Origin of the sequence: Vibrio sp. La 4.2.2, assembly GCF_027586995.1 — a bacterium.
In the GTDB taxonomy this organism is placed as follows: Bacteria; Pseudomonadota; Gammaproteobacteria; order Enterobacterales; family Vibrionaceae; genus Vibrio; species Vibrio mediterranei.
The window spans coordinates 288,184-345,854 of sequence record NZ_JAPPTJ010000006.1 but is presented as its reverse complement, the minus strand read 5'-3'; the positions used below and the strand labels follow the sequence as shown (position 1 = coordinate 345,854).

The following is a 57,671-nucleotide window of genomic DNA, read 5'->3' as shown; positions in this document are numbered from 1 at the left end:
GCGTGGCATGTTTTCTAACGACCTATCGATAGATCTAGGTACTGCCAACACACTGATTTATGTAAAAGGACAGGGTATCGTCCTTGACGAGCCTTCTGTAGTAGCAATCCGCCAAGATCGTGCGGGTTCAGCCAAAAGCGTTGCGGCGGTAGGCCATGCAGCGAAGCAGATGCTAGGTCGAACGCCTGGTAATATTTCTGCGATTCGTCCAATGAAAGATGGCGTTATTGCTGACTTCTATGTGACCGAAAAAATGCTTCAGCACTTTATCAAACAAGTGCACGACAACAGCGTTCTTAAACCAAGCCCACGTGTTCTAGTTTGTGTCCCTTGCGGTTCAACACAAGTAGAGCGTCGTGCTATCCGTGAGTCTGCACTGGGTGCAGGTGCTCGTGAAGTGTATTTGATCGATGAACCTATGGCTGCTGCTATTGGTGCAGGTCTACGCGTCTCTGAGCCAACAGGTTCTATGGTTGTTGATATCGGTGGTGGTACAACAGAAGTTGCGGTTATCTCACTTAACGGTGTGGTTTACTCTTCTTCAGTACGTATCGGCGGTGACCGATTTGACGAAGCGGTTATCAATTATGTGCGCCGAAACTACGGCAGCTTGATTGGTGAAGCGACTGCTGAGAAGATCAAGCACGAAATCGGTTCTGCGTATCCAGGTGATACGGTTGAAGAGATTGAAGTACGTGGTCGTAACCTTGCAGAAGGTGTGCCTCGTAGCTTTAGCCTAAACTCAAATGAAATTCTAGAAGCGTTGCAAGAGCCATTAACTGGTATTGTATCGGCAGTGATGGTTGCGCTTGAGCAATGTCCGCCAGAACTTGCTTCTGATATTTCTGAAAACGGTATGGTACTAACCGGTGGCGGTGCACTGCTACGCGATCTAGACCGATTACTCACTGAAGAAACCGGTATCCCTGTTGTTATCGCTGAAGACCCACTAACATGTGTGGCTCGTGGTGGTGGTAAAGCTCTAGAAATGATCGACATGCATGGTGGCGATCTATTTACAGAAGAATAATGGTTTCACTCTAGTTTTGGTGTGGCACTGAAACTAGAGTCCACATCAGGATTATGAGTACATGAAACCAATATTTGGTCGAGGTCCTTCTTTACAACTTCGGTTATTTCTTGCTGTTACTTTATCAGCCGGCTTAATGCTGGCTGATAGTCGTTTAGATACATTCTCAAATTTCCGTTACTTATTAAACAGTGCAGTCGCACCGATTCAGTATGCCGCGAACCTTCCTCGTACCATGTTTGATGGCGTCTATGAAAGGCTAAATACTCGACAAGGTCTAGCCGAGCAAAACGTAAACTTAAAGCGCGAAGTGTTGCGCCTTAAAAGTGACTTAATTTTGCTTGATCAATACCGTGAAGAGAACCAGCGTTTTCGTGAGCTTTTAGGCTCATCTTTCGTCCGAGATGAAAAGAAGATGGTGACAGAGGTGATGGCTGTGGACACGTCACCATATCGTCACCAAGTGGTGATTGATAAAGGTCGTATCGACGGTGTTTATGAAGGTCAGCCGGTTATAAATGAAAACGGTATCGTTGGTCAAGTGACCTTCGTTGGCGCTCACAACAGCCGTATTATGCTGCTGACGGACTCTAACAGCGCAATACCAGTGCAAGTCATTCGTAACGATATTCGAGTTATTGCATCAGGCAATGGGTCTATCGATGAGATTCAACTAGAGCACATTCCAACAAGTACTGACATTCAGAAAGATGACCTGTTGGTGACCTCTGGTCTGGGTGGAATCTATCCCGAAGGCTATCCAGTTGCTCATGTTAAATCTGTACAACGAGACAATCGACGAGAGTTTGCCAGCATTATTGCGGAGCCCGTGGTCGACTTTGATCGACTGCGATACTTACTGTTGATTTGGCCGAGTAATGATAGACAGCAACAAGCGGTTGAAGATACGCTGAACGCGCAATAAAGGATTCTCATACTATTATGGCTAATAGTTCATTTCGCAGTCACTTAGTGATCAGTGTGTCACTGATAGTGGCGCTTGTATTGCAAACCATACCTTGGCCAGGCGTGCTAGACTTCGTAAGACCGTCATGGTTGTTCTTGGTTCTAGGGTACTGGGTATTAGCACTTCCGCACCGAGTAAATGTGGGTACCGCATTGATTGTTGGTCTGACTTGGGATCTACTGGTCGGATCTACCTTGGGTATTCGCGGGATGATGATGTCGATTGTCATCTATATCGTGGCTCTTAATTTCTTGGTACTTAGAAACATGGCACTTTGGCAGCAAGCCACGATCATGGCCTTGATATCTATGCTGCTAGAAGTGTTTATCTTTTTTGGTGAGTATTTGATCCAAGACGTCACTTTTAATCCGATGTCGCTGTGGAGTGGTCTGATTAACTGTATACTTTGGCCATGGATGTTTTTACTGTTGCGTCGTGTAAGACGGCATTGGCATGTCAGGTAAATCAATGACTACAAAGATAGTATTGGCGTCAACTTCACCAAGACGCAGAGAGCTGTTAAGCCAGCTCGGATACCAATTCTCAGTGGTGAGCCCTGATATTGAAGAAGTGAAACAAGCCCAAGAAAGTGCTCAACAGTACGTTGAGCGCTTGTCGTTAGAGAAAGCGATGGCTGGGCTTGAGCTGAGCGACTCCAGATCTGTAGTTGTCGGTTCTGATACGGTCGTCGTTTTAAACGAACATGTACTAGAAAAACCCAATGATTTCGAACATGCCAAAGCTATGCTTCAAGGGATGTCGGGAGAAAAACATCAGGTGCTCACTGCTGTCAGTGTTGTATCTAAGAATAAGCAGTCATCGGTCGTGGTAACGACGGATGTATGGTTCAAAACACTTAGCGAAAAAGAAATCGAACAATACTGGTTAAGTGGAGAACCTCAAGATAAAGCTGGCAGTTATGGAATCCAAGGATTAGGGGGACGCTTCGTCACTCGAATCGAGGGCAGCTATTACGCTGTAGTTGGACTGCCACTGTATGAAACTGACCAGCTCTTGCAAGAATTTATAAATAATTAAAAATATTGAGGTGCGCTCATGAGTGCAGAGCTGTTAATAAACGTAACCCCTAGTGAAACAAGGGTTGCCATGATTGAAGGTGGGGTTCTCCAAGAAGTCCACATTGAGCGCGAAGCAAAGCGTGGAATTGTTGGCAACATCTATAAAGGTAAAGTGAGCCGAGTCTTGCCTGGAATGCAGGCTGCTTTCGTGGATATCGGCCTCGAAAAAGCGGCGTTTCTGCATGCTTCCGACATCGTACCGCACACTGAGTGTGTGGCTGAAAATGAAAAGAAGCAGTTTCAAGTCCGTGATATTTCTGAGTTAGTTCGTCAAGGTCAAGACATCATAGTGCAAGTGGTCAAAGACCCGCTTGGAACTAAAGGTGCTCGTTTAACCACGGATATCACCCTCCCATCCCGTTACCTCGTCTTTATGCCTGGCGCGAGCCATGTCGGTGTTTCTCAACGTATCGAGAGCGAAGAAGAGCGTAACCGTTTAAAGAATGTGGTTGCTGACTACTGCGATGAAAACGGTGGCTTTATTATTCGAACTGCAGCAGAAGGTGCGAATGAAAAAGAACTGGCGCAAGATGCTGCATTCCTTAAGCGTTTGTGGACCAAAATCAATGAACGTCGTACTAAATATAAAACGCGTTCAACGTTATATGGTGAACTGGGTCTAGCGCATCGTATTCTTCGTGATTTCGTTGGGACGGAAATTACTCGTGTTCAAGTGGATTCAAGACTGATTTTTGAGAGCTTAAAAGAGTTTACTAGCGAGTTTGTACCTGAACTGGAGAGTTTGCTTGAACTTTATGAAGGCGATAAGCCCATTTTCGATATGTACGATACCGAGAATGAGATACAACGTTCACTTGAACGTAAAGTCGACTTAAAGTCTGGCGGTTACTTGATTATTGATCAAACTGAAGCGATGACAACAGTTGATATTAACACCGGTGCATTCGTAGGTCGTCGCAACTTAGAAGAGACTATCTTCAACACTAATGTCGAAGCAACGCAAGCTATTGCTCGACAGCTTAGACTGCGTAACTTAGGCGGTATCATCATCATCGACTTTATCGATATGGGTCTTGAAGAGCATCGTCAACGTGTGTTGAACTCTCTAGAAGGGGCACTTTCTAAAGATCGAGTGAAGACGAATATCAATGGATTCACCCAGTTAGGGTTGGTTGAGATGACACGAAAAAGAACTAGAGAAAGTATTGAACATGTTCTTTGTAGTGGTTGTCCAACTTGTGAAGGCCGAGGTTCGGTTAAAACTGTCGAAACAGTTTGCTATGAGATTTTACGCGAGATTACGCGTGTTAATCGAGCTTACGATGCCGACAAATTCGTGGCTTATGCGTCTCCTGCTGTTGCTGAAGCACTTGAAGGCGATGAATCTCATGCATTGGCTGAACTGGAAGTCTTTATAGGTAAACAGGTTCGAATTCAAGCTGAGCCTTTATATATTCAAGAACAATTTGATGTTGTTATGATGTAATGAGTAATTTGTGAGTTCTCGCGTTAATCGGATTGTCCGTTTTTTTCTCTGGTTACTACTGACCGTATTGGTATTACTTGCCTCTGCGGTCACAGTGTTGCGTGTGGGTTTGCCACAGCTAAACAAAATTCAACCAGAAATTGTGACTTGGGTAAACCAAGGAACAGGTCTCAATATTTCTTTGAAAGATGTACGTGGTTTCTGGCGTAACACTCACCCTTCTATTTCTCTTCAAGGTGTTGTTGTAGGTCTTCCTGAAAGTCCTGAAACCAAATTCGAAGTCGGGAACTTAGAACTCGAATTTGATTTGATTCAAACCATTATTCAAAGACAGCCTGTCTTAGCGGATATGGTCATTAATGACATGATGCTGGACATTCGTTCGGTCGATTTACTAAAAGCGACTGAGCCAAAAACGGTTTCACAACCCAAGCAACCCGCAGCGAGTGGCGAGCAGTTGGTCAACCGCCTAGATAACTTGTTATTAAGGCAGTTAGATCGCTTTGCTGTCGCTAATTCAACTGTGTTGTATCAATCTATATCTGGTGAAGAACGTCAGTTAGATATAGAGAATCTGCAATGGCGGAATCAAAAGGCACGCCATTTAGCACAGGGCACCATCTCCATTGCCGATGCAAACTTAAACTCGCTAGAAGTTAGAGCGGACTTTATTGATAAAGGTTCGCTGTCGAATGTCTCTGGCGACTTTTACGTGGCCGTGGACCAAATGTCACTGTCCCCGTGGCTGTCTGAAACTCAAAAGCAGCAAACTGGTATTAAAGATGGTGAAGTAAGCTTACGCAGCTGGATTACATTGGATAACAGCACTGCAAAAGAAGCTTATCTTGAAGTGTTACCATCTGAGCTTAGTTGGTCTAAAGATGGCAAAGACCACGATCTATTCGTCGAGTCTGCGGTTATGCATTTATTGCCATCAGATGCTGGTTGGCAGCTGAATGTTCATGAAGTTAAAGCCAGAACTAATGATGTTCCGTGGCCTGAACTAGATATTGCAGCAGAATGGAATCGTCAACAGCAATGGCAAGTGAATATTTCTCAGCTCGATGTGAATGCGTTAAAGCCATTGGCATCGCTAAGTCCTGACCCGAGTGTGGAAGAGTGGTTAACTAAACTCAACCCGGGTGGGCTGATTGAAGATATTCGACTGTCCCAAACTAATGGTACTGACTCCCTGAAATATTCGGCACACCTTGAGAATATGTCGATGTCGCAATGGGAACTTTTGCCGGGCTTCTCTCATGTCTCAGGATCGGTGCGCGGTAATATGAAGCAAGCTCATGCCCGCGTTAACGTTATTGATGATCGTTTCCCTTATGGTGATGTGTTTCAAGCTCCACTAAATATTAAGCAAGGTTTGGTTGATATTCATTGGCAAAATAACGGCGAGCAAGGTTGGTCGTTATGGTCTGATAAAGTGACGGCTGCGACGCCAGACTTGCAAGTGCTTGGTGCTTTTAGACTTGATTTCCCTAAGAATGACAGCCCATTCTTGTCATTCTATGCCGAAGCGGATCTTTACAACGCAGGTGAGGTTTGGCGTTATCTGCCAACTTTAGCTATGGGGCAAAGTCTTACGGACTACTTATCGGCAGCGATCCAAGCGGGTCGAGTCAATACATCTAAGCTGTTGTGGTATGGCAAACTGTCAGACTTCCCATATCGAGAACACAACGGCATGTTCCAAGCTTGGGTGGGACTTCGCGATGCTAAATTTAGTTTTGATACCAATTGGCCACCACTGACTGACTTACAACTCGATTTGTTGTTCCAGAATGAGACCATGTATTTGGACTCTCGTTCTGCAACACTGATGAATGTTAAAGGCCAGCGAATCACGGGTCGAATTCCAGTACTCAGTGGTGATGGGCACCTTGAAATAGAAGCGAAGGCAACAGGTCAAGGCAGTGCCGTCAGGGATTATATGACCGCTTCGCCGCTGGTGGACTCGGTTGGTGCCGCGTTAACCGCGGTTCAAGTTAGTGGCGATGTGAATGCCGACTTCCAGTTGTATATTCCGTTTTCTGGCGACGATACTCCGTCCAGAGCTTGGGGGTATGCGGAGCTAAAAGACAATCATGTCGAAATTGATGCTCCCCCAATGACGCTGGAAAAAGTGTCCGGTAGAGTTGAGTTTGACAATGATGTGGTGAAAGCGACAGGGCTGTCTGCAAACTTGCTGAACCAGCCGATTTTCCTTGATTTTCAAGGGCAGAATGCTGGCAAAGGTTATTCGGTTGGAATTGATGCGGTTGGAGATTGGAAAACCGCACCTCTAGAGCCTTATGTTGGTGATAAGGTGGTCAGTCGACTGGCAGGGCATTCGCCTTGGAACCTAGACGTGGATATTCAGCTTAACGATGTCGGCTTTACTTACCAGCTTGACCTGAATGCTAACCTTGCAACCATTGCGAGTGACTATCCTTATCCACTCAAAAAAGCGTTTGGTGAATCAGGTAAAGCAAGGCTTCAAGCTTCCGGAAACCAACAAGCTATAACCGCTAGATTGCAGTTACCCTCCGTTAAATACCAAACCGAGATTGATATCACAGGAGAGGTTCCGGTTCTTAAGGCGACTAACTTAGTGTTGGGGAAAGGTGGGTTCAAAATCAGCCCTATAGTTGGCCATCACTTCCAAGTACGGTCCGATAAGTTCAATGTCGACCAGTGGAGCAAGTTGTTTAAAGAGCCGCCGAGTGAAAAGAAAGCATTACTAGATGAGCTGAATAAACCGGAGCTTCCATTACCTAAACGGGTAAACGTGGAAGCGAAAGAACTGATGTTAGGTGGTATTGAGTGGCACGATGTGAACTTCAATGCCAGATACAAAAAAGGTGGCTGGCAGTTCGATCTTGATAGCCAAGAGGCAAAAGGGCAGGCGAGTTACAGCGACAACAACGAGTTGTATGTTGCGTTGAAGCGTCTGCATATCTACGTGCCAGAATTTGATAAGAAGGCACAGGATGATGAGTCGCTGATCACTCAGGAAAACCTTGAAGCACCATTAGTGACTGAGTTTGATAAAACCTTCTTTGATATCATGCCGGATACTCAACTGACGATTGATAACTTCTGGTTCCAAGGTTACAAAGTCGGCAAAGTGGATATGGATGTTGAACGACAAGGTAATAAGCTCGTTTGGAAAAAACTGGACTTATCGAGTGGGACAAACAAAGTACATATTGACGGCAACTGGATGGTCGCTGGTCAGCAAAATAAAACACAGGTCAACTTAGCAGTCAGTGGTGAGAACAACAGTGATCTTATGGAACGATTTGGTATTACCTCTGGTATCCAACGTGCACCATTTGATCTCGACTCAAAGTTAACGTGGGATGGCGCACCATGGTCGATGCGAGTAAATACCGTCAGTGGTGAAATCAGTACTAAGCTAGGTAAAGGTATTATCTCTGATGTGAGCGGTGCCGCACGCTTGCTTGGTTTGTTTAGCTTGGATTCCATTATTCGTAAGATGCAGCTCGATTTTACCGATGTATTTGATAAAGGGATGGCGTTTAACTCAATTACAGGTAGCGGCAAAATCAGAGATGGCGTGTTTGTGACCAATGACATTAAGATGGATGCGGTTGCTGGTGAAATGACGATTAAAGGATTGGCTGACCTCTCGACTCAAACCGTCGACGCTGAAGTAAACTTTACGCCTGACATGACTTCAGGGATCCCTATCATTACGGCTTTTGCGGTGACGCCTCAGACAGCATTGGTTGTGCTTGCCGTGACGACAGTGATATCACCAGTGGTTGAGGTCGTGACACAAGTTAACTACTCAGTTAAAGGTCCACTGGACTCACCAACGGTAAGTGAGATTTCGAGGAGTCAGGGAGAGTATAAGTTACCTGAAAACCTCAAGAAGGAGATTAAGTAACACCATGAGCAAGGAACGCTTTGGCATCATACAAATGACATCAGGACCTGAACCAGAAGAGAACTTCAAGTTCATTGAACATAAGGTTGAGTTTCTTTCTGCTAAGGGGATGAAGTGGATTCTTACCCCAGAGAACTCGCTGGTTTTTGGTTCCCGTGACGATTATCACCGTCACGCGGAATTTTTAGGAAAAGGCAAGTATCAAGACAAGTTATCTGACTTAGCAAGACGCCATCAGATTCACCTTATTATTGGCAGCTTTCCTATTCGGGTTTCTGAAACGGAAGTGACTACAACAACGCTGGTCTTTGACGTAAATGGGCAGCGTATGAATCATTATGATAAGCTGCATATGTTTGATGTAGACGTCAATGATGGTCACAAAAATTACCGTGAATCAGAAACGTTTAAAGCGGGTACAAGCATTGCGATGGTGCCGACTGATTTTGGTGCGGTGGGCTTAACCATCTGCTATGACCTGCGTTTCCCACATCTATTCAGTGCGTTGAGGGCTCAAGGGGCGAGCGTAATTGTTGTGCCTGCGGCATTTACTGCGGTGACTGGAAAGGCACATTGGGAAGTCCTGTTGCGTGCTAGAGCGATTGAAAACCAATGTTGGATAGTCGCAGCTAATCAATGTGGCACCCACCCGTGTGGAAGAGAAACCTGGGGACACTCTATGGTGATATCGCCTTGGGGAGAGGTTCAAGGACAGCTTGAGCAGCAGACAGGTACAATAACCGCCGAACTGAATTTTGATGTTGTTGAAGAAGTGAGACAGAGTATGCCTGTCGCTAAACACATTCGATTTGAACAGCATTTACACTAATTATATTTACTATAAAGAGTAATCATATGGAACGCATAGAAGACGCGCTATTAGGGCCTACAGGTCTGTCTGAGCAAGATATTGAAGCTACGCTTGCGAGCATTGCCACTCGCCAGATTGACTATGCGGATATCTATTTTCAATCCAGCTGGCACGAATCTCTAGTGCTTGAAGACAGCATCATCAAGGACGGTTCATTTAATATCGACCGCGGTGTTGGTGTTAGAGCGGTTGCTGGCGAAAAAACGGGTTTTGCATACTCAGACCAAATCACACTGGATGGTCTGAAGCAAAGTGCAGTAGCGGCAAGAGGCATTGCACAGCAAGGTCAAAGCGCGCAAGTTAACGCGCTTACTCGTCGCGATAATCAAGCTTACTATGCAGCGGTTAACCCATTAGAAAGTTGGGAAAAACAACAAAAAACTGAACTGCTAAAGCAGCTTGATGCCTACATTCGTACTAAAGAGCCTTTAGTTAAAGAAGTCTCTGTCAGCTTAAGTGGCGTCTATGAGCAAATGCTAGTGGCGGCAACCGATGGAACCTTTGCTGGAGATGTGCGCCCATTGGTGCGCTTATCTATCAGTGTATTAGCACAGAAAGGTGACCGTCGTGAGCGTGGTAGTGCCGGTGGTGGTGGCCGCTATGGTTACGATTTCTTCCTCTCAACAGAAGAAGGTCAACAAGTCGCTTACAACTATGCCGATGAAGCCATTCGCCAAGCGCTAGTCAATCTGGAAGCGATTGACGCACCTGCTGGTACTATGCCAGTTGTACTAGGTTCTGGTTGGCCGGGAGTACTGTTACACGAAGCCGTAGGTCATGGCCTAGAGGGTGATTTTAACCGTAAAGAGTCATCAGTATTCTCTGGCAAGGTAGGTCAGCAAGTCACATCAAACCTGTGTACGATTGTTGATGATGGAACACTGCAAGACCTTCGTGGTTCGCTTAACGTGGACGATGAGGGTGTTCATGGACAGTACAATACGTTGATTGAAAATGGCACTCTAAAAGGTTACATGCAAGACAAGCTTAATGCGCGTCTAATGGGAGTAAACCCTACAGGTAACGCCCGTCGTGAATCCTATGCCCACTTACCTATGCCTCGTATGACCAACACTTATATGTTGCCGGGTGAGCATTCTCCAGAAGAAATTATCTCTACCGTGAAGAAAGGTCTTTATGCACCAAACTTTGGTGGTGGTCAGGTTGATATTACCTCTGGCAAGTTTGTGTTCTCAGCATCAGAAGCGTATCTCATCGAAGACGGTAAGATTACTGCGCCAGTGAAAGGTGCGACGCTAATTGGCTCTGGTATCGAAGCGATGCAGCAAGTCTCTATGGTAGGTAATGACCTGAGTATCGACCGCGGTGTTGGCGTCTGTGGTAAGGCTGGGCAAAGTGTGCCAGTTGGTGTTGGTCAGCCAAGCTTGAAGTTAGATGCACTAACTGTCGGCGGTACTGACTAAGTTCACAAGTATAAAGCAAAAACTACCGTCATCCCCTTTTTCAAGGGGATGACGTCTCAGCCACTTACAAGTTTTCCTCTGCAAATTCGGCCAATCTACTTCTTACCACACCATTTAAGTGAATGTTGGCACTGCCTCCGAAGTTCTTAAAGCGCTCAACCATATATGTTAACCCTGATGTTACTGGCGTTAAGTACGGGGAATCAATTTGTGCTAAGTTACCCGAGCAGACAATCTTAGTCCCCTCACCACAGCGAGTAATGATGGTTTTAATCTGAGAGGCTGTTAAGTTCTGGCACTCATCGAGTAAAACAAACGCATTTTGGATTGAACGTCCGCGCATGAAGTTAATAGATTTGAACTGAATGTTCGCTTTATCACAGATGTATTTCAGTGAGCCCTCAGTGCAGTGATCGTTCTTGTGTAGCGCTTCGAGTGTATCGGTAATGGCAGCCAACCAAGGCATCATTTTTTCTTCCTCAGTACCCGGAAGAAAACCGATGGACTCGCCAATATCTGGTGTATTTCGGGTGACGATGATCTTATCGAACATACCTCTCTCTATCGTCATCTCTAGCGCTGCAGCCATAGCGAGTAGCGTCTTACCACTACCTGCGGCACCTGTGAGAATCACTAAATCGATATCAGGGTCGAGTAAAGCATCCATGGCCATGCCTTGGTAGATATTCTTAGGGCGAATATCCCATGCTTGTCGACACAGAAGGCGTTCTTGGCTGAGATCTCGAATTGTCACTTTATCACTATCAATGTCGGCTACTCGTCCAGCAAAATCACTGCTGTCATCGATCAAGTATTGATTGATAAACGTTGGGTCAATCGCGGCTCTGTCGAAAGTGTGATATGTCTTGTTGGCGAGGGTCTTGGTTTCCACCTCGTCAATATGTTCCCAAAACGCCCCTTCAGATTTTTGAAAACCTTTTGTGAGGTACTGAACATCATCGATTAGTTGATCAGTACGGTAGTCTTCAACAAAGCGAACACCAGCTCCTTTAGCTCTTAAGCGCATGTTGATGTCTTTAGTGACTAAAACGACTTCTCGAGGAGAGCGTTTATTTTGCAAGTAGAGCACCGCATTGAGAATCCGGTTGTCGCCTTCCTTGTCGGCGAAGGCTTTGACTGTTTCTTGCAGCACATAGTCTGCCAATATTGAAATGGTTCCTGTTGCTTCCATTTGGTGAGAGAAGGGAATCCCTTCAGAAATTTCATCAGGCGTCGCTTCTTTAAAGATATCTTCAAGAGCTCTAATTGCGACGCGTGCATCACGAGCAACATCGCGTTTGCTGTCCTTAATGCGATCGAGTTCTTCAAGTACGGTCATGGGTATGACGACGTCGTGTTCTTTGAACGAAAAAATGGCGTGGGGTTCGTGGAGAAGGATGTTGGTGTCGAGAACGAAAAATTTACGGTCGGTATCGCCCATAGAGTCTCCTTGCCGCAACTGGCGCTTGTCCTTTGCGGTTAACTCGGATTGGGAACGAGTCAGACTGGGATCAATGCTGGCTCGGATTTCCTATCTTAGTGAGTCAACCTTGCTATGTTCAATCGATGGTTAGTCTGATTGAACCTGATACCCTTGTATCCAATTAAAACATGGTTCTTTGGTAACATGTTATTAACGTTTACAATTTGAGTATAAGTGAAAAAACTCACTTTGGTCTTTACATTTGCCACTATTTTTTTGCAGTTTGATGTCAGCCACGACAATACAAAAAAAACTTAGGATTTCCTTGTAATTGGCGTGACCTGCATCACGCCTTCAAGTAAGATTAGCGACCTTTCACCCTAGGGTGAAAATGAGCAATATTTGCTCTATCACCTACTATTATTTGGGCGGGGTTTTGAGCTTAGTTTTCGACTGAGTTACCGTTTGAATGACCAAAAGATATCGATACGAGTTGAGGTAGTCTCTCTATGACATTTGCTTTAGGGCAGCGCTGGATTAGCGATACGGAAAGTGATTTAGGTTTAGGTACGGTCGTCGCATTGGATGCGAGAACAGTGTCTCTTATGTTTGCTGCATCAGAAGAAAACCGTGTGTACGCACGCAGTGATGCGCCAGTCACCAGAGTTATCTTTAATGTTGGCGATGTCATAGATAGCCAAGAAGGTTGGACGCTTCTAGTTGAAGAAGTGCTCGAAGACCAAGGCGTATTAACGTATGTCGGTATACGTCAAGATACAGAAGAGCAGGGCGTTGCATTACGCGAGATCTTCTTGAGCCACCAAATTCGTTTTAACAAGCCGCAAGACAAATTGTTTGCAGGTCAAATCGACCGAATGGATAACTTTGTACTGCGCTATCGTGCACTAAGCAATCAATACGAACAACACAAAAGTCCAATGCGCGGTCTTTGTGGCATGCGTGCAGGCTTGATTCCTCATCAGCTCTTTATTGCTCATGAAGTGGGGCGTCGTTATGCGCCACGTGTATTACTGGCTGATGAAGTTGGTCTCGGAAAAACCATTGAAGCAGGTATGATCATTCACCAGCAAGTGCTGTCTGGCCGTGCTCAACGTGTTTTGATTGTGGTACCAGAGACACTACAGCATCAATGGTTGGTAGAAATGATGCGTCGTTTCAATCTGCATTTCTCTATTTTTGATGAAGAACGCTGCATTGAGGCATACGCAGAGGCGGATAACCCGTTTGATACTCAACAGTTTGTCCTATGCTCTTTGGACTTTTTACGTAAGAGTCGTAAACGTTTTGAACAAGCATTGGAAGGCGAATGGGATCTGCTGGTCGTGGATGAAGCGCACCACCTTGAGTGGAGTCAAGACAATCCAAGTCGTCAGTACCAAGTCATTGAAGCGTTGGCCGAAAAGACACCGGGTGTCCTTTTGCTAACAGCAACACCAGAGCAGTTGGGACGCGAAAGCCACTTTGCACGATTGCGCCTTCTCGATTCAGACCGTTTCTTTGATTATGAATCTTTCGTTAAAGAAGAAGAGCAATATGCGCCAGTTGCCGATGCAGTAACAGCTCTGTTCTCAGGGGAAGCGCTGAGCAATGAGGCGAAAAACCAAATTACTGAGCTATTGTCTGAGCAAGACGTTGAGCCATTGTTCAACGTTCTAGATAGCAATGCCAGTGATGAAGAAAAAGCCACGGCACGTCAAGAGCTTATCGACAACCTAATGGATCGCCACGGTACTGGACGAGTGCTGTTCCGAAATACGCGTGCCGCGATTAAAGGCTTTCCAAAGCGTAACGTAAACCTTGTGCCGATGCCGATTCCACAGCAATACACCACCTCTATGCGTGTATCAGGCATGATTGGTGGCAAGATGGCACCAGAAGCACGCGCGATGAAAATGCTTTACCCTGAAGAGATTTTCCAAGAGTTTGAAGGCGAAGACTCTAGCTGGTGGCAGTTTGATTCTCGTGTTAATTGGCTGATTGAAAAGATCACAGCAAAGCGCAGTGAGAAAGTGTTGGTGATTGCGTCACGCGCAAGTACCGCTCTTCAGCTTGAGCAAGCGTTGCGTGAACGTGAAGGTATCCGTGCAACTGTGTTCCATGAAGGTATGTCGATTCTTGAGCGTGATAAAGCAGCAGCTTACTTCGCGCAAGAAGAAGGTGGTGCTCAGGTCTTGATCTGTAGTGAAATCGGTTCTGAAGGTCGTAACTTCCAGTTTGCGAACCAACTGGTAATGTTTGATTTACCATTCAATCCAGACTTGCTAGAACAGCGTATTGGCCGTTTGGACCGTATTGGTCAGAAGCGTGATATTGACGTACATGTTCCTTATTTAGAGAACACCTCTCAAGCGATACTGGCACGTTGGTTCGATGAAGGACTCAATGCGTTTGCTGAGACGTGTCCAACGGGTCGTATGGTTTATGACCGCTATGAAGAGAGCATTATCAATATGCTTGCCAGTGGCGATACGACCGAGCTGGATGAGGTGATTGAAGGCTCAAGACATTACAACCAGGAGCTTAAGCATGAACTTGAGCAAGGTCGTGACCGTTTACTTGAGATGCATTCTAATGGTGGTGAAGCGGCGCAAGAGATTGTCGAAAAAATCGCAGCGACCGATGGCGATACTAACCTAGTCACCTTTGCACTGAGTTTGTTTGACACCATTGGATTAAACCAAGATGACAAAGGTGAAAACGCCCTAGTGGTGACGCCTTCTGAACATATGATGGTACCGAGCTATCCAGGCTTACCGTATGAAGGAGCAACCATTACGTTTGACCGCGATACGGCGCTTTCTCGTGAAGATATGAACTTTATTAGTTGGGAACATCCAATGATTCAGGGCGGTATCGATCTCGTGATGAGTGAAGGCGTAGGGACGTGCGCCGTTTCGCTTCTGAAAAACAAAGCACTGCCAGTCGGTACTATCTTATTGGAGTTGGTGTATGTTGTGGATGCGCAAGCACCAAAACAGAGTGGTATTAGCCGCTTCTTACCACCAACACCGATTCGCTTGATGATGGATGCTCGTGGTAATGATCTCTCTTCACAAGTAGAGTTTGAAGGCTTCAACCGTCAACTTAGCCCAGTTAATCGCCATTTAGGCAGTAAATTGGTGACGTCTGTTCAAGCCGATGTTCATCGATTGATCGAATCGGGTAATGAGGCGGTCGAAGAGAAAGTCGTGGCGGTTCGAGAGCAAGCGCATAAAGCGATGTATGCGAGCTTGAATGGTGAACTAGAACGCTTACAGGCGCTAAAAGCGGTAAACCCAAATATTCGTGACGAGGAAATCGAAGCGATTGAAGCTCAAATCAAAGAGCTTGATGGCTATATTGCGAAAGCTCAAGTCCAACTGGATTCACTACGTCTGATCGTTGTCAGCCACAACTAATAACACAAAATAGGGCGCAGATATCTGCGTCCTACGTCATTGTGATGCGGTAAATTATTATGGCCATGCTTAGCTACACACCTCCAACAGATCCTTGGATAGATACTGTATTTGAAGATGAACATATTCTCGCGGTAAACAAACCTTCAGGCTTGTTATCTGTACCAGGGAAAGCGCCCGAGCATTATGACAGTATGTGGAGCCGTCTTGTTGAGGTGTATCCCGAGATTCAAGTAGTGCATCGTTTAGACATGTCGACCTCTGGGCTGATGTTACTAGCGAAAAACAAAGAAGCAGAACGTTCTTTAAAGAAACAATTTCAGTATCGGCTTACTCATAAAGTCTACTATGCGCGAGTTTGGGGAACACCTGCTGAATCGGAAGGGTTAATCGATTTACCGCTTATTTGTGATTGGCCGAATCGTCCAAGGCAAAAAGTGTGCTACGAACATGGCAAGCCGTCGCAAACATACTATCAGGTGGTAAAGCAGGAACAACAGACAAGTATTGTGCGCTTATTCCCCATTACCGGACGTTCACATCAACTAAGAGTGCATTTATTGGAACTGGGGCATCCTATCGTTGGTGATGAATTCTACGCCCATGAAGAAGCGATGAGTTTCTCAGATAGATTAGAGCTGCATGCGGCAGAGCTGTGTTTCTACCATCCTGAAACTGAAAAGCTACAATCCATTTTCGTTCCATGCGATTTTCATCAAGTGTCTGAGCCATTAGTGGTGCAACACTTTGACCCCGCGACAGATTTACCGGATTATAAGACCTTGCCTCGGTCATAAAGTGTGTGGCCGTACGACATCAAGGAGAAGTCATGGCCACCAAGAAAATTGTCTTTTTAGATCGTGATACCATTCCAGCATCCATCGCGATTCCCACTCCAAATTTCGTACATCAATGGGTCGAATATCAGTCGACCTCGCCTGAACAAGTGTTAGAACGCATTTATGATGCAGATGTCGTCATTAGCAATAAAGTCTATTTAGGTTCAGACATTCTTGAACAGGCCAAGCAAGTAAAACATATTGCGGTGGCTGCCACTGGGGTTAATAACGTTGAGCTCGATTACTGCGCGCAACGCGGTATTACCGTTACCAATGTCCAAGGTTATGCGACTCAATCGGTGCCTGAACATGTGATTGCATTGCTATTTACTTTGATGCGAAATATTCCTGCTTACCACAACGATATCCGCAATGGTGAGTGGCAACGTCAGAATAAGTTTTGTTTCTTCACTCATCCTATTCAAGATATTGCTCACTCTACCTTAGGTATTATTGGTAGCGGAGCCCTAGGGCAGGCGACAGCGGCGCTTGCTAGAGCAATTGGTATGAATGTGCAGTTCTCCGAACGCAAAGGTGTAACACAATGCCGCGAGGGCTATGTGCCTTTTGAACGATTTTTGAAAACGAGCGATGCCATTGCCCTTTTGTGTCCTTTGACCGAGGAAACGACCAATCTTATCAATAGTGAAGCGTTGTCGAATATGAAGTCTACGGCAGTATTGATTAATACTGGACGCGGTGGCTTGGTTAACGAAGCGGCTTTGGTTTGTGCTTTAAAGGAGAATCACATTGCTGGAGCAGGAGTGGATGTTTTTACAGAAGAGCCAGCGCCTCAAACCAATCCTCTAGTCGAGAATATGGATTTGCCCAATCTCATTTTAACGCCGCATGTCGCATGGGGAAGCCGCTCTTCCATAGAGAAGCTTTGTGAAATATTAGTGAGTAATATTGAAGCGGTAGAACAAGGCAAAACGCAAAATAGAGTGGTCTAGAAATAACTCGCCCCACGTAAAGTGGGGCGAGGAAATTAATCTGCCTGTGGTTTAACGACCAGTACATTGATGGGTGAGTTCTGAACCACTTTACTTGCAACAGAGCCAAGAACTACCTTGTCGATCTTAGAGCGTTTGTGACTTGGCATAACAATTAAGTCTGCGCCTAAGCGCTCCGCATAATCAAGTATAGTTGCATAAGGTTTACCCTCAGCAACATGAACTTTATAGACGACTTCATCAGGGATGTGCTGATCAGCAAATGATTTAAGTTGCGCTTTGACATCATTTTTCATTTGCGAGGCGGCATCTTTAGGGAAATACGTAGCCACCATAGACATATGGATACCCGGCAGAACATTTAGTAAATGCACTTCGGCATTAGAGTGCTTAGCATGCCAGACCGCGATTTCTACAGCTTTGTCTGAAAAGCCTTTATCGTTTAAATCGACAGGAACAAGGATTTGCTTGTACATGTGTTTTCTCTTTTTGGTTTGTACCCTACTAGCATAGGGTAAAGCATACGCTTGGCTAGTTTTATCCGTTCCGTATTAAGGTTTTTAGGCTCTGGGTTCAAAAGCGAGTCCAGAGCCTGATACCTTTATGCTCTCAAGTTTTCACGACGAGCACGACGCTTTTGGTTCATCGCCATCGCGAGAAGCAAGAGCAACGCAGGTACAAATACCCACTCTTTCATTGGTCTATCGGCATCCTGCACAATAGATTTTATTTCCCAGTCAAAGTCTAGACCGGATGCTTCTGCTGGGCTTCCAAACTCAACCATATCGATGATCATTTTATCAGCATCTTTGTCGAGCATTAGTCCCATCGAAGCGATACGCTCTTCTGCGGTGACAGCGCTATCATCAAAAGGTAGTCGAACGGTTTTTTCAACGTACTTACCTTCGAGGGTTTCACCTGCAACACGTAACTCGATGGATTGTCCAACATTTAGCTTCTCAACAACTTGAGCTATCTCAACACCTGGCGAAAGAACTTTCGCAGGGAAAGCCATATCCCACCAAAAACCTGGTCTGAAGAAGGTAAACGTTAATACAAGTAGCAATACAGTCTCCCACCACTTGTTCTTAGTAAACCACCAACCTTGAGTGGCCGCTGAGAAAATAAGCATCGCAATAATCGCAGAGATAACCGTCAGAGCAAGGTGCCACCACGAGTCAATTCCCATCATCAATAATTGAGTGTTAAAGATGAACATGAAAGGCAAAATTGCAGTTCGAATATCGTAGGTGAAGCCTTGAATACCGGTGCGAATTGGATCGGACTTAGCAATTGCAGCTGCGGCAAAAGCAGCAAGACCAACTGGTGGTGTGTCATCGGCTAAGATGCCGAAGTAAAACACAAATAGGTGAACGGCAATCAGTGGGATGATCAAACCGTGTGCTGCACCCAATGTGACGATAACAGGCGCCATGAGAGTTGAAACAACAATGTAGTTTGCTGTTGTTGGTAGACCCATCCCGAGGATGAGAGAGATGACGGCGGTAAATAGCAGCATCAAGATAATGCTACCACCAGAGATAAACTCAACGAAGTCGGTCATTACAAGGCCAATACCCGTTAGTGTAACCACACCCACTACGGTACCCGCAGCAGCTGTCGCCACACCGATACCAATCATGTTGCGTGCACCAGACACTAGGCTTTCTGCCAAATCGACAAAGCCAGCTTTGATCTCTGCATTGACATCACTGGTTTTCGACATGATTGCGATCAGTGGGCGCTGGGTAATCAGAATGAAGATCATAAAGACCGTTGCCCAGAACGCTGAGAGACCCGGAGAAAAGCGCTCAACAGTCAAACACCACACTAAAACCACGATTGGCAGTAGGAAATGTAAACCAGACTTGATGGTTGGACCTGGATCTGGCACTTCAGTAAGTTCTGCATCAATTTCAATACCACCTTCTTTCGCGTACTTAGCTGAGACACGCAGTAACGCGATATAAGATATCAAGAGAGCAACACCTACGATTGTGGTCGCAGCGTCACCAAACACGTCTTTGGTCCAGCCAATGCCGTAATACACCACAGCACTAATGACACAAAGACCAAGAATGGTGCCGGTAAATGATAAGAGACTTTGAACAAGCGTCGGGTTATGGCGGCGTGGTAGGCCAGTCATACCCGCTTTGCAAGCTTCAAGGTGAACAATGTAAATCAAAGCGATATAAGAAATCAGCGCAGGTAGTAGCGCCGCTTTGATTACTTCAACGTATGAAATCCCCACATACTCAACCATCAGGAATGCCGCAGCGCCCATGATCGGTGGCGTTAGCTGACCGTTGGTTGATGCAGCAACTTCCACAGCCCCCGCTTTCGTCCCTGGAAAGCCAACGCGCTTCATTAGAGGTATGGTAAAGGTACCTGTAGTTACTACGTTGGCGATGGAAGAACCAGAAACCAAGCCTGACAGACCTGATGCCACAACGGCCGCTTTTGCGGGACCACCACGCATGTGACCTAATAGAGAAAATGCGACTTTAATAAAGTAAGCACCTGCTCCAGCTCGCTCCAACATGGCTCCGAACAAAACGAATAAGAATACAAATGACGTTGAAACACCAAGAGCAACACCAAATACACCTTCTGTCGTTAGCCACAGGTGTGACATCGCTTTGTTTAAGCTTGCGCCTTTGTGAGCGATAACATCCGGCATGTATGGACCGCCAAAGGTATACAACAAGAATACTGCAGCGACGACCATTAGCGGCGGACCTAAAGCACGACGTGTTGCTTCAAGTAGTAGAACCATACCTGTACAGGCAACGACAATGTCCATTGTCGTTGGTGCGCCCGAGCGGCCTGCTAATTGAGTGTAAAAGAGGTAAATGTAGGCAGCAGATAAACTACCTGCCAGTGCTAAAATCCAGTCGATGGCAGGGATTCGATCGCGCGGTGACCCCTTCATTGCAGGATAAGCGGTAAACGCTAGAAAAATAGCAAACGTTAAGTGAATTGAACGTGCTTCTGTGTCGTTTAGTACGCCAAAGTTAAAAATGAACGGCAGTGGGGATGCGTACCAAAGTTGAAATAGCGACCAACATAGTGGAACAAACCAAAGTATTTTTGCGGGAATCCCTTTCGGGCTTCTTGCTCCAGTGTCAGCTTGTGCGACCATTTCTTGCACATCTTGCGACGGTTGTGTTGTCTGCGTCATGTACTTTTTCCTTTATTATTTTATGGTCCAGTGTTTTTCAAACAAAATGAACGAACCATATTTCGCATTTAACATTGTAGTCAATGGATGCAAACGTGTGGTTTTAGTTGTGTTTCTTAAGGCTCTAAAAATGACGGGCTTGGAAAGAGAGCCCAAATAGCCACACCAATTGGGTTAATTGGTGTTGATTGTTTTGAGTGATACTCATATTAGAAAAGTAATAGGGGAAGGGAGCCTTCCCCTACGGAGTCGTCTTACTTAAGAAGACCAACTTCTTTGTAGTACTTCTCTGCACCTGGGTGAAGAGGAATAGATAGGCCTGCTTGTACCATGTCTTCCTTCTTCAGGTTAGCAAATGCAGGGTGCAGACGTTTGAACGTGTCAAAGTTTTCAAACACTGCTTTTGCAACGTTGTAAGCCACTTCATCAGAAACATCTGATGTGGTTACCATTGTTGCTGCTACACCAAAGCTCTTCACATCTTGATCCGTGCCACGGTACATACCTGCTGGTACATTGCTGTACGCGTAGTATGGGTTTGCCGCTACGATCTCATCGATTTGTGCGCCTGTTGCTGGAACTAGCTTAGCATCACAAGATGTTGTTGCTTCTTTGATTGATCCGTTTGGATGACCAACCACATAAACGAATGCGTCGATTTTATTGTCACAAAGTGCTTGAGAACGCTCTGAACCTTTAAGCTCTGATGCAAGTTTAAAGTCTGCGTTGGTCCAACCCATTGCATCCATAACAACGCCCATTGTCGCACGGTCACCTGAGCCTGGGTTACCGATGTTCACGCGCTTACCTTTAAGGTCAGTTACGTTTTCGATACCAGCATCAGTGCGAGCGATAATGTTGAATGGTTCTGTGTGCAGAGAGAACATTGCACGAAGCTTTTTGTAAGGGCCTTGCTCTTCAAATTTGCTTGTGCCGTTGTAGCCGTGATATTGCCAGTCAGATTGAACGATACCGAAATCTAACTCACCAGCACGCATTGTGTTGACATTGTAGATAGAACCACCAGTGGACTCTACTGAACAACGAATATTGTGTTCCTTACGGCCTTTATTCACAAGCTTACAGATTGCGCCACCAGTTGGGTAATAAACACCTGTTACCGAACCTGTACCAATTGTGATGAACTCTTGAGCGTTAACAGCGCCAGTGCCCATAACTGCAGCGGCAATAGCACCAATTTTAACAAGTTTCTTAAATGCCATGAATTTCCCTTCCTTATTCATTATTAGCCCTGAATAACTATAGATGTCTTCAGAGGTTTCCTATGTGGAAACGGCATCTTTTTCAATCCATATGTTGAAAAAGTGGCGCAATCATACCAAAAAAATTGGCAGAAAATTACTGAATTGTTAATGAATATAGGTGAATTGTCTGTGCTAGAGGATTTGGAAGGATAGGGATAGCTAGGGTGTTATTCAATAAAAACAGGCAATTAGGCGTTTTTTGGGGCTTACTTTTCGATTTATCAAGATGTGATATAAATCACGGAACAATCATGTTCCGTGATACTTTATTCTAAATGTTAATGTTTAAAACTTAGCCAGCGTAATCAAATAGATCACATACCGATTCAAACAATTGCTGGGTAGACACACTCAAGGTTGGTGTGATGAAGATGGTATCGTCGCCTGCAACGACCCCTAGAATCCCTTCTGCTTTACCCAGAGAATCGAGCAATCGAGCAATCAACTGTGCAGCACCTGGGCCAGTGTGAATAACGACGATAGCGTTGTTGTAATCTATATCAAGAACCAATTCACGTAGAGAGCTAGAGACAGTTGGAACGCCAAGCTCTGCTGGTAGGCAGTACACCATTTCCATTTTTGCGTTGCGGGTCCTCACTGCGCCAAACTTAGTCAACATGCGTGACACTTTTGATTGGTTGATGTTCTCAAACCCTTCAAGTTTTAATGCGTCGACAATCTCGCCCTGAGAACCAAAACGCTCTTCTTTTAGTAACGCTTTAAACGCGCGAACCAGGTTGTCTTGTTTGTCATTATTGCGCATAAACGCCTCTTATTTTTGTTCAACTAGCAGTGATCCGGCTATTGTGGCACAGAACCTCGATCTTGACCAAATAATCCATGGTTTATGCCAACGGTATCACTATTATCAATGCTGAAGTTAGCGATGATAACCTTATAATTAGCAAGGGGAAAAATGGGTTCTCATCACCCTCTTGTCATGATAGCGTAGTAGCACGTAATCAGTGAGTTGCGCGAGCTCGCAAAGCTGAGGTTAATTGATTGTAATCGATTAGTGATTACTATAACTTTTTAGCTAATCGACGAAAAATTACCCTACAAGACTATTAATAAGAGATATAAATCTCAAGGAGAACTCCCATGAAAGTAGCTGTTATTGGTGCCGCAGGTGGCATCGGCCAAGCCCTAGCCCTATTGCTAAAAAACCGTCTTCCTGCTGGTTCTGATCTAGCCCTGTATGATATTGCTCCCGTCACTCCAGGTGTTGCAGCTGATCTAAGCCACATCCCAACGCCTGTTTCTATTAAAGGCTATGCGGGTGAAGATCCAACACCAGCACTTGAAGGTGCTGATGTGGTTCTAATTTCTGCGGGTGTTGCGCGTAAGCCAGGTATGGATCGCTCAGACCTATTCAATGTCAATGCAGGTATCGTTAAGTCATTGGCCGAGAAAATCGCGGTCGTGTGTCCTACTGCTTGTGTTGGTATCATCACTAACCCTGTTAACACCACAGTGCCTATCGCAGCTGAAGTCCTTAAGAAAGCAGGTGTGTATGACAAGCGTAGACTGTTCGGTGTGACGACGCTTGACGTTATTCGCTCTGAGACATTTGTAGCTGATCTGAAAGCGAAAGATCCAGGTGATATTCGCGTACCAGTTATTGGTGGTCACTCTGGTGTGACTATTTTACCGCTACTTTCTCAAGTTGAAGGTGTTGAGTTTACTGCGGAAGAAGTAGAAGCGTTAACTAAGCGTATTCAAAACGCTGGTACTGAAGTGGTTGAAGCGAAGGCGGGTGGCGGCTCTGCGACCTTGTCTATGGGTCAGGCAGCGTGTCGCTTTGGTTTAGCTCTTGTTAAAGGTCTTCAAGGCGAAGAGAACGTTATTGAGTGTGCTTATGTGGAAGGTGATGGTGAGCACGCTCCATTCTTCGCACAACCAGTTAAGCTAGGTAAAGACGGCGCAGAAGCTATCCTTAGCTACGGTGAACTCAGTGATTACGAGAAAGCAGCACTAGATGGCATGCTAGAGACGCTTAATAAAGATATTGAAATTGGTGTAGAGTTCGCTAAGTAAACTCCTACATTAATTTAAATAGCAAAAGCCGGTCTTTTTAAGATCGGCTTTTTTGATCTATACCCTATAAGACTCCGTAATAAATCGGAGCGGAGAGGAAGGGTCATGGAAATGAAAGATGTAGTAAAAGGTATGTGGGTGGATTCACAACACGGCGCTGGCAGAGTGCTTGTTGTCGACGAGCAGTCACAGTCCGTTTTGGTTGAACCAATAGGAAGCGAGGAGCAGTGGGCACTATCTGTTGACGAAGTTGAAGAAGAGCTGCAGCTTCATAACGGTTGTGATAAATACTACTAGAGCTTAGTGTCAGAAACGAAAAAGGGCAGTGATATAAAATCACTGCCCTTTTGGCTTTATGCCGTTCTTTTCACTGCCATGTAGGCAAGCGCGATTAAGGCTTCTTTATATTCACTGTCAGGCACGATAGAAAGCGCTTCAATGGCCTTATCAGCTTCTTTAAAGGCCATGTCTTCAGTGTACTTTAATGAGCCCACACGATTCATTGTTGCCATAATGGTATCGAGCTTATCAATCCCATTACCTTTTTCAATTGCTTCGCGAATCATCGCACTTTCGTGTTCTTCACCGTGCTGCATGGCGTGGATAAGCGGTAATGTTGGTTTACCTTCAGCTAGGTCGTCACCGACATTTTTACCCATGTCTTCACCCGTAGAGGTGTAATCCATGACGTCATCAATAAGCTGGAACGCGGTTCCAAGGTACTTACCGTAATTCTGTAGTGCAAGTTCGACTTCTGGAGAGGCATCGTTGAGGATAGCTCCAACTTGAGTCGCGGCTTCAAACAAACGTGCCGTCTTAGAGTAGATGACTTGCATGTAGCTTTCTTCAGAAGTATTAGGGTCATTGCAGTTCATTAGCTGCTGAACTTCACCTTCTGCGATGACATTCACGGCATCACTCATAAGCTCTAAAATGCGCAATGAGCCAAGACCCGTCATCATTTGGAAAGAACGAGTATAGATGTAGTCACCTACTAGAACACTCGCAGCGTTACCAAAAGCAGCGTTTGCTGTTGCTTTACCTCGTCGCATATCAGACTCATCTACTACGTCGTCGTGCAATAACGTCGCAGTATGGATGAACTCAATAAACGCAGCAGCCGTTGTATGTGCGTTACCTTGATATCCTAAAGCTTTCGCTGAAAGCAACGCGAGTAGCGGTCTTAAGCGCTTGCCGCCACTACTTACAATATAGAAACCAAGTTGATTGATTAGACTAACTTCTGAGTTTAATTGTGCTTGTATTGTTTCATTCACTTTTGCCATATCATCGGCAGTCAGTGCTTGGATAGCTTTAAAATCCATTACGTACCCGGTTGAGCTTAGAGCCAATAAGGCTTAGTCGTTGGTTATAATCTGTGAATAATACACTAAAAAACGTTGATTAATACATGGTGAAAGGGCATTATTGCCGCACTTTTCATTGGCGATTAGTGTTTCGCCAATTTTTTCAAAATATGGCTTGTCATAGGGTAATCATTCGCGTAGAATCTGCGCCCTATTGATGATTAGTTTAGCGCACACCCTATTTGTTGAAATAACAATCAAAAGGCTGTGCGGAAAAAGCGGAGTAAAATATGTACGCTGTTTTCCAATCTGGTGGTAAACAACACCGTGTAAGCGAAGGTCAAACTCTTCGTTTAGAGAAATTAGACGTTGAAACTGGTGCAACTGTTGAATTTGATAAAGTTCTTCTTGTTGCTAACGGTGAAGACATTCAAGTTGGCGCTCCTCTTGTTGAGGGCGGCAAGGTAGTTGCTGAAGTGGTACAACACGGTCGTGGCGATAAAGTAAAAATCGTTAAGTTCCGTCGTCGTAAGCACTCTCGTAAGCAACAAGGTCACCGTCAGTGGTTCACGGAAGTGAAAATCACTGGCATCAACGCTTAATTCGATTAGGAGAGTTTAACAATGGCACACAAAAAAGCTGGTGGTTCTACTCGTAACGGCCGCGATTCAGAAAGCAAACGTCTAGGTGTTAAGCGTTTCGGTGGTGAGTCTGTTCTTGCAGGTAACATCATCGTACGTCAACGTGGTACTAAGTTCCACGCTGGTACTAACGTTGGTATCGGTAAAGACCATACTCTTTTCGCTCTTACTGAAGGTAAAGTGAAATTCGAAGTTAAAGGTCCTAAGAACCGTAAATTCGTTAGCATCGAAGCTGAGTAATTTTAGCGCTAAGCTAAATTACGAATAAGCTTTCTAGCTGAATTCAAAAGCCCTGCCGAGTCGGCGGGGTTTTTTATTTATATGGGCAGTCGATAGAGACGAGTCTCTAGGCATAGCTATGTTGAAGCAACAAGCTCTGCACCATGGGGAATCGTCTCTGTCATCTGCTAAAATGTAGTGATAATTGATTGAGCCCACAAAGTGATCTTATGTCTTTTCGGCAGGATGGCTTTGGTGGTGGGTAGCGAAGAAGTAGTCGGAGTAAGAGATGAAGTTCGTTGATGAAGCGGTAGTAAAAGTCCAAGCGGGCGATGGCGGTAGCGGTGTCGTTAGTTTTTGGCGTGAAAAATTCGTAGCGAAAGGTGGTCCTGACGGTGGCGATGGCGGCGACGGTGGCGACATCTATATCGAAGCAGATGAGAACCTAAATACGCTCATTGACTATCGCTTCCAACGCTTTTACGAAGCTGAGCGTGGCGAAAATGGTCGCGGTGGTAACTGTACTGGTAAGCGTGGTAAAGATAAGGTACTTAAAGTGCCTGTCGGTACTCGAGCTGTAGATATTCACACTAATGAAATCGTTGCTGAAGTTGCTGAACATGGCAAAAAAGTGATGGTTGCAAAGGGTGGTTGGCACGGCCTAGGTAATACTCGATTTAAGTCATCGGTTAACCGAGCTCCTCGCCAGAAAACACTGGGTACTAAAGGCGAAATTCGTGAATTGCGTTTAGAGCTGTTGCTACTTGCTGACGTGGGTATGCTTGGTTTGCCAAATGCGGGTAAATCAACATTTATCCGTGCAGTTTCGGCGGCTAAGCCAAAAGTAGCCGACTATCCATTTACTACGCTGATCCCTAGTTTAGGTGTGGTTAGCGTTGTTCCTGAGAAAAGCTTTGTTGTGGCGGATATCCCAGGTCTGATTGAAGGTGCCGCAGACGGTGCTGGCTTAGGTATTCGTTTCCTTAAGCACTTAGAGCGCTGCCGAGTATTGCTGCACATGATCGATATTATGCCTATCGATCAAAGTAACCCTATCGAGAACGCACTGACGATTATCGATGAGCTAGAGCAGTACAGCGAAAAGCTAGCGGATAAACCGCGCTGGTTAGTATTCAATAAAGTCGATCTTATGCCAGAAGAAGAAGCGAATGAAGTGATCCAAGAGATCCTCGACGCACTTGGTTGGGAAGATGAGTACTTCAAGATCTCTGCAGTGAATAAGCAAGGAACTAAAGAGCTTTGCTATAAGCTTGCTGACTTTATGGAAACACTGCCACGCGCTGAAGAAGAGATTTCTGAGGAAGAGAAAGTCGACTTTATGTGGGACGATTACCACAAAGATGCAATGTCTGGTAAAGACGTGATTACTGAAGACGATTGGGATGATTGGGACGACGAAGAAGATGACGGCCACGTTGTCTACGTCCGTGACTGATTGTTACCTCAATGATTTAAAAAGCTGCAAAGTTACTTTGCAGCTTTTTTTGTACTCAAATTATTTCAGTGTGGCTTGTACTAAGGCAAACTGATGCAAACTCTCTTTTCTCCCCCTTTATGCTAAAGGAAGCCTTTTAAATGGATTTAAATCGGCGAATTTCGGATGTGGATGCTCTGATATTTAAACACTACCGTGTTGTACATGGCATTCGGATTTCCGTGGCATTCGTTTTAACTCTAGCTTTAACCAGTTATTTTCAGATTCCCGAAAGCACCTGGATACTCATTACGTTAGTAGTAGTGATTGGCCCTATCTCGTATTTAGGTAATGTTTTACCACGAGCTTGGCATCGCACTATGGGAACGATTATTGGAGCATTGTCAGGGATTACCGCCATTTTACTTGGACAATGGTCAATGTTGGCTATGTATGCTTGGTGCGGCGCTGTGATGTTTTGTAGTGCCTATTTTGCGTTAGGTAAACGCCCTTATGTGGGTTTGCTGATTGGTATTACCCTTGCGGTCACTATTGGAGCAGGTAATCACGATATTGAAGTTGCGTTGTGGCGTGGTCTTGATGTAACGATTGGCTGTGTATTAGCGGTGTTGTTTTGCATTATTTATCCGCAAAGAGCGTTTATTCATTGGCGCATGCGTCTAGGCGCCACGCTGGACCGGTTTGCTAAGGTCTATCAAATATCCACATCATTGAACATGCTTGAACAGCCGAACCTTGAGCGCTACCAGCAAACGCTAATGAAGGAGATGGTAACCTTGAGAAGTCTCATTTCTCCTTCAGTTAAAGAGTCAAAGCTAAGTGCACAATTATTAGAAGCGATTCAAGTACAGCTTCGCAACATGCTTTACTCCATTGAACTTTTGAACACCTCTTATTGGAGCGACAGGCACAGTCATTTGAATATGCTTTGGTCCAAACCCCTTAATGATTGCCAGAAAATCATTGAGAAAGAGTTCGAAGCACTTGCAACATTAATAATGACCGGGAAATTAGAGACCGAGCTTTCAGGTAAAGAAATTGCGACAGCAAGAGAGACCTTAAAAAACAGTTTGCCAAAGATTGATGGTGAGGAGACGAGCATCAATGGCTACTTATGGCTTAATTTGAAGCTAATGGAAGACCTTGTAAGCCTAAAACGACTGTTAGTTTATTCGCTGAATCTGTCTCAAGAGTAGTTTTCACAAATTTGTTGTTTTCTGTCAATCGTGCCCCAGTTTTTAGTTCATCAACAATGAAAATGCCCCTAAAATGGATTCAATACTGAATGACCACGAAAAAACTGGAATGGATTCTAAGCAACGAGCCGTCTCTCGGCTGATTGCGCAAGCAGGGCAAATGTTACTTGCTCATGGCGCAGAAAGTACGTTAGTTGGCGATATTACTCGAAGAATGGGTATTGCTGCTTCTATGGACGAAGTAGAAGTATCACTGTCAGCAAGTTCATTAGTGATTACCACGGTTTACAAAGAACATTGTGTTACGACGGCAAGACGAAGCCCAGATCGTGGGCTTAATATGCGTGTTGTGACTCAGGTTCAACGTATCTGTATCATGATGGAGAAAGGCATTCTTGACTATCAACTAGCTCAGAAAAAACTGAATAAGATCAGTCCTGAACGCTATAATCGTTGGCTAGTCGTGGTGATGATAGGGCTATCATGCGCTGCTTTTAGTCGTCTCGCTGGCGGTGACTGGTCAGTGTTTGCAATGACTTTTCTAGCTTCAGCCGTTGGTATGACGGTACGTCAAGAAATCGGCCATCGCCATTTTAACCCACTCTTAAACTTCTCCGTCACGGCGTTTGTTACCACACTTATTTCTGCCCAAGCAGTTATCTATAGCATCGGAGCGCAGCCTCAGCTAGTGATGGCGTCATCAGTGCTCATGTTAGTCCCCGGCTTTCCACTAATTAACTCTGTTGCTGATATGGTCAAAGGTTATGTCAACATGGGGATTGCTCGTTTTGTTTTTGCCAGCTTATTAACCCTAGCAACCTGCTTGGGGATAATTGGTGCCATGAGTCTGACGGATGTTCTAGGGTGGGCTCAGTAATGACAATAGTGGAATTATTATTTGCTCTGCTTAACGACATGTTCTTTGCCGCTATTCCAGCAGTAGGGTTTGCGTTGGTATTTAATGTTCCTCAAAATGCGTTAGCTTATTGCGCGATTGGTGGGGCAGTTGGCCATGGCTCTCGCTTTTTGATGATGCATTATGGTGTTCCGATTGAATGGGCTACTTTTTTTGCCGCAACGATTGTCGGTATGATTGGCGTTCATTGGTCGCATAAGTTTCTAGCTCATCCTAAAGTGTTTACGGTGGCCGCGCTAATACCGATGGTTCCTGGGGTGTTTGCCTATAAAGCTATGATTGCTATGGTGGAAATCAATCATCTTGGTTATACCCCAGAGCTTCTGGCTACTCTAATGGAGAACTTCCTAAAGGCGATGTTTATAATTGCTGGTTTGGCTATTGGTCTTGCCATGCCGGGACTGTTATTCTATCGCAGCCGACCCGTCGTTTAATTAGGAATACAGTACCTCAATGATTATTAGCATGATTGCCGCTATGGCAGACAATCGAGTCATAGGCAAAGATAACCAAATGCCTTGGCACTTACCTGCCGACTTTATCTGGTTCAAAAAGTGCACCATGGGAAAACCCGTTATTATGGGTAGAAAAACCTATGAATCTATAGGGCGCCCTTTACCTGGTCGTCAAAACATTGTCGTTAGTCGAAATTCTGAGCTTCGCATAGATGGAGTGGAGACGGTAACTTCATTGGAACAAGCTTTGAGCTTAGTGAATGATGTGGAAGAAGCGATGATCATTGGTGGCGGTAGCTTTTACGAGCACTGTATGCCGATGGCAAACAAGCTTTATCTAACCTATATCGATGCAAATGTTGATGGCGATACTCAATTTCCTGATTGGGGAGAAGGCTGGAAACAAGTGCATAGTGAGCAATATCAAGCGGATGAGAAAAACGCGTACGACATGCAGTTCGTCATTCTTGAGCGCTAATATTCGCCGCCTAAGAGAGGTTTCTTAGGCGTCTTTTATTGAATATTTAACCTAAGGCTGGTTGTTCAAAAACGGCCTTATCTTCCCAACGAATCATAGTAAGGCTACCTCCCCAAACACACCCGGTATCCAATCCTATAACCTGTTCACTGATGTAGCCTCCTAGTGCTGCCCAATGCCCAAAAATTACGGTTTTATTAAGCGAGACTCGATTTTTTAATTGGAACCACGGAACATATTCTAGAGGGTTTACGTCGCTAGGAGGTAGCTTACAGGCCATATCTAAGCGCCCATCTGGATAACAAAAGCGCATTCGGGTGTAGGCATTAATGATGTAACGCCAACGTTCGAAACCGGTGAGTCCTGATTGCCAGAAGTCGGGGTCATTGCTGTACATATTATGGATGAGTGCTTGCCAATCATCACTTTGTAGTTGTTGCTCAACTTCTCGAGCATTGACTCTCGCCTGTTCTAAAGTCCACTGAGGAGAAATACCTGCATGACAAACGACAAATTCATCATGTTCTAAGAGCAAAGGCTGGTGTCTGAGCCAGTCTAATAAATCTGTCTTGTCTAGAGCTTCTAAAATCGGAAGTGTTTTGTCTTTGGGCTTCGCTTTGTGTACGCCAAGCAATACGGCTAATAAGTGAAGATCATGATTACCCAGACAGACTTTTGCAGCTTCTCCCATGGCTTTGACGAAGCGGAGCGTTTCCAGTGATTTAGGGCCTCTAGCGACGAGATCTCCAGCAATCCAAAGGGTATCTTTTTGTTTGTCGAAATGACTTTTCGACAACAGTAGTTCCAATTCATCCAAGCAACCTTGAATGTCACCAACAATGTAATTTGCCACAAAAAACCTTAATTTAGAATATTGGGAATAGCTAAGCGGAATGGCTCTATTTCGGTAATGAATTCTTTGCCGTTGGCATCGATCATTATGTAATGACCTTGCATCACGCCAACAGGTGTCTCAATAGCCGTGCCACTGGTATACGTGTACTCATCACTTTTTTCGATTATTGGTTGTTGGCCGATCACACCTTCACCCTCGACACTGAGCTGTTTTCCGTTAGCATCAGTAATCAGCCAACGTCGACTCATTAATTGCACAGTTTGCTGACTTAGGTTTTTTATCGTGATGACGTAAGCAAAGACAAAGCGCTTATTGTCTGGGTCAGATTGCTCTTCAACGTATTTGGTATGTACTTGGCATTTCACGCATGGCGAAGTTGTATCCATATGACTCTCCTATGCTGTTGAAAGGGCTGCCTATTCACTATGACAAAAAAAAACGCTCATTAGCAAGCTAGTGAGCGTTTTTTAATGAATTAGTTATGATTTTCATCTAACCAGTTAGCCATGGCTACGAACTGTTGTAATGTTAGATTCTCTGGTCGCATAGAAGGGTTTACGCCCAGTTCTTCCAGCGTTTCTGCTGACAAAAGAGACTTGTAGCAATTACGAACGGTTTTACGACGCTGGTTAAAGCCATCGCGACAGACTCTATCTAGCCATTTCAAACTAGTCGCAGGATAAGGTAGTTCTTCATAAGGAACCAATCTTACTACCGCTGAATCTACTTTCGGTGGCGGAACAAATGCTGTAGGTGGTACTTCAAGTACTGGAACCACTTTGCAGTAATACTGAGCCATAACCGTCAGACGGCCGTAAGCTTTTGTGCCTGGACCGGCGGCAAGGCGGTTCACCACTTCTTTTTGTAGCATAAAGTGCATATCTTGGATGTCTTTATGGAACTCAAACAAGTGGAACATCAAAGGTGTAGAGATGTTGTACGGCAAGTTACCGAAGATACGCAGCTTGTTATTTGGATTAACAAGTTGAGTAAAGTCAAAACGCATAGCGTCACCTTCATGAATGGTGAGCTTATCTCCCAAATCTGGGTGATTGCGTAGACGCTCTGCAAGATCTCGGTCTAATTCAATAACTGTAAACTTGTCGACTTCTTTACCTACTGGTTCAGTAATCGCACCAAGGCCTGGGCCAATCTCAACTAAGTTTTGACCTGGACGTGGATTAATTGCTGATACAATTCCGTCGATAACGTAAGGATCATTTAGGAAGTTTTGACCAAAACGCTTTCTTGCTTTGTGCCCTAGGTGGACATCATTTCTCATTGTCTGCTCTCTACTAAATCTATTGCGTACGCCAGTGCTGTCTCAAAGCTGCCAAAATCTGCTTGGCCTGTGCCAGCAAGATCCAATGCAGTGCCATGATCGACCGATGTCCTTATAAAGGGTAGACCAAGAGTGATGTTTACTGAACGACCGAAGCCTTTGTATTTAAGTACAGGGAGAACTTGATCGTGATACATGCCTAAGACAGCATCCGCATCGCGTAAATATTTGTCATTAAATATCGTATCGGCGGGTAATGGGCCGATAAGTTGATAATCTTTTTCTGTGCGAAGTTTCTCTAGGGTAGGAGTGATAGTTTCTATCTCTTCCATACCTAAGCAGCCATCCTCACCTGCGTGAGGGTTGAGGCCACAGACATAGATATTGGGTTTGGTAATACCAAACTTGGTGACCAAGTCGTGATGCAATATATCAACAATGCGTGTAACACGCTCTTCGGTGATGGCAGCAGGTACTTCCGATAATGGAAGGTGAGTTGTGACAAGTGCGGTTCTTAATCCTTCCGTTGCCAGCATCATGACCACAAGTGGTGTATTTGATACTTCTGCAAAGAACTCAGTATGGCCACTAAAGCTGACTCCTGCTCGATTGATCACCCCTTTATGCACAGGGCCGGTGACAATAGCATCAAATTCACCTTTCATACAGCCTTTTGCTGCTTTTTCCAGGGTATTTAACACGTATTGTCCATTCGCTTCGTCTAACTTTCCTGCTTTGGCAGGGACTTGCAACGGCTCATGTAAAATAACCAAGCGGCCTTTGCAATGTGAATCATAAACCGTCGGATCATAATCGAGTAGGTCGATGTCAATGCCAAGCTGCTGTGCGCGCTCGGCAATTAAGTTCTTATCAGCACAGACAACCACCTGATGTGGCCAGTCTCGCTGTGAGAGAGCAACCGCGAGATCGGGGCCTATACCTGCAGGCTCTCCGGCGGTAACAACAATACGCTTAGTTGGCATTGTTATCTTCCTCATCATCGTTCACCATTTCTACGAATGCACTGGCGCGAAGTTCTTGAATCCAGGCCGAAGCTTCTTCATTGAACTTACGATTGAACAAGATGCGGTATGCGCGGTTCTGCATGGCTGAGCCTGTCTTGTCGACATCTCTACGATCTAGAACTTCGACGATGTGCCAACCGTGTACGGTTTTAAATGGTTTACTGATTTGGCCAATAGGTAAGGTTTCAACCTGATGCTTGAACTCCGGAACGTATAGTTCTGGTGTTTGGTAACCCAGTTCGCCGCCTTGGACGGCTGAGCCAGGGTCTTGGCTATATTGCTCGGCCATTTCAGCAAAGGTAGATTCACCAGATTGAACTTTAGCGATGATATTGTTGAGCTCTCTTTGAACCCCTTCATCACTTAAAATTACCGTAGGTTTGATAAGAATGTGTCGTGCGTTTACTTCAGTAACAGACACCGTCTCTAAGCCTTTAACGTCTTCAATTTTTAAGATGTGAAAACCAACACCGCTGCGGAATGGACCAATAATAGTGCCTTTAGTTTGCATCTTAATTTGGTCAGCAAAGATGGTTGGCATCTCTTCTTTACGCATCCAGCCCCAATCACCGCCTTCTAGCGCTTTCGGACCTTTTGAGTAGGTATATGCCATAGTGGCAAAATCTTCACCTGATTTTAGGCGTGCAACTAGATCCTTCGCTTGCTGCTCTTGAACGCCTTTATCTTCGCCATCATTAAAGCGCAATTGAATGTGACGAATCTTATAGGTCACAGTGGCGTCGCTTTCTTTAGCAAGCAGCTCTGCGAGGTTATCGACTTCAGCTGGTAGAATGTTGATTCGTTGTCTTACCATAGCGTTACGAGCTTCACTGGCGGCGATTTCATCACGAATTTGTTCTCGAAATGCTTCCCACGTTAGTCCTTCTTCACGTACAGCTTGGCGAAGTTGCTCAATGGTTTGATTGTTGTTTTTAGCAATATCGTTAAGCGTGCTTTCTAGTCGGTTATCATCGATACGAACACCAATGCGATCAGCTTCTTGTAATTGCAGCTTTTCTAAAATCAGTTTATCGAGGATTTGCTCTTGGATAATATCTGCAGAAGGTAGCTCTTGGTCATTCTTACGAGCGTTGGCAGTAAGAGTCTTAGTGGCAGAATCAATATCACTTTGTAGGATAACGCCATCGTTGACGATAACACGAACGCGATCAAGCTCAACGGGCTCGGCAATGGCATGTAAAGCCATAACCGACAAAAGACATGTTGAAAGGAGTTTGCTTATAAATTTCATCGATATTCCTAGTGAAAACTTCACAGACTAGGAGTCTGTGAAGTTGATAAAGTTCCTAATTTCAGTCTAACGATCAGTTATTCAGGGTAAATGGTCGGCTGTATCCTAGCGCGTTTCCTGTAGGTGATGGTGGTGGTGCAGTACTTCCACCTAAGCCAGTAATTCCGAAATTCACTCTGATATTTTGTTCGAATACTGGGTTGTTGCCAATGCCATTCTCCCATGATCTAAGTTGTTTACTCAGGTCAAACCCAAGATACCAGCAATCAGACTCATACTGAATCTGAGCTAGCCATTCCATCGACGTCTTTTCTGTTGTATCGTAAAAATATTGTCCCTTGAAAATCCAGTTTGGATTAAGACGATAGCCTCCCAATAATCCAATCTGAGAGATTCCATTTTTGGTAATAGAATCAATATTATTCAAACTAACAGTATTCTCTATATATTCTTTTGTCACATAACGGTAGTTGGCTTGAATGAAATCACCACCAACACGGTACTCAATCGCACTATTACCTAATGACACTTGAGAACTATCAATGTCGTATTGAATACCACCGCGGTAGAATACACGATCATTGTAGTTGAAGTCCGTTTCTATAGCCCAAGCAGAGTAGTTTGATGAGGTATCATCAGATGGCGAATTTGATTGCTTTGTTTCAGAGTCCAAATAGTAAATTTGACCAAACGATACTGCCAGTCGCTCTCTATTCCCCGAATCAAAAAAGCGGCTAGTTGCGCCATAACTTACTTGGTTAGCGGCGGCTATTTTATCCACACCACTGTATTTTCTCGAACGGAACAGACCATAGTAGTCAGTTTGCAATAGTGTCGTGTCATATTCGTAAATGCCACTTTGATCGACTTGTGGTACATAGAGGTACTGAGCTTGAGGCTCCAAGGTTTGAGTGTAACCACTAATGAAGGATGTATCTCGCTCTAAAACTAGGCCTGCATGTGTTCTAAATTGTGGAATATTACGAAAAACCGTTTCTTCTAAAGGCCTAACGTTGCCATTATTATCAAGGACTGGTTTACGTATGTCTTGATCGTAATAGGTAGATAAATAGCGAGCTTCTGTTGTCCATGTACCCCAAGTGGTGGCGAGAGGTAGAGTTAGCCCTGGCTCGATATGAACACGGGTGGCTTCCGGCTTATCATCATCATTTATTTTGAAATGTGAAATATGACTAACCACGTCAAAGTCTAATCCCTTATAGAAATTAGGTAGGTAATAGTTAGCTTCAAATTGTGGCGCTAGTTGGTAGGGTTGGCTATTTTCAACCAAAATTTGGAAATCTCGAACTCTAAGAGCAGTATCCCAATTGGCATTTCGATAGGTAACATCACCTTCTTGTAATAGTTGACCATCTGAGCGATTACCTAGACTCGAGTCCATGTCTGTAAAATAATCGATGTCACTGACTTGAGAGTAATCGACCTTCAGACCCCAGTTGGAGTTAAATCTAGTATTGTTCGTGAATTGACTAGCCCAGCGAGCGCCCTTATCCTCGAACTTCTTATCTTTACCTAAAACTTCAGCTTGCAGTCGACCAGTACTATTTGAAGTTAAGTATCTAAAATCACCTTTAAGTTGTAACCCACGGTTTTGCATATAATTGAAAGTAGTAAGCAAATCGTAGTTTTCAGCTAGGTTCCAGTAAACAGGTAGTGCAAACTCAAAACCATTCTTAGAACCAAGTGATGCAGATGGTCGTAACACGCCGGTTTTGCGTCTGTCACCAATAGGCATCTGCATATATGGCAAATAAAAGATAGGGACGTTCTGAACTTCAACTCTTGAATTATAAAGAGTTGCGACTTCCTCGTCTGGATCAATGTCAATACCAGAAGCTAAGAAACGCCATGAGTTGTCTCCTTCTGGGCATGAAGTAATCGAGCCATCTTCAATCTCATATAGCTTTTTACCAGTCTTGGAAACAAATACTGCATCGCCACGGCCTGGGGTACACAAAAATTGATATTGCGTGTTCTCAAGAGTAATTTCATCTTTATTGAGGTTGTTTGTGGCTTTGTCAGAGACTGCTCGGATCTCACCATCATTCATTACCACGTTACCTTCAGCGACAACGATATTTTCTTTTTGATGAAGTGTGACATTATCTGCGGTGATGGTTTTATTGCCTTGAACTACCACTACATCGCCTTTATATGTCGCGCGTTGTCCACTGATCGCTTCCAAAGAGTCCGCTTCTATATTGATTGGCTCTTGATTGGAATCGGAACTTTGTGCAGTATCAACAGAGCACTGCTCTGCTGGTGGCATAGTTTGCCCACTATTTTTCGATGTTTCTTCGGCATGTGCGTAAGACGCTAGCAGCGCAGCACCTATTGAGGCCGCTAGATATGTGCGGGAAAAACGTGACATCGAGTTGTACTATCCTGTTTAACTTGATTCATTCAGTTGAATTCGATTGATATTGAATCGTTTATAAGACGGTCTCTATCATAAAGGAAATTGACCTTAACGACACTAGTAGACTGCGAATCAGCGCAAAAATTCATAAATAAAGAGCACATAAATCACATGATAGGTAAAATTTTAGGCGTATTTTTCGGCATGTTATTTGGCGGACCGTTAGGTGCGCTGTTCGGTTTATTCATTGGGCACCAGTTCGACAAAGCGAGACGATTAAATCAAGGTGGTTTTGCACGAGGTGGATTTGGCGGTGCAGATCAAGCTAAACGACAAGAAGAATTTCTCACCTCTGCCTATGCTGTGATGGGGCATGTTGCCAAAGCGAAAGGACAAGTCACCAAAGAAGAGATTCAACTAGCGACCATTATGATGGATCGTATGAACCTTAATAGTGAGCAAAAAAGAGCAGCTCAAGAAGCGTTCCGCGAGGGGAAGTCGGCGGATTTTCCGTTAGAACGTATTCTTGATAAGGTCCGTATTTCGTCGGGCGGTCGTCATGATCTGCTTCAGTTCTTTTTGGAACTGCAAATTTCAGCAGCCTTTGCTGACGGAAGTGTTCACCCTGCTGAACGAGAAGTGTTGCACCGGATTGCACAAGGACTTGGCTTTTCAGCTCAGCAGTTAGAGCAGCGATTACGAATGCAAGAAGCGGCGTTCCGATTCCAACAAGGTGGTAATTTCGGTGGTGGTCACTATCAAGGTGGTCAACAATCAGGAAGTTGGCAGCAAGCGAGCAGTGCGTCGCAGCTTTCTGATGCGTATGATGTGCTTGGTGTGTCTGAAGATGCCGATGCGAAAACACTCAAACGAGCTTATCGTAAACTGATGAATGAGCATCATCCAGATAAACTGATGGCTAAAGGTTTGCCACCTGAAATGATGAATATGGCAAAAGAAAAATCTCAAGAGATTCAAAATGCCTATGATTTAATTAAGAAGGTGAAGGGATTTAAATAATGCAGACAGACAAGGATGTACTGGACTTTTGGTTTGGTGAATTAACGCCTGCAGATTGGTTCTCAGGCGATGAGGCACTAGATAGCCTTATAGAGCAGCGCTTTTTGTCGCTGCATAATAAAGCCGCGCTCGGTGAACTGTATACGTGGCGTCAAAGCCCACAAGGACGCCTAGCTGAAATCATAGTATTAGACCAGTTTTCTCGGAATTTATATCGCGGTAAGCCTCAGTCATTTTTGTCCGACCCAATGGCGTTGGTACTCGCCCAAGAAGCGGTAGCATTAGGCGAAGATATGAAGCTAAGTGAAGAGCAACGTAGCTTCTTATACATGCCTTATATGCATAGCGAATCTTTGGTTGTTCATGAAGAGGCTGTGCGCTTGTTTAAACAAAGCGGTCTTGAAAATAACCTGGATTTTGAATATCGCCACAAAGTGATTATCGAGCGATTTGGCCGCTACCCACATCGGAATAAGATTTTAGGGCGACAATCTAGTGAGGAAGAGCTGGAATTTCTTACCCAGCCCGGCTCTAGTTTTTGAAATGTAGTAAGGTCTAGGCAAGCAAGCCTGGACCCTAATACTATTTTTTGTTTAAAGCCCAATCGTAATCGTAGTCAATTTTACCCGCAAACCCTGTTAGCTTAGGGCTGTATTTTGCCATATGAGCAATGACACCACCTTGAGCTTTGAAGTCCTCAGCAAACCAGTCGTAAATCGACGAAAGTGTTGCCTTGTCACCTTTGATGTTTACGCCCTTATTTGAGTTGATAAAAGTGCTTGCCGCCTGTTCCAGTAACGCTTCTGTATTGCTTGATGTGAATGCTTGAGGTTGCAGGTTTGGACACCCTAAACTGGCGCAGTTAACGGCGTAATGGGTTCTTGGGTCATTCCAAATAGGACGAAGGATTCTATGCTCAATATCATTAAGCGTCAGCGTCTGACCTGTAATTGTAATGACATCATCTCCCCAAGGTCCAAAGCTAAATAAACCACCCAGCTTTGTAATCGATTTTATTGGGTAATTATCCAAAATTAGGTCAACGGTAATCGCATTGTAGAGGTTCACCCAGTAAGCGTATTGTTCCGCTTTATTCAGTGTTCTTGGGTCGATGGCTGCGAGTTCCGACAGATAACTTTTTAATTGCTGCTTATCGTTTGGAGAAACTCGAACGTAACGTACCAAGGTGTTATCACCTTCTACTACCAAATACTTATCAAGAAAGGCTTGCCAGCTTTGGTGTGACACGTTTTGAAGGTTTGCTTCATTACTTGAATTCCAGTAAGCCCAAAGCTCAGATTTCGGCGCGGAAAACGCAGTAAAACTAAACAATAAGAGAGAAGCCGTGAGTGCTTTAAGCAGTGTTTTGACCATAGCAACGATCCATTTTATGTAAGGCTAATCCATCAGACCTGTAAAGATGCCAAGTTATTTCAATTGAGTGAAAAAAATCCCAGCACTTGGCTGGGATTTATCAATTCGTTTTGACTTTTATTTTAGGAAGCTAGGAATGTTGGCTTCATAAGCTGCAATTTTGTCGTCGTGCTGCAACGTTAGACCAATGTTGTCTAGACCGTTTAATAGGCAGTGGCGACGGAATTCGTCAATCTCAAAGCTGTAAGACTTACCGTTAGCTGTTACTTTCATTGCTTCTAGGTCGACAGTTATTTCTGCACCTTCGTTTGCTTCGACGTATTGGAACAGTTCATCCACCTCTTGCTCCGTTAACCGAACTGGTACCATTTGGTTGTTGATAGAGTTGCCATAGAAGATATCAGCAAAGCTTGGAGCGATCATTACTTGGATGCCGTAATCAGCCAGTGCCCACGGAGCGTGTTCACGCGAAGAGCCACAGCCAAAGTTTTCACGAGCAAGTAAGATGCTAGCGCCTTGATAGCGAGGAGCATTCATGACAAATTCTGGATTGTCTTGCTCGCCTGCGTCGTCCAAGAAGCGCCAGTCGTGGAATAGATGTTTACCAAAACCAGTGCGAGTTACTTTCTGTAAAAATTGCTTAGGGATGATGGCGTCGGTATCGACATTCGCTGCATCTAAAGGTACGACTAAGCCGGTGTGTTGTTTAAATCCTGACATGTGGGTTTCCTTCTTAGTCTAGCTCTCTGATATCAACAAAATGACCTGCGATAGCCGCTGCGGCTGCCATTGCAGGACTCACTAGGTGTGTGCGACCGTCACGGCCTTGACGACCTTCAAAGTTACGGTTACTAGTAGAGGCACAGCGCTCCTGTGGGCCTAGGCGGTCATTGTTCATCGCCAGACACATTGAGCAGCCTGGCAAGCGCCATTCAAAGCCCGCTTCTTTAAAGATAGAGTCTAAGCCTTCCGCTTCAGCCTGAGCTTTTACCTGCTCTGAGCCAGGGACAATCAAAGCTTGCACATGATCTGCGACTTTACGACCTTTAGCAACAGCGGCTGCAGCACGCATATCTTCGATACGAGAGTTAGTACAAGAACCTACAAATACTTTGTCTACTGGGTAGTCTTTAAGTGATTTTCCCGCTTCTAGACCCATATAAGCCAGCGCTTTTTCTGCAGATGCTTTTTCTACTGGGTCAGTAAAGCTTTCCGGTGATGGAATAGGTTGGTCAACGGCAATAACTTGGCCAGGGTTAGTACCCCAAGTAACCTGAGGTTTAATATCGGCCCCGTTTAGTGTAACGACAGCGTCAAACTTAGCATCGTCATCGGTTTTAAAGGTTTTCCAGTATTCAACGGCAGCATCCCAGTCAGCGCCTTGAGGAGCGAACTTACGGCCTTTTAGATACTCAAACGTCGTCTCATCAGGAGCGATAAGACCTGCTTTCGCACCGAGTTCGATAGCCATGTTACATACCGTCATACGACCTTCCATAGAAAGGTCAGTAATCGCTTCACCACAGAACTCAACGACGTAACCCGTACCACCTGCTGCTGTAGTTTCACCGATAATGGCTAGGACGATATCTTTTGCCGTTACACCAGGAGCCACTTTACCTTTGACTTCAATCTTCATCGCTTTAGCGCGAGATTGTTTTAGTGTCTGAGTCGCTAGGACGTGCTCTACTTCTGAGGTACCAATGCCAAATGCCAATGAACCAAATGCACCGTGAGTGGCCGTATGCGAATCACCACAAACAATGGTCATCGCTGGTAGCGTAATACCAAGCTCTGGGCCCATAACATGAACAATACCTTGGTATTTATGATTGATATCGTAAAGTGTCACCCCGAATTCTTCGCAGTTCTTGGATAGCGTTTCCATCTGGATACGTGCCATTTCACCAGAGGCGTTGATGTCTTTGGTCGTTGTCGAAACGTTGTGGTCCATCGTCGCGAAAGTCTTACCTACTTGGCGCACTTGGCGACCTTTTTCGCGCAGACCATCAAATGCTTGAGGAGATGTCACTTCATGAACCAAGTGACGATCGATATATAGGATTGGGTTTTCACCCTCCGCTTCTACGGCGACGTGTGCATCGTAGACTTTTTCGTATAGTGTTTTTGACATTGCTAAATTCCTTGCTTCTTCCGCCACGTCCCTATAGGCGCAGCGAAGGCGATGTTGTAATTATGAGTTCAATACGTAACTTGCGATCTTGTCACCCATCTCAGAGGTGCTAAGTGCTGGCTTATCGCCTGCTAGATCCGCCGTTAACTCGCCTGCAGATAGTGCCTTACTAACTGCGGCTTCGATGTCTTGCGCTGCGGCCTCTTCACCTAAGCTGTAACGAAGCATTAGCGCAGCAGAAAGAATTTGTGCTACTGGGTTAGCAATGTTTTTACCAGCGATGTCTGGTGCACTGCCGCCAGCTGGCTCGTAGAGACCGAATTGACTTTCATTAAGACTTGCTGATGGCAACATGCCCATAGAACCTGTGATCATCGCACACTCATCAGAAATGATGTCACCAAAGATGTTAGAGCAAAGCATGATGTCAAACTGAGCCGGATCTTTGATTAATTGCATGGTTGCGTTATCGATGTACATGTGGTTTAGAGTGACATCTGGGTACTCTTTTGCTACTTCTTCAACGACTTCACGCCATAGGATAGAGCTTTGTAAAACATTCGCTTTATCGATGGAGTAAACGTTTTTGTTGCGAAGACGTGCGGACTCAAAGGCAATCTTGGCAATGCGTTCAATTTCAAAACGGTGGTAGACCTCAGTATCAAACGCTTTTTCTGTCGGGCCTTCACCTTCACGACCTTTTGGCTGACCAAAGTAGATGCCACCTGTTAACTCACGAACCACTACAATATCGAAGCCTTTTGCTGAAATATCAGCACGAAGAGGTGAAAAGTCTTCTAGACCAGCGTGAATTTGCGCTGGACGTAAATTACAGAATAGTTGGAAGTGTTTGCGAAGTGGTAGAAGGGCGCCACGTTCTGGCTGGTCATTGGGTGGAAGGTGCTCCCACTTGGGACCTCCAACTGAACCGAATAGGATTGCGTTTGATTCTTCACAGCCTTTCACTGTGCTCTCTGGAAGAGGGCAACCGTGATTATCGATGGCGATACCACCTACATCGTATTCTTCACGTTCTAGTGTAATGCTGTGCTTCTCTGAAATCGCATCCAACACTTTATGTGCTTGAGCCATAACTTCTGGGCCAATACCATCACCTGGTAGAACTGCAATCTTGTAAGTACCTGCCATGGGGCTAATTTCCTTAAATGTTGTATTTGCTTATATTTCTTAAGCCCCTTGAAAACTATTGTCTTGACAACAACAGCAAGGGGCTAAATTTTCCTGTGGTCTTGGGAATGAACGCTTACCTTAGACCGCTTCTACTTTTTTCTGCTTCATCTCTTCAATCTGATCAGCGCGATGAATACTATTGATAACATGAAGTAGGGCTTGACCAGAAGCTTCAACGATATCCGTTGAGACACCAGTCCCGTGATATTTGCGACCCTTGTAGTTAGCAATAATATCGGCTTGGCCCAAACCATCTTCGCCTTCACCTTTTGCAGTCAAATCAAACTTATCTAGAACAATGTCGTAACCCGTCACGCGATAGATACATTGATAAAGCGCATCAACTGGGCCGTTACCGACGGCCGCCTCGCATTTCTCTTCATCACCACATTGAATCTTGATGCTTGTCGTTGCCATGATGCTACCAGATTGAACGCTTAGATAGTTCAACTTAAAGAAGTCGTCTTCGGCACGCAAGTTCGCAAAGTGCATTAATGCTTCTAAATCGTAATCAAAGACCTGACCTTTACGATCCGCTAGCTTCAAGAAATCCTCATATAGCGTGTCTAGATTGTATTCATTCTCGTTGTAACCCATCGCATCCATATGACTCTTAACAGCAGCTCGACCAGAACGACTCGTTAGGTTCAATGCTTTGTCTTTTAGGCCAATGGATTCCGGTGTCATGATCTCGTAGGTATTTTTGTTCTTCAACATACCGTCTTGGTGAATGCCTGAAGAGTGGCTAAATGCATTCGCACCAACAATGGCTTTGTTGTCTTGAATTGGCATGTTGCATAGCTGGGAAACCAGTTTACTGGTGCGATGGATTTCTTGATGTTGCAGGCCAGTATGAACACCTAGAAGCTCTTGGCGCGTTTTAATAATCATCGCAATTTCTTCTAGAGAGCAGTTACCTGCGCGCTCACCGATACCATTGATGGTGCCTTCAATTTGGCGAGCACCTGCTTGGACTGCTGCGATAGAGTTCGCCACAGACATGCCTAAGTCATCATGGCAGTGCACCGAAATAATCGCTTTGTCGATGTTAGGAACGCGATTGAAAAGGGTTTGGATGATACCACCGAATTCGTTTGGAACCGTGTAGCCTACCGTGTCTGGAATATTGATAGTACTTGCGCCAGCGTCAATAGCGGCTTCGACCATACGGCAAAGATTGTCGATTGGTGTGCGTCCTGCATCTTCACAAGAGAACTCAACGTCGTCGGTATAGTTACGTGCATGTTTCACCGCTTTTACGCCCATCTCGACTACATCGTCATAACTACGACGCAATTTATCTTGAACGTGAACCGTTGAGGTAGAGATGAACGTGTGAATACGGAATGCTTCTGCGATTTTTAACGCTTCAGCGGCGGCATCAATATCTTTAGCCACTGCGCGCGACAATGCACAAACTCGACTGTTTTTGATGTGTTTAGCGATGGTTTGTACTGACTCAAAGTCACCTGGAGAGGAGATAGGGAAGCCAGCTTCAATAACATCAACACCTAGACGCTCGAGCGCATAAGCAATTTGCAGTTTCTCTTTAACTGTCAGACTTGCTGAAAGTGCTTGCTCGCCGTCACGCAATGTGGTGTCGAATATTATCACCTGATCTTTCATAGTTGCTTCCTCTTTGTACAGGTTAATCGTTTACGTCCAGTTCAATCGATATAAAAAAACCCGCTTGTCTAAGCGGGTTTTTTTAGAATTCTTAGTGGTGTTTTTCGTCCACAACCTACCCGCGCGATGTTTTCACGATAAGGAGGAGGTTCAGGAGTAGAGAAAAACGTAATGACACTGTTATGCATTCCACAAAATTAAGTTACAAGATTAGTACCGCACTCAAGCTCATGCGTCAAGGGTTAATCTAATTTTTCTTGGATATCGGATCAGTGAGCACTGCAGTCTCAGCGTTTTCAATAGTAAATTAATCAAATGATTAAATTGTGATGAATTATTGTTCTGCATAAAGCAAAGGTATCAGTCCTATAATTAATCTCGTGATTAATAATTAAGGTTAAATTATGCAGCCTGTGGAACAAGAAAAGAGAAAGGTAGGCCGCCCTAGAAAGCAAACTGACGCGCGACAAAAGCTGCTAGAGCATGCTCGTGAACTGTTTGTTGTCATGCCATACGATAAGGTATCGACTCGCCTGATTGCGCAACGAGCGGGTGTCAATATTGCGATGATTCGTTACTATTTTGGCAACAAAGAGGGGCTCTTCGAAACCATGGTTCGTGAGACCATCGCCCCGATGAAAAACAAAATGGATGAAGTTTTTATGAAAGGCGATCATCGTAACTTGTTTGATTTTATGCGTATTTATTATCACGAAATGAACAAAGTTCCACAGTTCCCGCGTTTAGTCGCTCAAATTATGCATATGCCTCCCTCGGCGACACAGAGACGACTGTTTGAAAAAGTGTTTGTTGATCTTGCTCGCCCAGACCATGACCTGATGTTTGGTCGACTGCAACAGGCAGGATATTTACGTGATGATATTGATCCGAAGCTTTGTAAAGTATCGTTCATATCACTCATGGTGTTTCCGTTTGTCGCGCCACCTGCCATGCTGCAACTACACGGAATCGAACTGAATGAAGCCTTTCTAGATGAGTTGCTCGAACACAACATTTCATTGCTATCACGTGCGCTGTTACGCGACCCTACTAACGACTAATCAGAATGTGACCTTATGACGTCTAAAAATAAAAAGCTGTTGTTTTTTCCTGCCTTTGCAGTTGGTGTAATTGCGCTCATTGCAGCAATAAACCTGAGACCCGATGTGCCAACGAAACCCGCTGGAGATCGTTCAAGAGTAGTGGATACCATGACTCTAGCACCGCAGATGTCAGCGCCTATCGCAATTGGCTTTGGTCGAGCTGAACCGAAAGTTGAGTGGAAGGCCATCGCGGAGGTGACAGGAGCGGTTGTTTACAAGCATCCAAATTTAGAAAAAGGCACAGTGGTAGCGGCGGGAACGGAAATTCTTCGTATTGACCCTTTAGATTACGAACTCAAACTATCACAGGCGATTGCCGACCTTAAATCAAGTGAAACTCAATTGGCTCGTTTAGACCAAGAAGAGGCGAACCTGAAACAAACACTATCTATTGAGATAAACCGCTTACAACTCGCGGAAAACGAATACCAGCGTCGTGTGGACCTCAATAAGCGTGGCTTAACGTCTCAGTCTGATGTAGATACTCAAAAACAAAATATGCTGTCGCAGAAAAAGTTGGTTCAAGATATTGAAAACCAATTGGCGTTGATGCCGGATGAAAGAGGTGTCTCCCAAGCTTTGGTGAAAGTGAACCAAGCGAAAGTAGATGAAGCGAAGCGCTCATTGGAGAAGACTCGTATTGTTTTGCCCGTTACGATGCGTGTTTCTGAAGTGGATGCAGAGTTAAACCAAGTAGTGAACTTGCAGCAAACCATGGTTACAGCACACCTAAACGATGTGATGGAAGTAGAAGCGCAGTTGTCGATTCACGATTTGCAGCTGTTGTCGAATACCCTGAATTGGGATGAGAGCCAAAGTGGTAATGTTGAATTAGATAAGCTGCAAGCCATTGTGGAATTGAGTAGCGGAAACCTTACGGCAACGTGGCCAGCTAAAGTGGCACGTGTCAGCGAAACCGTTGATGCCAACCAAGCGACAGCAGGTGTGATTCTGGAAGTTTCTCAATTACCAAGCAACAACGGCCTTGCGGGTACGCCAGTGCTGGTCAATGGGATGTTTGTAAAAGCAACTATTGAAGGACAGAAACAGCCATCTTGGCTCGTGCCTGAACGCGCTTTGCACGGCGATAAAATCTATTTGATGAACGATGAAAATCGCCTTGAAATGCGTTCGGTACAAGTCTCTTACCGTAGGGATAATCAAGTGATCATCACTGGTGACCTACAGCAAGGTGAGAAAGTGATTCTGAACGATATTTTGCCCGCTATTGAAGGAATGTTAGTCAGAGAGAGCATCGACGAGGCAAGCCAATGATTCGATTTTTCTCTAAGCACCCAACTGCTGCCAATTTGCTGATGTTGGCATTGTTGATATTGGGTATCTCGTCGTTGTCGACCATAAAACGTGAAACCTTCCCAGAGTTTGATCCGCCTTATATTATGGCAGCTATCACTTATCCCGGGGCATCGCCACAGGAAGTGGAAGAGAGTCTCTGCGTACGAATGGAAGATGCCGTCGATGGCCTATCAAATATTGAAGAAACCAAATGTGAAGCGATTGAAGGTTCTGCGCGTTTAACGCTTAAACTCAATGAGCGAGCAGACATCGGCCGTATGCTAGTGGATGTGCAAACTCAAATTAATGCTATCAACGATTTTCCTGACGAGATTGAATCTCCAGTAGTTCAAGAGCTGGATTGGAATGAGCCTGTAGTAGACGTTGCTATTACAGCGGACACCAGTTGGCCAGAGTTAAAGGCATACGCCGAGCAGCTTAAGCGCACTCTAAAGCTGGATTACGGTGTGTCACTTGTTGATGTGAGCGGTTTCTCGGATCACCAATATCGTGTGGAGTTGAACACTCAAATCATGCGCCAAATGGGGCTCAGTATCAGTGATATCGCGGTACAAATTGGTAATCAGAACATCAAGTTACCGAGTGGTAATGTTGAAACTGAAGACAAAAATTTCTTAATTCGTTTTGATGAACGACGAGTAACCCCGCAAGAGTTGGAGTCTATTGTTGTCGGTTCAAGTCCCAGCGGTGCACTTATTCGCCTGAAAGATGTAGCGACCATTACCGACCGCTTTGAGCTTGATGAGCAAAAGGTACTGTTCAACGGTAAGCCTTCTGCAGTGCTGAAGATCAGTAAAAACAAAGAAGATGATGCACTGCGTGTAAAAGAGCAGGTCACCAAATTTGTGGATGCACAGCGACTTATCGCACCAGAAGGCGTGACGTTAGAAATGACCAACGATATGTCATCGGTACTTTGGGATCGTCTGACCATGATGGTCAAAAATGGCTGGCAGGGGATCTTATTAGTCTTTGCGACGATGTGGTTATTCTTTAGTTTCCGTTATTCGTTTTGGGTTGCCGCTGGCTTACCGGTGGCATTTCTTGGTGGTCTTTTCTTGATGGCTAACCTCGGGCTGTCGATCAATATCATGTCGCTAGTTGGGCTATTAATGGCCATCGGTATCATGATGGATGATGCTATCGTTATCGCAGAGTCGATTCAATCTCACCTTGATCGAGGACAGAGTATCGATGATGCGGTCATCAATGGAGTGAAGAAAGTCCTACCCGGTGTTATCTCCTCGTTTTTGACTACCGTGTGTATTTTCGGCAGCTTGCTCTTCCTGCAAGGAGAAATGGGGGCGGTGCTGCGTGCTGTGCCACAAGTGTTGATTTTGGTGTTGTCGCTTAGTCTGGTTGAAGCATTTTTGATTTTGCCGAACCACTTGTCTCACTCGCTGCATAAACATAATAAAGATAAGCCTCCCGTAAAGTTCAAGCGCGTATTACTCGAGCGGTTTGAGCATTTTCGCAATACAACATTAGTGAATGCGGTCGACAAAGTCGTTTCCTACCGCTATGCCTTTATGGGCAGTGTTTTTGCGATGTTACTTATCTCAGTAAGCTTAATCGCTGGCGGGGTAGTGAAGTTCCATCCATTCCCTTCATTAGATGGCGATATAGCTGAAGCGAGGATCATCTTGCCACCAGGGGCCTCCTTGTCTCAAACAGAGCGTGTTGTCGATAAAATCGTTGCGTCGGCTGAAAAACTCAATAAGCAGTGGAGCGACGAAATGGAAGGTGGTGAACCACTGGTAAAACAAATTACTAGTCAGTTCAATACTAACCGTGATGCCAACGAATCAGGGCCACATATTGCTACAGTGAGACTGGATTTGCTCAGTGCTGAGCAACGAAATACCTTGATCGATGATTTTATTACGGCTTGGAGAGAAGATGTGGGAGAGCTCGCCGATCCAATCTCATTAGTCTTCAAGCAACCGACAATGGGGCCGGGTGGCCGTGCATTGGAAATTCGCATTAAGCATGATGACCTAGACATGCTAAAAGCGGCGTCCGTTGAGATACAACAATACTTGAATGAGTTTGATGGTGTCAGTGGTGTTTTGGACGATATGCGTTTAGGTAAAGAAGAAATTCTGGTCAAATTACGCCCAGGTGCCGAGAGCTTTGGTGTTAATGGTCAGCTGATTGCTAGCCAGCTTCGAGCCGCGTTTTTTGGTCAAACTGCTGATGAAATTCAGGTAGGGGTGGAGAACATTAAAATTGAGGTGAAACTCAACAAGCAAGATATTGGGGATATCCAGCAGCTGGCTAATTTCCCGATTTTCCTGGCGGACGGTTCACAAGTTCCTCTGGCTTCTGTCGCGACGTTAGACTTTCAGCGTAACTATGTGCGTATCCAACGTGTTGATGGTTTGAGAACCGTGAGCGTATTTGGTGACGTTGACGCATCTAAAGCTAGCTCGACCGATATTATCAGCCAGTTCCGCGCTGAAGAAGTCAGCAAGCTACAGCAAGAATATCCAGGATTGAGATTCGACTTCGAGGGGGAAACCAAAGACAGTGCAGAAACTGGCGCGTCAATGGCAAAAGGGTTCCTATTAGGATTATTTGGCGTATTCACCATTCTGAGTTATCAGTTCAGAAGTTACCTTGAACCTTTTGTGGTTATGTTGGCGATTCCTTTAGCCTTTATTGGTGTGGTATGGGGGCACTTGCTGTTAGGACACTCAATGAGTATGCCAAGTATTATGGGATTTGTGTCGCTAGCCGGTATTGTAGTGAATGACTCGATTCTCTTGGTGCAGTACATACGTCACCATGTGGATGAAGGCGATTCAGTGCATGACTCTGTGGTTAAAGCGAGCCGTGAACGTTTTCGTGCGGTGTTCTTAACCTCAATGACTACGGCGGCAGGTTTATTGCCTCTACTTACCGAGACCAGTTTGCAAGCTCAGGTTATTCAGCCGCTCGTTATTTCGATTGTGTTTGGTATTTTTGCTTCGACAGCCTTGGTGTTATTTATGATTCCATCGGCGTACGCCATATTGGCTGACTGGGGATTGGTCCACAAACACGAAGAAATCTAATTCGCGTAAACATAATATTCCTTACTTCCATTCTACAAGTTAGTGAGCTGAGTTCCTCAGCCACTAACTTTCATCATTTCTCCAATAAATCGTCACCTAATTGTCATTGTTGCTGACTACTTTTTGATCATGAGTTACTCGTTATCACAAGGAGTGAGTTATGAGAACCATTGAGCCAATTGCGCGAATGGATTTAGCCTTTTCATTGTTTTGCTTGCAGCATCGCTTTAATGCTCCGGTCGCTAAGATCAGCCGTTGGGTGTCCAGAACTGGAGATGGTCATCTTTACCTAATATTAGGATTGATGATTTGGTTTATGGACGATGTGGCAGGGCGTTTGTTCTTTGCTGCTGCGTTGCTGGCTTTCGCCATTGAGCTACCTATTTATTGGTTAACGAAGAACAGTTTTAAACGCCGCCGTCCTGAAGAGTTCTCTCATCTTCTTCAGGCCTTCATCACGCCTTCTGATCGTTACAGCCTGCCTTCAGGGCATACCGCAGCGGCGTTTCTAATGGCAACAATAATCGGGCACTTCTATCCAGCTTGGTATGACGCTGCTTTGATATGGGCGTTGCTGATTGGTGCGTCACGAATTCTGCTCGGGGTTCACTTTCTTACTGATGTGGTTATTGGTGCTGTCTTAGGTGTATCCGCTGCGCATGTATCGATCAGTTACGTGCTTGAGTTAGTTTAAAAGGTGATATTGATGAAGATTCTTTACGGTGTTCAGGGGACTGGAAATGGACATATTGCCAGAGCGAGAGCGATGTCTCAGGCACTGAAGTCTCATGATGTCGAGGTAGATTTTCTATTTTCCGGACGCGACAAAGACAAGTATTTTTCCATGGAGCAATTTGGTGATTACCAAACCCGACGGGGATTTAGTTTTGTGACCGAGGATGGCAAAGTTAATTACTTGAAAACAGTAATGGAAAATAGTTTAACCAGCTTTTTTAGTGAAGTGAGACAAATGGATGTCTCGGACTATGACTTAGTCATCAACGACTTTGAGCCAATCACGGCTTGGGCAGCGCGCTCTCAAAACGTACCAACCGTAAGCATCAGCCATCAAAATGCGTTTCTATTTGATGTACCACAAAAGGGGGCGAACTGGATTGATGACTCAGTTATCCAACATTTTGCACCTTCTCAGTATCAACTAGGTCTGCATTGGTATCATTTTGGCCAACCTATCTTACCGCCTATTGTTCATACCAACGGACATGATGTGACCTCGGAAGACTTCGTATTAATTTACCTGCCTTTTGAAAACACACAAACCATTATCGATGTGCTATTGCGCTTCGTAAATCAACGTTTTATCTGTTATCACCCTGAGATTATTGAGCAGCAACAAGTCGAAAACATTCTGATGAAGCCGCTGAGTCATGAGCAGTTTCAGCGCGATCTGCACCGTTGCCAAGGGGTAATCGCCAATGGTGGGTTTGAGTTGCCGTCTGAAGCACTGAGCTTAGGTAAGAAGCTATTGGTAAAACCACTTGATGGTCAGTTTGAACAACAAAGTAATGCCGCAACGCTAGAGAGCTTAGGGCTTGCTCAGTCCATGGACTTCCTTGATGCATCAGTCATTCGTGCTTGGTTAGATGAAAAGCAAGCTGAACGAGTAACCTATCCAGATGTTGCTAACGAGATTGCGGAGTGGCTAATAGCTGGAAACTGGGATTGTAGCCAGCAGCTACGTCATCGTTTATGGGAGAAAGTTGATTTTCCGAGCTACGCTTCCATTTAACGATCGTTTAGCCACCTTTATCACTTTAACGAAAAGCCGCATTGAGCGGCTTTTTTGCGATTAAAGCTCTGTAATACGTCGTTGTTGTATTTGCCATAAGCATCAATTCATTTTGAATGATAGACGTGATGTATCTATTATGCGAATACTTTGAAAGTGGTTCTATATGGTAGTTAGATATAGCTAATGCGTTGGAAATTTCGAAAGATATACTTACTAGTTATGGTTTTAGAAGTTGTAACGGACAAAAGTTATTAAAAATGTAATTTATCTTTTTTTATATATAATGTAACTTATTGTTGTTAATGGATAATGTATTTGTATCGATAAAATTTGGTGATTCTTTGTCAAACTTGTTGGTGTTGGGTTTGTTATTAGTAGATAGTTTGTTTTGTCCTCGAACTATGCAGAGGATTAATAGAACGTTGTAAGGTACGTAGTGGTAGCGAGTAAATAACTCCTGTTGCTAACCATTAATCCTTACTCACATATTCGAGATTGAAATTACACGAGGCTTACTAAATGTTAGACAAAAAAGATGCTATGAGCGCTATCGCTAGCTACCGCATGGAAAGCACATTACGCGGCGTAGATCTAAACCTATTGACTGTTTTCGACGCAGTGATGCAAGAGCAGAATATCACTCGCGCGGCACACAATTTGGGTATGTCGCAACCAGCAGTTAGTAATGCCGTTGCGCGCCTTAAAGTGATGTTCAACGATGAGCTATTTATGCGTCAGGGCCGTGGTATTCAACCAACACAACGTGCTCGTCAGCTGTTTGGTCCTGTGCGCCAAGCATTGCAGTTGATTCGCAATGAACTACCGAGTTCTATTTTTACACCAGAAACATCAACTCGCCTGTTCAAAATGGCAATTTGTTCTCCATGTGATATGCGTTTTGCTCCAAAAATCATGCACACTATTTCCGAGCAAGCGCCTCACGTTCAATTGCACTTGGACGCTGAAGCTGACCGTCAATTAGCAGATCGCATGCGTTATCAAGAAATTGATTTTGTCATTGATTACGCTCGTTATGATGCGCAAGGCTTCTCAAGCACAGAGATCTTCCAAGATGAACTGGTTGTAGTTGCTGCCAAGAATCACCCACGAATTCATGGTGTAGTGAGCACAGCTCAGTTAGCACATGAAAAGCACGCTAAGTTATCTAAAGTACACGGTGTTCGCAGCTTCTCTGAGCAAGCATATCGTGAACTGGAGTGCCAAGCATCTTATGAAGGAACCAGTCTAAGCAACGTGCTTTATGTGGTTGGTCAATCTGAGCTTGTGACTATCGCACCACGTTGGTTGGTAGAAAATGCGGTTAATAAAGAGCAGCTACAAGTACTTTCACTGCCATTAGAAAACACCAAAATCAGCGGCTACTTGAGTTGGCATGAGTCGAGTGAGAAAGATAAAGGTCACATCTGGTTGCGTGATCAGTTGATGGTCATCTGCGGCGAAGTTGTCGCGTTGTCATAGTCTATTACAACTTTCTAGAGCAAGCCCTGAACAGTATCTGTACAGGGCTTTTTTAGTTTTTACAGAAAGTTATTATCATTGAATGATTAAACCGATAACTATTATTGATAACTTTGATATAGGTCGGTTGCCTTTTTTACGAGCATAGGTACACTTGTGCGCTCAAAAAGCTTACATGTGTAAGCTAAAAGGTAAAGATAGAACATGGCTAATTTAGATTTCCATATTGTAAAGAAGATTCGTGACCGAATCGCACAAGGTGGCGACAAGATCGCCTTACGACATAAAATCAACAATGTGTGGCAAGGGATTAGCTGGAAGGAGTTTGGGGTAAACGTTGATGCGTTATCTCTGGCTCTACTTGGAAAAGGAATCCAACCTCAAGACAAAATCGGTATCATTTCCAATAACATGCCGAAGTGGACAATTGCTGACTTAGCAGCATTGCAAATTCGCGCGGTAACCGTGCCGCTATACCCTACAAATACCCCAGCTCAAACCAGCTATATCGTTCAGAACGCTGACGTTCGTATCTTATTCGTTGGAGAGCAAGCGCAGTATGATGCGGCTTTATCTATTTATGAAGAGTGCAGTCAGTTAGAGCTTATCGTCGCGATGAGTGATGACATCGTTCTGGCTGAAAATGATTTCAGTGTGAGCTGGCAAAGCTTTATGTCTGATGCCAGCATTGAACAACAGTCCACGCTATCAGAGCGACTAGAACAGGCCAATTACGATGATCTGCTAACGCTGATTTATACGTCTGGTACCACAGGTCAACCTAAAGGTGTAATGCTAGATTACGCTAACATCGCAGCACAGTTGAAAGGTCATGATGCAAGGTTAAGCCTTACTGATCGAGACGTATCATTGTGCTTCTTACCGCTATCACACGTGTTCGAGCGTGCTTGGACGTTCTATGTATTGTATCAAGGCGGCACCAACTGCTATCTACAAGATACAATGCAGGTTCGTGATGCATTGAGTGAGATTCGTCCTACAGTAATGAGTGCGGTGCCTCGTTTCTACGAAAAAATCTTCTCAGCTATTCATGAACGTGTTTCTAAAGCGCCCGTTCATCGCAAGATTATGTTTACCTGGGCGGTCAACATGGGTGCGAAAATGGCACAATGCCGTCAGGACAACGTTGAGCCTTCATTGATTCTTAAGAAGAGTCATACATTGGCAGACAAGTTGGTGTTGAGTAAGTTACGTGAGCTACTAGGTGGACGTATTAACTTTATGCCTTGTGGCGGCGCTAAACTTGATGAAACCATTGGTCGCTTTTTTCAAGCCATTGGTATCAATGTCAAGCTTGGCTACGGTATGACCGAAACAACGGCAACCGTCTCGTGCTGGGACGATACTTGTTATAACCCAGACTCTATCGGTATGCCGATGCCTGGTGCGGAAGTGAAAATTGGCGAGAACAATGAAATATTAGTTCGCGGACCAATGGTTATGCGTGGCTACTATAAATTGCCGGAAGAAACCGCGCAAACGTTTGATGCCGATGGTTTCCTAAAAACTGGTGATGCGGGTCAATTTGATGAGCGAGGTAATCTGTTTATCACTGACCGTATTAAAGAGCTAATGAAAACCTCAAATGGTAAGTATATTGCCCCACAAGCGATTGAAGGTGCGATTGGTAAAGACCATTACATCGAGCAAATTGCTGTTATTGCCGATACCCGTAAATTCGTGTCGGCGCTGATCGTGCCATGTTTTGATACGTTAGAAGAGTACGCTAAAGAGCTTAATATTAAATATCATGATCGTCTTGAGCTGATTAAGCACAATGAAGTGGTTGAGATGTTTGAGAAGCGTATAACTGAACTGCAAAAAGAGCTGGCAAAGTTTGAGCAGGTGAAAAAGTTCAAGTTGCTGCCGACGGGTTTCTCTATGGATAAAGGTGAGCTGACGCCAACGCAAAAGCTTCGCCGTAAAGTGATCAACGATCGCTACCAAGATGAAATTGAAGAGATGTATCGCGATACACCAAATAAGCCACACTAAGCTCTAGCGATTAAGCTGCAGTAGTTAAAGAAAAACCCTAGCGAATAGCTAGGGTTTTTCTATTTTGGTGTTCCGGCTCTTGAACTTAGTTGTTGGCGTATAACAATTCACTGTATCTATCTAAGGTGTTGAGTCGGTTCTCAGCATTGGCTAGGAAGGTCTGCTTAGCTTTACCTGTTAACGATTTAGATTGCGGCAGTTTTACCGTTCTCGGGTTCTTATGGACGCCATTTACTAAGAATTCATAGTGAAGATGAGGTCCGGTTACACGACCTGTCCCGCCAAGTGTACCAATAGTTTGACCTTGTTTTACTCGTTGTCCGGTTTTTACGGTTCGCTTCGTCAAGTGCAAGTACTTGGTGATATACGTATTGCTGTGTTTGATGAATACATAATTACCATTGAACTGGTTATAACTGGATTTCTGGACAATACCGTCACCAGCAGCCCAAATTGGTGTACCGACTGGCGCGGCATAATCGGTGCCTCGGTGGGCGCGAACTTTTCCGGTCACTGGGTGGCGACGAGTTGGGTTAAAGTTTGATGTTACACGGCGAAAATCGAGTGGGGAACGCAAGAACGCTTTCTTCATTGCGCGACCATTTTCGTCGTAATAGTTACCCGTCTTATCGTCTAATATTGCCTTGAAGGTATCGCCTTGGTTTTTAAAAATCGCGGCGATAATTTTGCCACGGCCGATCACTTCTCCTTCCACGACTTTTTCTTGGTATAGCAATTGAAAACTGTCACCGGAGCGAATATCTAACGCGAAGTCGATATCCCAACCGAAAATACCGGCCAACTCCATAATTTGATTAGCAGTTAATCCAGCTGAAATCCCAGCGTTCCAAAAGTTAGATGAAATTTGTGCTTGTGCGTAATTGTATTGATAGTCGACCTCTTTTTTATCCCAAGTCGAGGTAAATCCGTCATCAGTACGAGTGATCTTGAACGTTTCATAGTCGTTAATCCTACGTTTTAGCTGGATAAAGTCGCTATTCTCGTCGAATCCGAATGTTAGCTTATCTCCCGGTCTCAATTTCGAGAGCTGCTGTTTAATATCGTTATTGGTATAAATTAACTCATGCAGCAAGCGTGGTGACAGTCCTAAACGTTGAAAGAGAATGGCAGCGCTTTCTCCAGAGCGAACAGTATGCTCTTCCCAATTGAGTACAACGGTTGGTGGAATGGCATCACCAATAGGAAAGGCGCTATTGTCAATCGTTAGGGCGTAATGCTTGCCGACTTCAAGTCGGTCATTCCCATCATCCAGCTCAGTTACGTCTGGCAGGAACAAGGCAATAACGATTAGTGCCGTAAAAAAGGCGATGAGCGCACGGTGAAGCCAAGGCAGGCGCTTAAAAACAGATACCATGAGAGTTCAATTCAACATTATTTTTGAAATTTCCTAAACCAATTAGTCTAACTGGTTTCAAAAAACATCGCTATTCAAGTAAGATGTCCAACTATTATATTTTTGCCAAATCTGTGGGAGTGAACAAGAATGGCGAACCTTGAAGCAGCGTTGGCTGAGATCAAACGTGGTGTTGACGAGCTAATTCCAGAAGAAGAACTGATTGCTAAGTTAAAAGAGGACCGTCCTCTACGCATCAAACTGGGTGCCGATCCTACAGCACCAGATATTCACCTAGGCCACACAGTAATTTTGAATAAGTTACGTGCATTCCAAGACCTAGGTCATGATGTGACTTTCTTAATCGGTGACTTCACTGGTATGGTTGGTGACCCAACGGGCAAAAACACGACGCGTCCACCGCTAACTCGTGAAGACGTTTTGCGTAACGCTGAAACGTACAAAGAGCAAGTGTTTAAGATCCTAGATCCAGCGAAAACGACGATCGCATTTAACTCTGAGTGGCTATCAGAACTGGGTGCTGAGGGCATGATTCGCCTTGCAGCTAACCAAACTGTAGCTCGTATGCTAGAGCGTGATGACTTTAAAAAGCGCTATGGCAACAACCAGCCAATCGCAATTCATGAGTTTATGTATCCACTGCTACAAGGTTACGATTCAGTAGCGATGAAAACGGATGTAGAGCTTGGTGGTACAGACCAGAAGTTCAACCTATTAATGGGCCGTGAGCTTCAAAAATCACATGGTCAGAAACCACAGGTTGTGCTGACTATGCCGCTTCTAGTAGGTTTGGACGGCGAGAAGAAGATGTCCAAGTCTGCACACAACTACATTGGTGTCAGCGAAGCGCCGTCAGAGATGTTTGGTAAGATCATGTCTATCTCTGATGAGCTAATGTGGAGCTACTATGAGCTGCTGTCATTCC

At 44.7% G+C, this 57,671-nt stretch carries 48 protein-coding genes (2 of these 48 only partly in view); 30 read left to right on the top strand and 18 right to left on the bottom strand.

The window, feature by feature from the left end:
- The 8 genes from OH456_RS16155 to tldD all read left to right on the top strand — a co-directional run.
- A protein-coding gene (locus OH456_RS16155) for a rod shape-determining protein (RefSeq protein ID WP_006071009.1) crosses the window boundary here: on the top strand, window positions 1-1,030 show its 3' portion. Its footprint begins 14 nt before the window's first position; the window shows 1,030 of its 1,044 coding nt (coding positions 15-1,044); its start codon lies off the left edge, out of view; the stop codon is at window positions 1,028-1,030.
- Window positions 1,031-1,091: 61 nt separating this feature from the next.
- Window positions 1,092-1,955 (top strand): rod shape-determining protein MreC, encoded by an 864-nt coding sequence (mreC, locus tag OH456_RS16150; RefSeq protein ID WP_006071010.1) that lies wholly within the window; start codon window positions 1,092-1,094, stop codon window positions 1,953-1,955.
- A gap of 17 nt (window positions 1,956-1,972) precedes the next feature.
- Window positions 1,973-2,461 carry a rod shape-determining protein MreD gene (mreD, locus tag OH456_RS16145; protein WP_006071011.1) on the top strand — a complete coding sequence of 163 codons (489 nt, stop codon included), beginning with the start codon at window positions 1,973-1,975 and terminating at the stop codon, window positions 2,459-2,461.
- Between the two features lie 4 nt (window positions 2,462-2,465).
- Window positions 2,466-3,035, top strand: a complete 570-nt coding sequence (locus OH456_RS16140; RefSeq protein ID WP_031493050.1) for a Maf family protein — start codon at window positions 2,466-2,468, stop codon at window positions 3,033-3,035.
- Window positions 3,036-3,053: 18 nt separating this feature from the next.
- Entirely contained in the window at window positions 3,054-4,523 is a 1,470-nt protein-coding gene (rng, locus tag OH456_RS16135) for a ribonuclease G (protein WP_006071014.1), read from the top strand.
- A 10-nt stretch (window positions 4,524-4,533) separates the two neighbouring features.
- Window positions 4,534-8,427, top strand: coding sequence for a YhdP family protein (locus OH456_RS16130; protein ID WP_270033858.1), 3,894 nt, complete (start codon window positions 4,534-4,536; stop codon window positions 8,425-8,427).
- 4 nt (window positions 8,428-8,431) lie between these two features.
- Entirely contained in the window at window positions 8,432-9,256 is an 825-nt protein-coding gene (locus tag OH456_RS16125) for a carbon-nitrogen hydrolase family protein (protein ID WP_006071019.1), read from the top strand.
- Window positions 9,257-9,282: 26 nt separating this feature from the next.
- The gene (gene tldD, locus OH456_RS16120; protein ID WP_006071021.1) at window positions 9,283-10,722 is read left to right on the top strand and encodes a metalloprotease TldD; all 1,440 of its coding nucleotides are present in this window, start codon (window positions 9,283-9,285) and stop codon (window positions 10,720-10,722) included.
- Window positions 10,723-10,786: 64 nt separating this feature from the next.
- On the opposite strand, the gene OH456_RS16115 is transcribed toward tldD, so the two are convergent.
- The gene (locus tag OH456_RS16115) at window positions 10,787-12,163 is read right to left on the bottom strand and encodes a PhoH family protein (protein WP_038229151.1); all 1,377 of its coding nucleotides are present in this window, start codon (window positions 12,161-12,163) and stop codon (window positions 10,787-10,789) included.
- Between the two features lie 491 nt (window positions 12,164-12,654).
- On the opposite strand from OH456_RS16115, the gene rapA reads away from it, so the two are divergent.
- The 3 genes from rapA to OH456_RS16100 are packed head-to-tail and all read left to right on the top strand — an operon-like array spanning window position 12,655 to window position 17,356.
- On the top strand, window positions 12,655-15,564 hold the full coding sequence (gene rapA, locus OH456_RS16110) for an RNA polymerase-associated protein RapA (RefSeq protein ID WP_270033855.1): 2,910 nt from the start codon (window positions 12,655-12,657) through the stop codon (window positions 15,562-15,564).
- Between the two features lie 59 nt (window positions 15,565-15,623).
- Window positions 15,624-16,361, top strand: a complete 738-nt coding sequence (gene rluA / locus OH456_RS16105; protein ID WP_124940626.1) for a bifunctional tRNA pseudouridine(32) synthase/23S rRNA pseudouridine(746) synthase RluA — start codon at window positions 15,624-15,626, stop codon at window positions 16,359-16,361.
- 32 nt (window positions 16,362-16,393) lie between these two features.
- A complete protein-coding gene (locus OH456_RS16100; RefSeq protein WP_006072877.1) occupies window positions 16,394-17,356 on the top strand; it encodes a D-2-hydroxyacid dehydrogenase in 963 nt (320 codons plus the stop codon).
- Between the two features lie 35 nt (window positions 17,357-17,391).
- On the opposite strand, the gene OH456_RS16095 is transcribed toward OH456_RS16100, so the two are convergent.
- The 4 genes from OH456_RS16095 to argR all read right to left on the bottom strand — a co-directional run bounded on the left by OH456_RS16095 (window position 17,392) and on the right by argR (window position 22,565).
- Window positions 17,392-17,832 carry a universal stress protein gene (locus tag OH456_RS16095; RefSeq protein ID WP_006072878.1) on the bottom strand — a complete coding sequence of 147 codons (441 nt, stop codon included), beginning with the start codon at window positions 17,830-17,832 and terminating at the stop codon, window positions 17,392-17,394.
- Between the two features lie 125 nt (window positions 17,833-17,957).
- Window positions 17,958-20,537: a TRAP transporter permease gene (locus OH456_RS16090; RefSeq protein ID WP_270033854.1), complete on the bottom strand. Its 2,580-nt coding sequence runs from the start codon at window positions 20,535-20,537 to the stop codon at window positions 17,958-17,960.
- A 254-nt stretch (window positions 20,538-20,791) separates the two neighbouring features.
- Window positions 20,792-21,760 (bottom strand): TAXI family TRAP transporter solute-binding subunit, encoded by a 969-nt coding sequence (locus OH456_RS16085; protein ID WP_006072880.1) that lies wholly within the window; start codon window positions 21,758-21,760, stop codon window positions 20,792-20,794.
- A gap of 334 nt (window positions 21,761-22,094) precedes the next feature.
- The gene (argR, locus tag OH456_RS16080) at window positions 22,095-22,565 is read right to left on the bottom strand and encodes a transcriptional regulator ArgR (protein WP_006072881.1); all 471 of its coding nucleotides are present in this window, start codon (window positions 22,563-22,565) and stop codon (window positions 22,095-22,097) included.
- Window positions 22,566-22,903: 338 nt separating this feature from the next.
- Here argR and mdh point away from each other — a divergent pair, with 338 nt between their 5' ends.
- Both mdh and OH456_RS16070 read left to right on the top strand, forming a co-directional pair.
- Window positions 22,904-23,839: a malate dehydrogenase gene (gene mdh, locus OH456_RS16075; RefSeq protein WP_038229161.1), complete on the top strand. Its 936-nt coding sequence runs from the start codon at window positions 22,904-22,906 to the stop codon at window positions 23,837-23,839.
- A 105-nt stretch (window positions 23,840-23,944) separates the two neighbouring features.
- Window positions 23,945-24,136, top strand: a complete 192-nt coding sequence (locus OH456_RS16070; RefSeq protein WP_031496916.1) for a hypothetical protein — start codon at window positions 23,945-23,947, stop codon at window positions 24,134-24,136.
- A 56-nt stretch (window positions 24,137-24,192) separates the two neighbouring features.
- Here the strand turns inward: OH456_RS16070 and ispB are convergent, their stop codons facing one another.
- Window positions 24,193-25,164 carry an octaprenyl diphosphate synthase gene (gene ispB, locus OH456_RS16065; RefSeq protein ID WP_031496914.1) on the bottom strand — a complete coding sequence of 324 codons (972 nt, stop codon included), beginning with the start codon at window positions 25,162-25,164 and terminating at the stop codon, window positions 24,193-24,195.
- Between the two features lie 272 nt (window positions 25,165-25,436).
- On the opposite strand from ispB, the gene rplU reads away from it, so the two are divergent.
- The 7 genes from rplU to folA all read left to right on the top strand — a co-directional run bounded on the left by rplU (window position 25,437) and on the right by folA (window position 30,507).
- A complete protein-coding gene (gene rplU / locus OH456_RS16060; protein ID WP_006074830.1) occupies window positions 25,437-25,748 on the top strand; it encodes a 50S ribosomal protein L21 in 312 nt (103 codons plus the stop codon).
- A 21-nt stretch (window positions 25,749-25,769) separates the two neighbouring features.
- Window positions 25,770-26,027, top strand: coding sequence for a 50S ribosomal protein L27 (rpmA, locus tag OH456_RS16055; protein WP_004409945.1), 258 nt, complete (start codon window positions 25,770-25,772; stop codon window positions 26,025-26,027).
- A gap of 268 nt (window positions 26,028-26,295) precedes the next feature.
- Entirely contained in the window at window positions 26,296-27,462 is a 1,167-nt protein-coding gene (gene cgtA / locus OH456_RS16050; RefSeq protein ID WP_038229165.1) for an Obg family GTPase CgtA, read from the top strand.
- Between the two features lie 140 nt (window positions 27,463-27,602).
- Window positions 27,603-28,658, top strand: coding sequence for an FUSC family protein (locus OH456_RS16045; RefSeq protein ID WP_006074833.1), 1,056 nt, complete (start codon window positions 27,603-27,605; stop codon window positions 28,656-28,658).
- A 109-nt stretch (window positions 28,659-28,767) separates the two neighbouring features.
- Window positions 28,768-29,535 (top strand): threonine/serine exporter family protein, encoded by a 768-nt coding sequence (locus OH456_RS16040; RefSeq protein ID WP_031493074.1) that lies wholly within the window; start codon window positions 28,768-28,770, stop codon window positions 29,533-29,535.
- Window positions 29,535-30,008, top strand: a complete 474-nt coding sequence (locus OH456_RS16035; protein WP_006074835.1) for a threonine/serine exporter family protein — start codon at window positions 29,535-29,537, stop codon at window positions 30,006-30,008. The genes OH456_RS16040 and OH456_RS16035 overlap by 1 nt, the downstream gene beginning before the upstream one ends.
- A 19-nt stretch (window positions 30,009-30,027) precedes the next feature.
- Entirely contained in the window at window positions 30,028-30,507 is a 480-nt protein-coding gene (folA, locus tag OH456_RS16030; RefSeq protein WP_107306321.1) for a type 3 dihydrofolate reductase, read from the top strand.
- 46 nt (window positions 30,508-30,553) lie between these two features.
- Here folA and OH456_RS16025 read toward each other — a convergent pair whose 3' ends face one another.
- From OH456_RS16025 to lptD, 6 genes are all read right to left on the bottom strand, one after another.
- Window positions 30,554-31,360, bottom strand: a complete 807-nt coding sequence (locus OH456_RS16025) for a symmetrical bis(5'-nucleosyl)-tetraphosphatase (RefSeq protein ID WP_270033851.1) — start codon at window positions 31,358-31,360, stop codon at window positions 30,554-30,556.
- Window positions 31,361-31,368: 8 nt separating this feature from the next.
- Window positions 31,369-31,749: a Co2+/Mg2+ efflux protein ApaG gene (gene apaG / locus OH456_RS16020; RefSeq protein WP_270033850.1), complete on the bottom strand. Its 381-nt coding sequence runs from the start codon at window positions 31,747-31,749 to the stop codon at window positions 31,369-31,371.
- Window positions 31,750-31,838: 89 nt separating this feature from the next.
- Window positions 31,839-32,645: a 16S rRNA (adenine(1518)-N(6)/adenine(1519)-N(6))-dimethyltransferase RsmA gene (rsmA, locus tag OH456_RS16015; RefSeq protein WP_270033848.1), complete on the bottom strand. Its 807-nt coding sequence runs from the start codon at window positions 32,643-32,645 to the stop codon at window positions 31,839-31,841.
- Window positions 32,642-33,628, bottom strand: coding sequence for a 4-hydroxythreonine-4-phosphate dehydrogenase PdxA (gene pdxA / locus OH456_RS16010; protein ID WP_270033847.1), 987 nt, complete (start codon window positions 33,626-33,628; stop codon window positions 32,642-32,644). Before pdxA ends, rsmA begins: the two co-directional genes overlap by 4 nt.
- Window positions 33,618-34,922 carry a peptidylprolyl isomerase SurA gene (surA, locus tag OH456_RS16005; RefSeq protein WP_270033845.1) on the bottom strand — a complete coding sequence of 435 codons (1,305 nt, stop codon included), beginning with the start codon at window positions 34,920-34,922 and terminating at the stop codon, window positions 33,618-33,620. Before surA ends, pdxA begins: the two co-directional genes overlap by 11 nt.
- 73 nt (window positions 34,923-34,995) lie before the next feature.
- A complete protein-coding gene (gene lptD, locus OH456_RS16000) occupies window positions 34,996-37,314 on the bottom strand; it encodes an LPS assembly protein LptD (RefSeq protein ID WP_124940634.1) in 2,319 nt (772 codons plus the stop codon).
- A gap of 159 nt (window positions 37,315-37,473) precedes the next feature.
- Between lptD and djlA the strand changes: the two genes are divergently transcribed.
- Entirely contained in the window at window positions 37,474-38,322 is an 849-nt protein-coding gene (gene djlA, locus OH456_RS15995; RefSeq protein WP_038229178.1) for a co-chaperone DjlA, read from the top strand.
- On the top strand, window positions 38,322-38,864 hold the full coding sequence (locus tag OH456_RS15990) for a DUF924 family protein (protein WP_268665863.1): 543 nt from the start codon (window positions 38,322-38,324) through the stop codon (window positions 38,862-38,864). Before djlA ends, OH456_RS15990 begins: the two co-directional genes overlap by 1 nt.
- Window positions 38,865-38,904: 40 nt before the next feature.
- Here OH456_RS15990 and OH456_RS15985 read toward each other — a convergent pair whose 3' ends face one another.
- The 5 genes from OH456_RS15985 to leuA form a co-directional block, all read right to left on the bottom strand.
- Window positions 38,905-39,696 carry a DUF547 domain-containing protein gene (locus OH456_RS15985; RefSeq protein ID WP_270033842.1) on the bottom strand — a complete coding sequence of 264 codons (792 nt, stop codon included), beginning with the start codon at window positions 39,694-39,696 and terminating at the stop codon, window positions 38,905-38,907.
- A gap of 117 nt (window positions 39,697-39,813) precedes the next feature.
- Window positions 39,814-40,416, bottom strand: coding sequence for a 3-isopropylmalate dehydratase small subunit (gene leuD, locus OH456_RS15980; protein WP_270033840.1), 603 nt, complete (start codon window positions 40,414-40,416; stop codon window positions 39,814-39,816).
- 13 nt (window positions 40,417-40,429) lie between these two features.
- Window positions 40,430-41,830, bottom strand: a complete 1,401-nt coding sequence (gene leuC, locus OH456_RS15975; RefSeq protein ID WP_006074848.1) for a 3-isopropylmalate dehydratase large subunit — start codon at window positions 41,828-41,830, stop codon at window positions 40,430-40,432.
- A gap of 60 nt (window positions 41,831-41,890) precedes the next feature.
- Window positions 41,891-42,979 (bottom strand): 3-isopropylmalate dehydrogenase, encoded by a 1,089-nt coding sequence (leuB, locus tag OH456_RS15970; protein ID WP_124940638.1) that lies wholly within the window; start codon window positions 42,977-42,979, stop codon window positions 41,891-41,893.
- A gap of 120 nt (window positions 42,980-43,099) precedes the next feature.
- On the bottom strand, window positions 43,100-44,647 hold the full coding sequence (leuA, locus tag OH456_RS15965) for a 2-isopropylmalate synthase (protein WP_252038720.1): 1,548 nt from the start codon (window positions 44,645-44,647) through the stop codon (window positions 43,100-43,102).
- Window positions 44,648-45,051: 404 nt separating this feature from the next.
- Here leuA and OH456_RS15960 point away from each other — a divergent pair, with 404 nt between their 5' ends.
- The 7 genes from OH456_RS15960 to OH456_RS15930 all read left to right on the top strand — a co-directional run bounded on the left by OH456_RS15960 (window position 45,052) and on the right by OH456_RS15930 (window position 55,371).
- Window positions 45,052-45,708: a TetR/AcrR family transcriptional regulator gene (locus OH456_RS15960; RefSeq protein ID WP_006074851.1), complete on the top strand. Its 657-nt coding sequence runs from the start codon at window positions 45,052-45,054 to the stop codon at window positions 45,706-45,708.
- A gap of 15 nt (window positions 45,709-45,723) precedes the next feature.
- Window positions 45,724-47,025 (top strand): efflux RND transporter periplasmic adaptor subunit, encoded by a 1,302-nt coding sequence (locus OH456_RS15955; RefSeq protein WP_270033837.1) that lies wholly within the window; start codon window positions 45,724-45,726, stop codon window positions 47,023-47,025.
- Entirely contained in the window at window positions 47,022-50,123 is a 3,102-nt protein-coding gene (locus OH456_RS15950; protein WP_270033835.1) for an efflux RND transporter permease subunit, read from the top strand. The genes OH456_RS15955 and OH456_RS15950 overlap by 4 nt, the downstream gene beginning before the upstream one ends.
- 160 nt (window positions 50,124-50,283) lie before the next feature.
- Window positions 50,284-50,817, top strand: a complete 534-nt coding sequence (locus tag OH456_RS15945; RefSeq protein WP_038229191.1) for a phosphatase PAP2 family protein — start codon at window positions 50,284-50,286, stop codon at window positions 50,815-50,817.
- A 12-nt stretch (window positions 50,818-50,829) separates the two neighbouring features.
- A complete protein-coding gene (locus tag OH456_RS15940; RefSeq protein WP_107306315.1) occupies window positions 50,830-51,873 on the top strand; it encodes an MJ1255/VC2487 family glycosyltransferase in 1,044 nt (347 codons plus the stop codon).
- Between the two features lie 522 nt (window positions 51,874-52,395).
- Window positions 52,396-53,355, top strand: a complete 960-nt coding sequence (gene leuO, locus OH456_RS15935) for a transcriptional regulator LeuO (RefSeq protein ID WP_006074856.1) — start codon at window positions 52,396-52,398, stop codon at window positions 53,353-53,355.
- Window positions 53,356-53,559: 204 nt separating this feature from the next.
- On the top strand, window positions 53,560-55,371 hold the full coding sequence (locus tag OH456_RS15930; RefSeq protein ID WP_270033833.1) for an AMP-dependent synthetase/ligase: 1,812 nt from the start codon (window positions 53,560-53,562) through the stop codon (window positions 55,369-55,371).
- A gap of 85 nt (window positions 55,372-55,456) precedes the next feature.
- Here OH456_RS15930 and OH456_RS15925 read toward each other — a convergent pair whose 3' ends face one another.
- Window positions 55,457-56,746, bottom strand: coding sequence for a peptidoglycan DD-metalloendopeptidase family protein (locus tag OH456_RS15925; protein ID WP_107306313.1), 1,290 nt, complete (start codon window positions 56,744-56,746; stop codon window positions 55,457-55,459).
- A 129-nt stretch (window positions 56,747-56,875) separates the two neighbouring features.
- On the opposite strand from OH456_RS15925, the gene tyrS reads away from it, so the two are divergent.
- Window positions 56,876-57,671: the 5' portion of a tyrosine--tRNA ligase gene (tyrS, locus tag OH456_RS15920; protein ID WP_062456773.1), read on the top strand. The gene runs 392 nt beyond the window's last position; 796 of the gene's 1,188 nt are visible here — the first part of the coding sequence; it begins with the start codon at window positions 56,876-56,878; its stop codon lies beyond the right edge, outside the window.

Bases quoted from the DNA above. Each gene is read 5' to 3' on its own strand.
- tldD (WP_006071021.1), top strand. From the start codon at position 9,283: ATGGAACGCATAGAAGACGCGCTATTAGGGCCTACAGGTCTGTCTGAG.
- OH456_RS16070 (WP_031496916.1), top strand. From the start codon at position 23,945: ATGGAAATGAAAGATGTAGTAAAAGGTATGTGGGTGGATTCACAACAC.
- OH456_RS16035 (WP_006074835.1), top strand. From the start codon at position 29,535: ATGACAATAGTGGAATTATTATTTGCTCTGCTTAACGACATGTTCTTT.
- surA (WP_270033845.1), bottom strand. From the start codon at position 34,922: ATGAAATTTATAAGCAAACTCCTTTCAACATGTCTTTTGTCGGTTATG.
- OH456_RS15985 (WP_270033842.1), bottom strand. From the start codon at position 39,696: ATGGTCAAAACACTGCTTAAAGCACTCACGGCTTCTCTCTTATTGTTT.
- rluA (WP_124940626.1), top strand. From the start codon at position 15,624: ATGGCCATGCTTAGCTACACACCTCCAACAGATCCTTGGATAGATACT.
- apaG (WP_270033850.1), bottom strand. From the start codon at position 31,749: ATGGATACAACTTCGCCATGCGTGAAATGCCAAGTACATACCAAATAC.
- OH456_RS16115 (WP_038229151.1), bottom strand. From the start codon at position 12,163: ATGGGCGATACCGACCGTAAATTTTTCGTTCTCGACACCAACATCCTT.
- leuC (WP_006074848.1), bottom strand. From the start codon at position 41,830: ATGTCAAAAACACTATACGAAAAAGTCTACGATGCACACGTCGCCGTA.
- lptD (WP_124940634.1), bottom strand. From the start codon at position 37,314: ATGTCACGTTTTTCCCGCACATATCTAGCGGCCTCAATAGGTGCTGCG.
- mreD (WP_006071011.1), top strand. From the start codon at position 1,973: ATGGCTAATAGTTCATTTCGCAGTCACTTAGTGATCAGTGTGTCACTG.
- OH456_RS15945 (WP_038229191.1), top strand. From the start codon at position 50,284: ATGAGAACCATTGAGCCAATTGCGCGAATGGATTTAGCCTTTTCATTG.
- OH456_RS15930 (WP_270033833.1), top strand. From the start codon at position 53,560: ATGGCTAATTTAGATTTCCATATTGTAAAGAAGATTCGTGACCGAATC.
- OH456_RS15955 (WP_270033837.1), top strand. From the start codon at position 45,724: ATGACGTCTAAAAATAAAAAGCTGTTGTTTTTTCCTGCCTTTGCAGTT.
- leuB (WP_124940638.1), bottom strand. From the start codon at position 42,979: ATGGCAGGTACTTACAAGATTGCAGTTCTACCAGGTGATGGTATTGGC.
- mdh (WP_038229161.1), top strand. From the start codon at position 22,904: ATGAAAGTAGCTGTTATTGGTGCCGCAGGTGGCATCGGCCAAGCCCTA.
- OH456_RS16040 (WP_031493074.1), top strand. From the start codon at position 28,768: ATGGATTCTAAGCAACGAGCCGTCTCTCGGCTGATTGCGCAAGCAGGG.
- OH456_RS15990 (WP_268665863.1), top strand. From the start codon at position 38,322: ATGCAGACAGACAAGGATGTACTGGACTTTTGGTTTGGTGAATTAACG.
- OH456_RS16085 (WP_006072880.1), bottom strand. From the start codon at position 21,760: ATGGCATTTAAGAAACTTGTTAAAATTGGTGCTATTGCCGCTGCAGTT.
- OH456_RS16125 (WP_006071019.1), top strand. From the start codon at position 8,432: ATGAGCAAGGAACGCTTTGGCATCATACAAATGACATCAGGACCTGAA.
- OH456_RS15940 (WP_107306315.1), top strand. From the start codon at position 50,830: ATGAAGATTCTTTACGGTGTTCAGGGGACTGGAAATGGACATATTGCC.
- rpmA (WP_004409945.1), top strand. From the start codon at position 25,770: ATGGCACACAAAAAAGCTGGTGGTTCTACTCGTAACGGCCGCGATTCA.
- djlA (WP_038229178.1), top strand. From the start codon at position 37,474: ATGATAGGTAAAATTTTAGGCGTATTTTTCGGCATGTTATTTGGCGGA.
- leuD (WP_270033840.1), bottom strand. From the start codon at position 40,416: ATGTCAGGATTTAAACAACACACCGGCTTAGTCGTACCTTTAGATGCA.
- leuA (WP_252038720.1), bottom strand. From the start codon at position 44,647: ATGAAAGATCAGGTGATAATATTCGACACCACATTGCGTGACGGCGAG.
- ispB (WP_031496914.1), bottom strand. From the start codon at position 25,164: ATGGATTTTAAAGCTATCCAAGCACTGACTGCCGATGATATGGCAAAA.
- folA (WP_107306321.1), top strand. From the start codon at position 30,028: ATGATTATTAGCATGATTGCCGCTATGGCAGACAATCGAGTCATAGGC.
- rapA (WP_270033855.1), top strand. From the start codon at position 12,655: ATGACATTTGCTTTAGGGCAGCGCTGGATTAGCGATACGGAAAGTGAT.
- OH456_RS15960 (WP_006074851.1), top strand. From the start codon at position 45,052: ATGCAGCCTGTGGAACAAGAAAAGAGAAAGGTAGGCCGCCCTAGAAAG.
- OH456_RS16090 (WP_270033854.1), bottom strand. From the start codon at position 20,537: ATGACGCAGACAACACAACCGTCGCAAGATGTGCAAGAAATGGTCGCA.
- mreC (WP_006071010.1), top strand. From the start codon at position 1,092: ATGAAACCAATATTTGGTCGAGGTCCTTCTTTACAACTTCGGTTATTT.
- rng (WP_006071014.1), top strand. From the start codon at position 3,054: ATGAGTGCAGAGCTGTTAATAAACGTAACCCCTAGTGAAACAAGGGTT.
- leuO (WP_006074856.1), top strand. From the start codon at position 52,396: ATGTTAGACAAAAAAGATGCTATGAGCGCTATCGCTAGCTACCGCATG.
- OH456_RS16045 (WP_006074833.1), top strand. From the start codon at position 27,603: ATGGATTTAAATCGGCGAATTTCGGATGTGGATGCTCTGATATTTAAA.
- pdxA (WP_270033847.1), bottom strand. From the start codon at position 33,628: ATGCCAACTAAGCGTATTGTTGTTACCGCCGGAGAGCCTGCAGGTATA.
- OH456_RS16140 (WP_031493050.1), top strand. From the start codon at position 2,466: ATGACTACAAAGATAGTATTGGCGTCAACTTCACCAAGACGCAGAGAG.
- OH456_RS16100 (WP_006072877.1), top strand. From the start codon at position 16,394: ATGGCCACCAAGAAAATTGTCTTTTTAGATCGTGATACCATTCCAGCA.
- rplU (WP_006074830.1), top strand. From the start codon at position 25,437: ATGTACGCTGTTTTCCAATCTGGTGGTAAACAACACCGTGTAAGCGAA.
- argR (WP_006072881.1), bottom strand. From the start codon at position 22,565: ATGCGCAATAATGACAAACAAGACAACCTGGTTCGCGCGTTTAAAGCG.
- cgtA (WP_038229165.1), top strand. From the start codon at position 26,296: ATGAAGTTCGTTGATGAAGCGGTAGTAAAAGTCCAAGCGGGCGATGGC.
- rsmA (WP_270033848.1), bottom strand. From the start codon at position 32,645: ATGAGAAATGATGTCCACCTAGGGCACAAAGCAAGAAAGCGTTTTGGT.
- OH456_RS16095 (WP_006072878.1), bottom strand. From the start codon at position 17,832: ATGTACAAGCAAATCCTTGTTCCTGTCGATTTAAACGATAAAGGCTTT.
- OH456_RS15950 (WP_270033835.1), top strand. From the start codon at position 47,022: ATGATTCGATTTTTCTCTAAGCACCCAACTGCTGCCAATTTGCTGATG.
- OH456_RS15925 (WP_107306313.1), bottom strand. From the start codon at position 56,746: ATGGTATCTGTTTTTAAGCGCCTGCCTTGGCTTCACCGTGCGCTCATC.